60 protein-coding genes and 2 tRNA genes (2 of these 62 only partly in view) are annotated in these 53694 nt (G+C 65.4%); 29 read left to right on the top strand and 33 right to left on the bottom strand.

The window, feature by feature from the left end:
- The 3 genes from GGR17_RS08920 to GGR17_RS08910 form a co-directional block, all read right to left on the bottom strand.
- Positions 1–389 carry the 5' end (the start) of a CheR family methyltransferase gene (locus tag GGR17_RS08920; RefSeq protein ID WP_054538700.1) on the bottom strand. Its footprint begins 457 nt before the window's first position, so the window shows 389 of its 846 coding nt (coding positions 1–389); it begins with the start codon at positions 387–389; its stop codon lies beyond the left edge, outside the window.
- Positions 390–491: 102 nt separating this feature from the next.
- The gene (locus tag GGR17_RS08915) at positions 492–1214 is read right to left on the bottom strand and encodes an RlmE family RNA methyltransferase (protein ID WP_037205663.1); all 723 of its coding nucleotides are present in this window, start codon (positions 1212–1214) and stop codon (positions 492–494) included.
- Between the two features lie 96 nt (positions 1215–1310).
- The gene (locus GGR17_RS08910; RefSeq protein WP_037205661.1) at positions 1311–2423 is read right to left on the bottom strand and encodes a Ppx/GppA phosphatase family protein; all 1113 of its coding nucleotides are present in this window, start codon (positions 2421–2423) and stop codon (positions 1311–1313) included.
- A gap of 268 nt (positions 2424–2691) precedes the next feature.
- Between GGR17_RS08910 and GGR17_RS08905 the strand changes: the two genes are divergently transcribed.
- The 6 genes from GGR17_RS08905 (at position 2692) to GGR17_RS08880 (ending at position 7433) form a co-directional block, all read left to right on the top strand.
- A complete protein-coding gene (locus GGR17_RS08905) occupies positions 2692–2988 on the top strand; it encodes a virulence factor (protein WP_054538699.1) in 297 nt (98 codons plus the stop codon).
- Positions 2989–3014: 26 nt separating this feature from the next.
- Positions 3015–3932 carry a methylenetetrahydrofolate reductase gene (locus GGR17_RS08900; RefSeq protein ID WP_054538698.1) on the top strand — a complete coding sequence of 306 codons (918 nt, stop codon included), beginning with the start codon at positions 3015–3017 and terminating at the stop codon, positions 3930–3932.
- 10 nt (positions 3933–3942) lie between these two features.
- On the top strand, positions 3943–4905 hold the full coding sequence (locus GGR17_RS08895; RefSeq protein WP_037205653.1) for a methyltetrahydrofolate cobalamin methyltransferase: 963 nt from the start codon (positions 3943–3945) through the stop codon (positions 4903–4905).
- Positions 4906–4940: 35 nt separating this feature from the next.
- Positions 4941–5171 (top strand): hypothetical protein, encoded by a 231-nt coding sequence (locus GGR17_RS08890; RefSeq protein ID WP_054538697.1) that lies wholly within the window; start codon positions 4941–4943, stop codon positions 5169–5171.
- Between the two features lie 94 nt (positions 5172–5265).
- Positions 5266–7311, top strand: coding sequence for an ASKHA domain-containing protein (locus GGR17_RS08885; protein WP_173585958.1), 2046 nt, complete (start codon positions 5266–5268; stop codon positions 7309–7311).
- Positions 7312–7359: 48 nt separating this feature from the next.
- Positions 7360–7433 (top strand) — tRNA-Gly (locus GGR17_RS08880).
- 23 nt (positions 7434–7456) lie between these two features.
- Here the strand turns inward: GGR17_RS08880 and pgi are convergent.
- From pgi to GGR17_RS08860, 4 genes are all read right to left on the bottom strand, one after another.
- A complete protein-coding gene (gene pgi, locus GGR17_RS08875; RefSeq protein ID WP_054538696.1) occupies positions 7457–9061 on the bottom strand; it encodes a glucose-6-phosphate isomerase in 1605 nt (534 codons plus the stop codon).
- A complete protein-coding gene (gene pgl, locus GGR17_RS08870; RefSeq protein WP_054538695.1) occupies positions 9062–9736 on the bottom strand; it encodes a 6-phosphogluconolactonase in 675 nt (224 codons plus the stop codon).
- On the bottom strand, positions 9733–11187 hold the full coding sequence (gene zwf / locus GGR17_RS08865; RefSeq protein WP_054538694.1) for a glucose-6-phosphate dehydrogenase: 1455 nt from the start codon (positions 11185–11187) through the stop codon (positions 9733–9735). The genes pgl and zwf overlap by 4 nt, the downstream gene beginning before the upstream one ends.
- Before the next feature lie 100 nt (positions 11188–11287).
- The gene (locus GGR17_RS08860) at positions 11288–11872 is read right to left on the bottom strand and encodes an HNH endonuclease (protein ID WP_054538693.1); all 585 of its coding nucleotides are present in this window, start codon (positions 11870–11872) and stop codon (positions 11288–11290) included.
- 232 nt (positions 11873–12104) lie between these two features.
- On the opposite strand from GGR17_RS08860, the gene GGR17_RS08855 reads away from it, so the two are divergent.
- Positions 12105–12542: a VOC family protein gene (locus GGR17_RS08855; RefSeq protein ID WP_052071269.1), complete on the top strand. Its 438-nt coding sequence runs from the start codon at positions 12105–12107 to the stop codon at positions 12540–12542.
- A gap of 9 nt (positions 12543–12551) precedes the next feature.
- Here the strand turns inward: GGR17_RS08855 and GGR17_RS08850 are convergent, their stop codons facing one another.
- On the bottom strand, positions 12552–13217 hold the full coding sequence (locus GGR17_RS08850) for an alpha/beta hydrolase (RefSeq protein WP_037205637.1): 666 nt from the start codon (positions 13215–13217) through the stop codon (positions 12552–12554).
- Positions 13214–13864: a DNA-3-methyladenine glycosylase family protein gene (locus tag GGR17_RS08845; RefSeq protein ID WP_054540367.1), complete on the bottom strand. Its 651-nt coding sequence runs from the start codon at positions 13862–13864 to the stop codon at positions 13214–13216. The genes GGR17_RS08850 and GGR17_RS08845 overlap by 4 nt, the downstream gene beginning before the upstream one ends.
- A 160-nt stretch (positions 13865–14024) precedes the next feature.
- Between GGR17_RS08845 and GGR17_RS08840 the strand changes: the two genes are divergently transcribed.
- On the top strand, positions 14025–15251 hold the full coding sequence (locus tag GGR17_RS08840; protein WP_054538692.1) for an MFS transporter: 1227 nt from the start codon (positions 14025–14027) through the stop codon (positions 15249–15251).
- Positions 15244–15747, top strand: a complete 504-nt coding sequence (locus tag GGR17_RS08835; protein WP_054538691.1) for a GNAT family N-acetyltransferase — start codon at positions 15244–15246, stop codon at positions 15745–15747. Before GGR17_RS08840 ends, GGR17_RS08835 begins: the two co-directional genes overlap by 8 nt.
- A gap of 6 nt (positions 15748–15753) precedes the next feature.
- Here GGR17_RS08835 and GGR17_RS08830 read toward each other — a convergent pair whose 3' ends face one another.
- From GGR17_RS08830 to cysS, 4 genes are all read right to left on the bottom strand, one after another.
- Entirely contained in the window at positions 15754–16521 is a 768-nt protein-coding gene (locus GGR17_RS08830) for a squalene/phytoene synthase family protein (RefSeq protein ID WP_054538690.1), read from the bottom strand.
- On the bottom strand, positions 16518–17243 hold the full coding sequence (locus GGR17_RS08825) for a class I SAM-dependent methyltransferase (protein WP_054538689.1): 726 nt from the start codon (positions 17241–17243) through the stop codon (positions 16518–16520). Before GGR17_RS08825 ends, GGR17_RS08830 begins: the two co-directional genes overlap by 4 nt.
- Positions 17240–18859, bottom strand: coding sequence for a citramalate synthase (gene cimA / locus GGR17_RS08820; RefSeq protein WP_054538688.1), 1620 nt, complete (start codon positions 18857–18859; stop codon positions 17240–17242). The genes GGR17_RS08825 and cimA overlap by 4 nt, the downstream gene beginning before the upstream one ends.
- 81 nt (positions 18860–18940) lie before the next feature.
- Positions 18941–20320: a cysteine--tRNA ligase gene (cysS, locus tag GGR17_RS08815; protein WP_054538687.1), complete on the bottom strand. Its 1380-nt coding sequence runs from the start codon at positions 20318–20320 to the stop codon at positions 18941–18943.
- 210 nt (positions 20321–20530) lie between these two features.
- Here cysS and GGR17_RS08810 point away from each other — a divergent pair, with 210 nt between their 5' ends.
- A complete protein-coding gene (locus tag GGR17_RS08810; RefSeq protein WP_054538686.1) occupies positions 20531–20875 on the top strand; it encodes an MmcQ/YjbR family DNA-binding protein in 345 nt (114 codons plus the stop codon).
- 61 nt (positions 20876–20936) lie between these two features.
- Here the strand turns inward: GGR17_RS08810 and GGR17_RS08805 are convergent, their stop codons facing one another.
- Positions 20937–21524: an outer membrane protein gene (locus GGR17_RS08805; RefSeq protein ID WP_054538685.1), complete on the bottom strand. Its 588-nt coding sequence runs from the start codon at positions 21522–21524 to the stop codon at positions 20937–20939.
- Between the two features lie 311 nt (positions 21525–21835).
- Here GGR17_RS08805 and GGR17_RS08800 point away from each other — a divergent pair, with 311 nt between their 5' ends.
- Both GGR17_RS08800 and GGR17_RS08795 read left to right on the top strand, forming a co-directional pair.
- Positions 21836–22699 (top strand): TPM domain-containing protein, encoded by an 864-nt coding sequence (locus GGR17_RS08800; protein WP_054538684.1) that lies wholly within the window; start codon positions 21836–21838, stop codon positions 22697–22699.
- 3 nt (positions 22700–22702) lie between these two features.
- Positions 22703–23317 carry a hypothetical protein gene (locus GGR17_RS08795; RefSeq protein WP_037205619.1) on the top strand — a complete coding sequence of 205 codons (615 nt, stop codon included), beginning with the start codon at positions 22703–22705 and terminating at the stop codon, positions 23315–23317.
- A gap of 3 nt (positions 23318–23320) precedes the next feature.
- Here the strand turns inward: GGR17_RS08795 and GGR17_RS08790 are convergent, their stop codons facing one another.
- Together GGR17_RS08790 and GGR17_RS08785 are read right to left on the bottom strand one after the other, a co-directional pair.
- A complete protein-coding gene (locus GGR17_RS08790) occupies positions 23321–25132 on the bottom strand; it encodes an ABC-F family ATP-binding cassette domain-containing protein (protein ID WP_054538683.1) in 1812 nt (603 codons plus the stop codon).
- Positions 25133–25236: 104 nt separating this feature from the next.
- Positions 25237–25974 (bottom strand): GNAT family N-acetyltransferase, encoded by a 738-nt coding sequence (locus GGR17_RS08785; RefSeq protein ID WP_081940093.1) that lies wholly within the window; start codon positions 25972–25974, stop codon positions 25237–25239.
- A gap of 111 nt (positions 25975–26085) precedes the next feature.
- Here GGR17_RS08785 and msrB point away from each other — a divergent pair, with 111 nt between their 5' ends.
- Complete coding sequence (gene msrB / locus GGR17_RS08780) at positions 26086–26481, top strand: peptide-methionine (R)-S-oxide reductase MsrB (protein WP_054538682.1); 396 nt, start codon at positions 26086–26088, stop codon at positions 26479–26481.
- Here the strand turns inward: msrB and GGR17_RS08775 are convergent.
- A complete protein-coding gene (locus GGR17_RS08775) occupies positions 26478–26951 on the bottom strand; it encodes an outer membrane protein assembly factor BamE (RefSeq protein WP_037205609.1) in 474 nt (157 codons plus the stop codon). The two genes, msrB and GGR17_RS08775, sit on opposite strands and share 4 nt — an antisense overlap.
- A gap of 79 nt (positions 26952–27030) precedes the next feature.
- Here GGR17_RS08775 and GGR17_RS08770 point away from each other — a divergent pair, with 79 nt between their 5' ends.
- The 8 genes from GGR17_RS08770 (at position 27031) to GGR17_RS08735 (ending at position 32539) form a co-directional block, all read left to right on the top strand.
- Entirely contained in the window at positions 27031–27573 is a 543-nt protein-coding gene (locus GGR17_RS08770; protein ID WP_235974467.1) for a YceD family protein, read from the top strand.
- 154 nt (positions 27574–27727) lie between these two features.
- Positions 27728–27934 carry a 50S ribosomal protein L32 gene (gene rpmF, locus GGR17_RS08765; protein ID WP_037205608.1) on the top strand — a complete coding sequence of 69 codons (207 nt, stop codon included), beginning with the start codon at positions 27728–27730 and terminating at the stop codon, positions 27932–27934.
- Positions 27935–27964: 30 nt separating this feature from the next.
- Complete coding sequence (gene plsX / locus GGR17_RS08760; RefSeq protein ID WP_054538681.1) at positions 27965–29071, top strand: phosphate acyltransferase PlsX; 1107 nt, start codon at positions 27965–27967, stop codon at positions 29069–29071.
- Positions 29068–30039 carry a beta-ketoacyl-ACP synthase III gene (locus tag GGR17_RS08755; RefSeq protein WP_037205603.1) on the top strand — a complete coding sequence of 324 codons (972 nt, stop codon included), beginning with the start codon at positions 29068–29070 and terminating at the stop codon, positions 30037–30039. The genes plsX and GGR17_RS08755 overlap by 4 nt, the downstream gene beginning before the upstream one ends.
- A 93-nt stretch (positions 30040–30132) precedes the next feature.
- Positions 30133–30435: an integration host factor subunit alpha gene (ihfA, locus tag GGR17_RS08750; protein WP_037205600.1), complete on the top strand. Its 303-nt coding sequence runs from the start codon at positions 30133–30135 to the stop codon at positions 30433–30435.
- 10 nt (positions 30436–30445) lie between these two features.
- A complete protein-coding gene (locus tag GGR17_RS20355) occupies positions 30446–31249 on the top strand; it encodes a MerR family transcriptional regulator (protein ID WP_235974466.1) in 804 nt (267 codons plus the stop codon).
- Between the two features lie 66 nt (positions 31250–31315).
- Positions 31316–31392, top strand: a tRNA-Pro gene (locus tag GGR17_RS08740).
- Between the two features lie 61 nt (positions 31393–31453).
- Positions 31454–32539 (top strand): 2'-deoxycytidine 5'-triphosphate deaminase, encoded by a 1086-nt coding sequence (locus tag GGR17_RS08735; protein WP_054538680.1) that lies wholly within the window; start codon positions 31454–31456, stop codon positions 32537–32539.
- A gap of 43 nt (positions 32540–32582) precedes the next feature.
- Here GGR17_RS08735 and GGR17_RS20480 read toward each other — a convergent pair whose 3' ends face one another.
- The 9 genes from GGR17_RS20480 to GGR17_RS08695 form a co-directional block, all read right to left on the bottom strand.
- Positions 32583–32717: a hypothetical protein gene (locus GGR17_RS20480; protein ID WP_255353412.1), complete on the bottom strand. Its 135-nt coding sequence runs from the start codon at positions 32715–32717 to the stop codon at positions 32583–32585.
- 334 nt (positions 32718–33051) lie between these two features.
- Positions 33052–33267: a hypothetical protein gene (locus GGR17_RS08730; protein WP_054538679.1), complete on the bottom strand. Its 216-nt coding sequence runs from the start codon at positions 33265–33267 to the stop codon at positions 33052–33054.
- 12 nt (positions 33268–33279) lie between these two features.
- A complete protein-coding gene (gene scpB / locus GGR17_RS08725; RefSeq protein ID WP_054538678.1) occupies positions 33280–33927 on the bottom strand; it encodes an SMC-Scp complex subunit ScpB in 648 nt (215 codons plus the stop codon).
- Positions 33928–34707 (bottom strand): segregation and condensation protein A, encoded by a 780-nt coding sequence (locus tag GGR17_RS08720; protein ID WP_369817380.1) that lies wholly within the window; start codon positions 34705–34707, stop codon positions 33928–33930.
- Positions 34700–35716 (bottom strand): beta-N-acetylhexosaminidase, encoded by a 1017-nt coding sequence (gene nagZ / locus GGR17_RS08715; RefSeq protein ID WP_054538677.1) that lies wholly within the window; start codon positions 35714–35716, stop codon positions 34700–34702. Before nagZ ends, GGR17_RS08720 begins: the two co-directional genes overlap by 8 nt.
- Positions 35713–36657, bottom strand: coding sequence for an SPOR domain-containing protein (locus tag GGR17_RS08710; RefSeq protein WP_054538676.1), 945 nt, complete (start codon positions 36655–36657; stop codon positions 35713–35715). The genes nagZ and GGR17_RS08710 overlap by 4 nt, the downstream gene beginning before the upstream one ends.
- An 87-nt stretch (positions 36658–36744) precedes the next feature.
- Positions 36745–38490: an arginine--tRNA ligase gene (gene argS / locus GGR17_RS08705; protein ID WP_054538675.1), complete on the bottom strand. Its 1746-nt coding sequence runs from the start codon at positions 38488–38490 to the stop codon at positions 36745–36747.
- A gap of 51 nt (positions 38491–38541) precedes the next feature.
- Positions 38542–40368, bottom strand: a complete 1827-nt coding sequence (locus GGR17_RS08700; RefSeq protein ID WP_054538674.1) for a cation:proton antiporter — start codon at positions 40366–40368, stop codon at positions 38542–38544.
- A 66-nt stretch (positions 40369–40434) separates the two neighbouring features.
- A complete protein-coding gene (locus GGR17_RS08695; protein WP_054538673.1) occupies positions 40435–41574 on the bottom strand; it encodes a deoxyguanosinetriphosphate triphosphohydrolase in 1140 nt (379 codons plus the stop codon).
- 83 nt (positions 41575–41657) lie between these two features.
- Between GGR17_RS08695 and GGR17_RS08690 the strand changes: the two genes are divergently transcribed.
- Entirely contained in the window at positions 41658–41981 is a 324-nt protein-coding gene (locus GGR17_RS08690) for a HesB/IscA family protein (protein ID WP_037205731.1), read from the top strand.
- Positions 41981–43000: a glucokinase gene (locus tag GGR17_RS08685; protein WP_054538672.1), complete on the top strand. Its 1020-nt coding sequence runs from the start codon at positions 41981–41983 to the stop codon at positions 42998–43000. Before GGR17_RS08690 ends, GGR17_RS08685 begins: the two co-directional genes overlap by 1 nt.
- Positions 43001–43065: 65 nt before the next feature.
- Here the strand turns inward: GGR17_RS08685 and GGR17_RS08680 are convergent, their stop codons facing one another.
- Both GGR17_RS08680 and GGR17_RS08675 read right to left on the bottom strand, forming a co-directional pair.
- Positions 43066–43704: an acyl-homoserine-lactone synthase gene (locus GGR17_RS08680; protein WP_054538671.1), complete on the bottom strand. Its 639-nt coding sequence runs from the start codon at positions 43702–43704 to the stop codon at positions 43066–43068.
- Between the two features lie 117 nt (positions 43705–43821).
- Positions 43822–44433, bottom strand: a complete 612-nt coding sequence (locus GGR17_RS08675; protein ID WP_052071266.1) for a helix-turn-helix transcriptional regulator — start codon at positions 44431–44433, stop codon at positions 43822–43824.
- 116 nt (positions 44434–44549) lie between these two features.
- Here GGR17_RS08675 and GGR17_RS08670 point away from each other — a divergent pair, with 116 nt between their 5' ends.
- Together GGR17_RS08670 and GGR17_RS08665 are read left to right on the top strand one after the other, a co-directional pair.
- Positions 44550–45029, top strand: coding sequence for an autoinducer binding domain-containing protein (locus GGR17_RS08670; protein ID WP_052071265.1), 480 nt, complete (start codon positions 44550–44552; stop codon positions 45027–45029).
- A gap of 107 nt (positions 45030–45136) precedes the next feature.
- On the top strand, positions 45137–46108 hold the full coding sequence (locus tag GGR17_RS08665) for an MBL fold metallo-hydrolase (RefSeq protein WP_037205579.1): 972 nt from the start codon (positions 45137–45139) through the stop codon (positions 46106–46108).
- A 104-nt stretch (positions 46109–46212) separates the two neighbouring features.
- On the opposite strand, the gene arsJ is transcribed toward GGR17_RS08665, so the two are convergent.
- Genes arsJ through GGR17_RS08650 form a run of 3 tightly spaced genes read right to left on the bottom strand, consistent with a single transcriptional unit; the run spans position 46213 to position 49366 of the window.
- A complete protein-coding gene (arsJ, locus tag GGR17_RS08660) occupies positions 46213–47466 on the bottom strand; it encodes an organoarsenical effux MFS transporter ArsJ (protein ID WP_054538670.1) in 1254 nt (417 codons plus the stop codon).
- A complete protein-coding gene (locus tag GGR17_RS08655) occupies positions 47466–48476 on the bottom strand; it encodes an ArsJ-associated glyceraldehyde-3-phosphate dehydrogenase (protein WP_054538669.1) in 1011 nt (336 codons plus the stop codon). Before GGR17_RS08655 ends, arsJ begins: the two co-directional genes overlap by 1 nt.
- Positions 48477–48517: 41 nt before the next feature.
- The gene (locus GGR17_RS08650; RefSeq protein WP_054538668.1) at positions 48518–49366 is read right to left on the bottom strand and encodes an arsenate reductase/protein-tyrosine-phosphatase family protein; all 849 of its coding nucleotides are present in this window, start codon (positions 49364–49366) and stop codon (positions 48518–48520) included.
- A gap of 224 nt (positions 49367–49590) precedes the next feature.
- Here GGR17_RS08650 and GGR17_RS08645 point away from each other — a divergent pair, with 224 nt between their 5' ends.
- Entirely contained in the window at positions 49591–49728 is a 138-nt protein-coding gene (locus GGR17_RS08645; protein WP_157445546.1) for a hypothetical protein, read from the top strand.
- Positions 49729–49793: 65 nt separating this feature from the next.
- Here GGR17_RS08645 and ndk read toward each other — a convergent pair whose 3' ends face one another.
- Positions 49794–50216, bottom strand: a complete 423-nt coding sequence (ndk, locus tag GGR17_RS08640; protein WP_054538667.1) for a nucleoside-diphosphate kinase — start codon at positions 50214–50216, stop codon at positions 49794–49796.
- 120 nt (positions 50217–50336) lie between these two features.
- On the opposite strand from ndk, the gene GGR17_RS08635 reads away from it, so the two are divergent.
- The 3 genes from GGR17_RS08635 to GGR17_RS08625 are packed head-to-tail and all read left to right on the top strand — an operon-like array spanning position 50337 to position 53458.
- Complete coding sequence (locus GGR17_RS08635) at positions 50337–52193, top strand: ABC-F family ATP-binding cassette domain-containing protein (RefSeq protein WP_054540365.1); 1857 nt, start codon at positions 50337–50339, stop codon at positions 52191–52193.
- Between the two features lie 3 nt (positions 52194–52196).
- A complete protein-coding gene (locus GGR17_RS08630) occupies positions 52197–52817 on the top strand; it encodes a MarC family protein (protein WP_054538666.1) in 621 nt (206 codons plus the stop codon).
- Positions 52818–52876: 59 nt separating this feature from the next.
- Positions 52877–53458: a retropepsin-like aspartic protease family protein gene (locus tag GGR17_RS08625; protein WP_054538665.1), complete on the top strand. Its 582-nt coding sequence runs from the start codon at positions 52877–52879 to the stop codon at positions 53456–53458.
- A 51-nt stretch (positions 53459–53509) separates the two neighbouring features.
- Here GGR17_RS08625 and GGR17_RS08620 read toward each other — a convergent pair whose 3' ends face one another.
- A protein-coding gene (locus tag GGR17_RS08620) for a DNA polymerase III subunit chi (protein ID WP_054538664.1) crosses the window boundary here: on the bottom strand, positions 53510–53694 show its 3' portion. Its footprint extends 280 nt past the window's final position; 185 of the gene's 465 nt are visible here — the last part of the coding sequence; the start codon falls outside the window, past its right edge; the stop codon is at positions 53510–53512.

Here is a 53694-nt window from a genome sequence, read left to right as displayed (position 1 = left end):
GCCTCCTCCCCGGTCGCGCAGCCCGCCGACCAAAGCCGCACCCGCCCGCCGCGGCGCGCCCTGTCCGCCAGCGGCGCAAGGCACCGGCGCAGATGCTCGAACTGCTGCGGATGCCGGAAAAACCCGGTATCCCGAAGCCCCAGCACCCCCATCAGCGCAGACCGTTCCGCCTGCCCCGCGCCGCTGGCGACAAGGGCGCAATACTCCGCGAAAGTCCCAAGACCAAGCGCGGCAAGGCGCGGCTTCACCCGGGCATAGACACCCCCCTGCTTCGATCGCGGCAGGCGGATCCCGGCCCAGTCATGCAGAACGCGCGACAGAGCGTCGAATTCCGCCGTGGAAAACTCGAACGCGCGCGCCGCGCCGTCATGCGGGAATTCAATGGTCATGCGGTCTGCCCCCCGGCGAAATGGCCCGGCAGCCCCAAATGCCGCATGGCCCCCGCCACCCTTGCCGCAAAACCCTAAGATTTCGTTTCGGGCACCCCGAACTCAGTCTTCCGCGTCATCCACACGGTGATACCCGGTGGCAACCACGAATTTCTCGGAACTGTCCGACCGGCTGGCCGGCGGCTTCACATTCGCCACCTTCGCGAACCGCTGCTTCAGCAGCTTCTGCAACTCTCCCTCGGCGCCACCGGCCAGAACCTTGGCCACGAACGTGCCCCCCTCGTCCAGCACGTCGAAGGCGAAATAGGCCGCCGCCTCGCACAGCGCGATGATCCGAAGGTGATCGGTCTGTTTGTGCCCCGAAGACGAGGCCGCCATGTCCGACATCACCACATCGGCCCGACCGCCCAGCCATTGCTTCACCTTCTCGTCGGCATCGTCTTCGAGGAAATCGAGCTGATGGATCTCCGCCCCGGCGATCGGTTCCACCTCCTGCAGATCGACGCCCAGAACGGTGCCGATGGCCTTGCCCTGCTTTTCCCCCAGCGCATTGACCCGCTTCACCGCCACCTGGCACCAGCCGCCGGGCGCGCAGCCCAGATCGACCACCCGCGCGCCGGGCACCAGAAACCGGTAGCGGTCATCCAGCTCCGAGATCTTGAACGCCGCCCGCCCGCGAAACCCCTCGGCCTTCGCGCGTTTCACATAAGGATCGTTCAGCTGCCGCTCCAGCCACAGCGTCGACGAAAGCTTGCGCCCCCGCGCGCTCTTGACCTTCACCCTCAGATCACGCTGCCCGCGCCCGCTGGTCTTTTTCGTTGCCATACTCACAAACCCCGCGCAAATGCGCCCTGTCTTCATCTTTCCAAAAATATCCAGACACCGCGCATGCCGCAAACGTGCCGCCGGCACAAGTGCGCCTCAGAACGGGCCGTCTTCCAGCACGCCATCCGCGCTCATCTGGGCATAGAGCAGCCCTTCGCGCAGCCCCCGGTCGGCCACCGACAGCCGGTCGGTCGGCCAGATCCGCATCAGCGCCTGCAGGATCGCCGCCCCAGACATGATCAGCGCATGCCGGTCGCGCCCGATGCGCGGGTCGCTGCGCCGCCCCTCGGGACCCAGCAGCAGATAGTCGCGGATCACCCGGTCGATCTGGTCCGAGGTCATGCGCAGCCCGTCCACCTTGTTGCGGTCATAGCGCCGCAACCCCAGAAAAGACGCCGCCACCGTGGTGACCGTGCCCGAGGTGCCGATGATCTGAAACCCCTCGCGCGGCTGTTCCGACGCGTAGGGCGAGAAATTCGCCAGGTTTTCCTCGAAGAACCAGCTCATCAGCGCGAACCGGGCGGCATCGTCCTCCACATCCTCGAACTGGTCCTTCAGCGTGGCCACCCCCAGCGGCACCGAGATCCAGTCCACGACCTTGGCCGCGGCAAACGGGCTTTCGGCCGGGTGGAACCCCGCATGCAGCCGCATGATCGCGCGCGGGCGCTCGGCCCGCGGCACCGAACACAGGTCGATCCACACAAGCTCTGTCGAGCCGCCGCCGATATCGACCACCAAAAGCTGTTCTGTCCGGGTCGACACCAGCGGCGCGCAGGATACCACGGCCAGCCGCGCCTCTTCCTCGGGCTCGATGATCTCCAGCCCCAGACCGGTTTCGCGCCGCACCAGACGAATGAAATCGCGCGCGTTGCGGGCGCGCCGGCAGGCCTCTGTCGCGACCAGCCGCATCCGCACGACATTGTGCCGCTCCAGCTTGCCCTTGCAGATGCGCAGCGCCTGCACCGTGCGCCCGATCGAGGCACGCGACAGCCGCCCCGAGGCCTCGAGCCCGGTGCCAAGCTGAACAGCCTTGGAAAAGCTGTCGACCACGTGGAACTGATTGCCCTTCGGCTGGGCAATCAGCATCCGGCAGCTATTCGTGCCCAGATCCAGCGCGGCATAAAGCTCCGCCGGGTCTGGCGTATCAGGCGCGGGGGTTGCGACCGGTTTCGGGAACGCGCCCGCACCATCGGGACGCTTGGGCGCCATCCTGATCGCCCTCCAACTCAAGTTATGCCCAAGTTAGGGGCAGCGCGCCGGTTTCGCAAGCGTGGCATCGCGTGCGCCGGCCCCTTGCGCAGCGGCCTCATGATCTTGTTGAGGATTTTTCCAACTCCCCGATGTGGCCGTTTTCAGGCCGCTGGACTAAAGGTGATGCCGCCCGAAGTCGCTAGATGCGCGCGCCATGTCGAAAACCGGCGCCGCGCAGACCCCGGGACGGCGTAGAAGCGAAGAACGGAAAGCAGGGGAATCAGCGATGCCCGACGTCACCATCGTCTATTGGCGCGACATTCCGGCCCAGGTGATCGTCGGCAAGGGCCGGCGCGGGTCGAAACGCGTGCTGGCCGAACGGTTCGAACAGGCGATCGACCGTTGCGCGATGAAGGTGGGCGCGCGGGAGGCCGACGCCTATCTGGCCGAATGGCGCAAGGCGGCCCCCTTCACGGTCGATGGCACGCCCGAAGAGATCGCATCAGCTCAGGCCGCGCGACTCGAAGCCGAGTATGACGACGCAAGGCTGAAAGCGCTGATCGCCAATTCCGGATGGAACTGAACCCCGAGAGACTCTGGAAGGCGACAATGGCATTATTGCAGTTCAACAGCCGCGCAACCCGGCGCGCCACCGAAACAGCGCAGATCGAAGCCTTTCTGAAAGGCTTTTCCATCGAGGTGATGCCGCGCACCGCCGAAAAGATCGAGGATTTCCGTGCGTTGCTGCCCGAGCGCACACGCGTTTACATCGCGCATATCGACGGCACCCCGATCGAGGATATGGTGGCGACGGCGAAGCGTCTGGCGGGCGACGGGTTTTGCGTCATGCCGCATGTTCCGGCCCGCCTTGTCGCCGACGCGCCCATGCTCGCCGACTGGATTGCCCGCTATCAGGGCGAGGCCGGTGTCGATCAGGCGCTGCTTCTGGCGGGCGGGCTGGCCGCGCCGCGCGGCGCGTTCGAGAATTCCATGCAACTGCTGGAAACCGGGCTGTTCGACAAGGCCGGCTTCCGGCGCCTGCACGTGGCCGGCCACCCCGAAGGCAGCCGCGACATCGACCCGGACGGATCGGACCGCAACGTGATGCAGGCGCTGCGCTGGAAGCAGGCTTTTGCCGAGCGCACCGACGCGGAAATGGCGATCGCCACCCAGTTCTGTTTCGAGGCCGCACCGGTCATCGCCTGGGCCGAGCGGCTGCGCGCCGAGGGTATCCGCCTGCCGATCCACATCGGCGTGGCCGGCCCCGCCAAGCTGCAGACGCTGATCCGCTTCGCGGTGTCCTGCGGCGTCGGCCCGTCGCTGAAAGTGCTGCAAAAGCGCGCGAAAGACGTGACCCGCCTGGTCGTGCCGTTCGAGCCGACCGATTTCATCGCCGAACTGGCCGCGCAAAAGGCCAGGCATCCGGCCTTCAACATTGAGGCCGTGCATTTCTTCCCGCTGGGCGGCATAAGAGCCAGTGCAAACTGGGCCGTAGAACACGCCGCCCGCCCGGCCGATCAAACCTGAGGACCACGGAATGACCCGCACCGTCATCGAATCCAAGACCAAGACCGTCACCATCGGTTTCGACGAACCGTTCTGCGTGATCGGCGAACGCATCAACCCGACCGGACGCAAGAAACTGGCCGCCGAACTGGAAGCGGGCGATTTTTCCACCGTGGAAAAGGACGCGCTGGAACAGGTGGCCTGCGGGGCGATGGTTCTGGATGTGAACGCCGGCGTTGTCTACAACTCCAACCCCAACCCCAACGAGACCGAGCCGCCGCTGATGCGCAGCGTGATCGAGCTGGTGCAGGGGCTGGTGGATGTGCCGCTGTGCATCGACAGTTCGGTTCCCGGCGCGCTGGAGGCCGGGCTGCAGGTGGCCCAGGGTCGCCCGCTTCTGAACTCGGTCACGGGCGAGGAAGAGCGTCTGGAACTGGTGCTGCCTCTGGTCAAGAAATACAACGTGCCCGTGGTGGCGATCTCGAACGACGATACCGGCATTTCCGAAGATCCCGATGTGCGCTTCGCGGTGGCCAGGAAGATCGTCGAGCGCGCCGCCGATTTCGGCATTCCGGCGCATGACATCGTGGTCGATCCGCTGGTGATGCCGATCGGGGCGATGGCCACCGCCGGGCAGCAGGTCTTTGCCCTGGTGCGCCGCCTGCGCGAGGAACTGGGTGTGAACACCACCTGCGGTGCGTCGAACATCTCTTTCGGGCTGCCGCATCGCCACGGCATCAACGCCGCCTTCCTGCCGATGGCGATCGGCGCGGGCATGACCAGCGCCATCATGAATCCGGTCCGCCCGGTCGAGATGGAGGCGATCCGCGCCGCCAATTTCCTGATGAACCACGATGCCAACGGCTATGACTGGATCAAGTTTTCCCGCGTGCTGGATGCGGTGGCCGAGGGCACGCCGTTTCCCGATGCCTCCAAAGCGTCCGAGGCGGCGGCGGGCGGCGGGCGTGGCGGGCGGCGGCGGCGGCGTGGGTAACATGATGTTAACCATGGGCACGGCAGGATCGGCGCATGAGCTATATGCGCCCGATCCACGCCAACGACATCTGGTTGAACCAGGTATTTGCCGCGAAATCCGCGGCAAACGGCGGCGTGGTGCGGCGCAAGATCGTGGATGTGGAACGCAAGATCGGCCGGCAGCGGCTGGAGCTGGAAGTGCGCAAGCGCGGGTTTCACATGATCGAATGCGGCGCGCAATTCGTGATCATCTGCGATCCGACCGAAGTGAAACTCATCTGTTAGAAAAATTTTCACGAAAATTTTTGGACCCGAAGATTTTTCGTGAAAAATCTTCTTTGCGTTGCGGGGCCGAAATCACCCGGCTGAACAGAATATCATGACCGATCAGATGCCCCTTGTCATTTTCACCCCGTCGGGCAAGCGCGGGCGCTTCGCCCTCGGCACCCCGGTTCTGACCGCCGCGCGGCAGCTTGGCGTCGATCTTGATTCGGTCTGCGGCGGCCGGGGCATCTGCTCCAAATGTCAGGTCTCGCCCTCTTATGGCGACTTCTCCAAACACGGGGTGCGCGTCGCCGATGATGCGTTGAGCGCCGTCAACGCCGTGGAGGAACGCTATGACCGGCTGCGCGGGCTGAAACCGGGCCGCCGGCTTGGCTGTCAGGCCACCATTCAGGGCGATGTGGTGATCGACGTGCCACCCGAAAGCCAGGTGCACAAACAGGTGGTGCGCAAAGAGGCCACCGCCCGCGCCATCACCATGGATCCGGCCACCCGGCTTTGCCTTGTGCAGGTCGAAGAGCCCGACATGCACGAGCCTTCGGGCGATTTCGAGCGGCTGCAAAAGGCGCTGTCGGCGCAATGGGGCATCGACGGGCTGACCGCCCCGCTGCCGGTTCTCTCCCGCCTTCAGCCGATCCTGCGCAAGGGCAACTGGCAGGTCACGGTAGCCATCCACCATGATCACACCGGCGCCGCCCCCCGCCTGATCGACCTGTGGCCGGGGTTTCATGACGGCGCCCTTTACGGGTTGGCCATCGATCTGGGCTCCACCACCATCGCCGCGCATCTGTGCGATCTGGTCAACGGCGAGGTGCGCGCATCGGCCGGCATCATGAACCCGCAGATCCGCTTTGGCGAAGATCTGATGAGCCGGGTGTCCTATGTCATGATGAACCCCGGCGGCGACAGGGAGATGACCGCGGCGGTGCGCCAAGCGCTCAACGATCTGGCGGCCTCCCTCGCCGCGGAGGCCGGGATAGACGCGCGCACCATCGTCGAGGCCAGCTTTGTCTGCAATCCGGTGATGCACCACCTGCTGCTGGGAATCGACCCGGTGGAGCTTGGCCAGGCGCCTTTTGCGCTGGCCACCTCCTCGTCTCTCTCGCTGGATGCCGCCGAGCTTGACCTGACGGCGGTCAACCCGGCGGCGCGGGTCTATATCCTGCCCTGTATCGCGGGGCATGTGGGGGCCGATGCCGCCGCCGTGGCGCTTTCGGAAGAGCCCTATCGATCCGAGGATCTGGTGCTGATCGTCGATGTCGGCACCAATGCCGAGATCCTGCTGGGCAACAAGGAGCGCGTGCTCGCCTGTTCATCGCCCACCGGGCCGGCCTTCGAGGGCGCGCAGATCAGCTCTGGCCAGCGCGCCGCGCCCGGCGCCATCGAACGGGTGCAGATCGACCCGGAGACGAAAGAGCCGCGCTTCAGGGTGATCGGCTGCGATCTGTGGTCGGATGACAGCGGCTTTGCCGCAGCCACCGCCACGACCGGTGTCACCGGCATCTGCGGCTCGGGCATCATCGAGGCGGTAGCCGAAATGCGCATGGCCGGGCTTGTGGATGCCTCGGGCCTGATCGGCGCGGCCGGGCAAACCGGAACATCGCGGATGGAGCCCGAGGGACGCACCCAAAGCTATCTGCTTTACGATGGCAGCGCCGATGGCGGGCCGCGCATCACCGTGACACAGGGCGATATCCGGGCGATCCAGCTCGCGAAATCCGCGTTGTACGCCGGCGCGCGCCTGCTGATGGACGAGATGGGCGTGGACAAGGTGGACCGCGTGGTGCTGGCCGGCGCCTTCGGCGCGCATATCAGCCCGAAACACGCGATGGTGCTGGGCATGATCCCCGACGCGCCGCTGGACAGGGTGATGTCGGCGGGCAACGCCGCCGGAACCGGCGCGCGGATCGCGCTGTGCAACCTTGCCGCCCGCACCGAGATCGAACAGGTGGTGGGGCGCATCCACAAGGTGGAAACCGCCGTCGAGCCCCGCTTTCAGGAGCATTTCATCGCCGCCAACGCCCTGCCCCACGCCACCGATCCCTTCCCCGAACTGGCAAAGGTCGTAAGCTTGCCGAACCCGTCCTTCAACACCGGGGGCGACGGGGCCGCGGCCGGGCGGCGCAGGCGGCGGCGCGGCTGACACTTCCGCTTGACCGGCCCGTTGGCTTTGACTATCTGAAAGCTCCGGGCGGGTGTAGCTCAATGGTAGAGCAGGAGCTTCCCAAGCTTAAGACGAGGGTTCGATTCCCTTCACCCGCTCCAGCTTCCCGGCACCTTGGCGCCCCTCAACGGGCGCGCAGATAGGCCAGCAGATGGCGGGTGGAACCATCCAGCCCCTCGTCACTTTTGTCTCCGGCCAGCACAGGCTCCAGCGATTTCGCCAGTTCCTTGCCCAGCTCCACCCCCCATTGATCGAAACTGTTGATCCCCAGGATCACCCCTTCGACAAACACACGGTGCTCGTACAGCGCCACGATGCGGCCCAGCATCTCGGGCGTGAGCTTGGGATACACAAGCGTGGTCGAGGGCCGGTTGCCGGGAAAGACACGGTGGCGCGCCTGCCGCTCCAGCTCTTCACCGCTTAGCCCGGCGCGCGTCATCATCTCGCGCGCGACCGTCAGGCTGCGCCCCTGCATCAACGCCTTTGACTGGGCCAGACAATTCGCGACCAGCAGCAGATGGTGCCGCGACCGGCCAAGCTCGTTGCCCTCGGCAGCCACGAGGAATTCGCAAGGCACCACCGATGGCCCCTGATGGATCAGCTGATAGAACGCATGCTGGCCATTGGTGCCCGGCTCGCCCCAGACCACAGGCCCGGAGGGCACCGTCAGGTCTGACCCGTCCATCGCCACACGCTTGCCGTTGCTCTCCATCTCGAGCTGCTGCAGATAGGCCGGAAGCCGGGCAAGCTGTTGGTCATAGGGCAGCACCGCGCGGGTGGGATAGCCGCAGAACTGGTTGTGCCACAGCCCCACCAGCGCCAGCAGAACCGGCAGGTTCTCCGCGAAGGGGGCGCTGCAGAAATGTCTGTCCATCGCTTCGGCCCCGCGCAGGACGGCGCGAAAGTTTTCCGGCCCCACGGCGATCATGATCGACAGCCCGATCGGCCCCCACATCGAATAGCGCCCGCCGACCCAATCCTCGAACCCGAAGACGCGCTCGGCCGGGATGCCGAAGGCCCCCGTCTTTTCCACGGCAGAAGACAGCGCGACGAACTGCGCCACGGGATCGTCCACCGCTTCGGCCATCATGGCGCGGGCGGTTTCGGCATTGGTCATGGTTTCGATCGTGGTGAAGGTCTTGGAGGCAACGATAACCAGCGTGGTGCTCAGATCCAGCCCCCTCATCGCCTGCATGATATGGGCGCCATCGACATTCGACACGAAATGGCAGCGCGGCCCGTCGGCGTAAGAGGCCAGCGCCTGCACCGCCATCGCCGGGCCGAGATCCGACCCGCCGATACCGATGTTGACCACATCGGTGATCCGCCCACCCTGCCCGGTGAAGGCGCCGGACCGCACCGCATCAGCAAACGCCTCCATCCGTTCCAGCGTGCGGTGCACGCCCGGCATCACGTCGACGCCATCGACCATCACCACGCCTTCGCGGCGGCGCAGGGCGGTGTGCAGCACGGCGCGGCCTTCGGTTTCGTTGATCTTCTCGCCCGCGAACATCGCATCGCGCCGGGCGGCCACGCCGCTTTCGCGCGCCAGCGAAAGCAGCAGGGAAAGGGTTTCGTCATCAATATTCGTTTTGGAAAAATCCAACATCATCTCGTCAAGGCTGGCGGAGAACCCCGCCGGCCTGTTGTCCTTTTCGAACAATTCCGCGATCCGTCGCTGTTTCACGGCCTCGGCCTTTTCACCGAGGGTCTTCCAAATTTCCATCATCTATTCAGCCCAATGAACGGTTGCATATTTAAGGATCGTGGCGACCGGCGCTTTCAGCGGGTCGTTCAGTTTCTCTGCCTGGTTAACAGCGGCCCGCTTTTCGGCGCCGGTGATCACCAGATGAACATGCAGCGCCCCGCGCAGCACCGGCGCGGTCAGCGTGACCCGCGGCTCTGGCGCGCCGGGCGCGCGCATCGCCATCAGCGCCGGCGCGCTGTCAGACAGGGCCTCCGGCAGCCGGTCGGCCCCGGGAAACAGAGAGGCCGTGTGCATATCCGCGCCCATGCCCAGCACCAGCACAGAGATCGGCAAAGCCGCCTCGACCCCTTCGGCAAGCTCTGCCAGCCTGTCCTCGGGGGCGGGCGCATCCGCATAAAGCGGCACCAGCGTCGCCGCGGCGGCCTTGTCCACCAGCAGCCGTTCGCGCAGCAGGCGCGTGTTCGACCGGGCAGAGCTTTCGGGCACCCAGCGTTCATCGGTCAGCATGACGCGCACCCGCTGCCACTCCAGATCGACGGCGCACAGCGTGTCGAATACCGGGCCGGGCGTCGTGCCGCCGGGCACCGCCAGCGTTGCGTGATCGGCCACACGCAAGGCCGCGGCCAGCTCGCTGGCGATGCGATCGGCCAGCGCCATCATCATCAGATCCCGGTCCGGGTATTCGACCAGCTTCACGCCTTGACCTCCCGCCAGCGGCGCCCGTCCTTGTGCATCAGCATCAGCGCATCCTCGGGGCCCGAACTGCCGGCCTCATAGAGGCGCGGCCGGTCGCCCCGCTCTTCCCAATCGGCGATGATCGGATCGGTCCAGGCCCAGGCCGCCTCGACCTCGTCACCACGCATGAACAGGGTCTGGTTGCCGCGGATCACATCCATGATCAGCCGTTCATAGGCATCCGGAATATCCTCGGCCTCGGGCCCCAGCGCCTCCTTGAACGACATGTCCAGCGGCACCTCGACCAGGCGCATCCCGCCCGGCCCCGGTTCCTTGATCGTCACGCGCAGGTTGATGCCCTCGTTCGGCTGCAGCCGGATGACCAGCACGTTGGCCTTCTGCCGCTCCTGCACGCCGAAGATCGAATGCGGCGGGTCCTTGAACACGATGGCGATCTCCGACGTGCGCGCCCGCATCCGCTTGCCGGTGCGCAGGTAGAACGGCGTCCCCTTCCACCGCCAGTTGGAGATATGCACCTTCAGCGCGATAAAGCTCTCGGTCAGGCTGTCGGGATTTTCGACATCCTCCAGATAGCCCGGCCCGCCACTGTCGCCGCCATACTGGCCGCGCACGATGTCGCCGGGCGCCACCGGATCCAGCGCGCGGATCACCTTCAGCTTTTCGTCGCGCACCGCATCGGATTCGAACGCATAGGGCGGCTCCATCGCGATCAGGCACAAAAGCTGCATCATATGGTTCTGCACCATGTCGCGCATCGCGCCCGAGCGGTCATAATAGTCGCCGCGCCCGCCAACCCCCACGGTTTCAGCCACGGTGATCTGGATGTGATCGACATTGCGCGCATTCCACAGCGGCTCGAACAGCATGTTGCCGAAACGGACGGCCATCAGGTTCTGTACCGTTTCCTTGCCCAGATAATGATCGATCCGGTAGATCTGATGCTCATCGAAATGCTGCGCCAGCGTGGCGTTCAGCGCGCGCGCGCTCTGCAGATCATGGCCAAAGGGCTTTTCCACCACGATACGGCTTTCGGCATCGGCGATCCCGTGCCGGTGCAGCCGTTCGGCCAGATCCCCGAACAGGCCCGGCCCGACCGAGAAGTAAAACGCCTGCACCACGCCGTTGCGCATCATGCCGCACAGCGCATCCCAGCCATCGTCGCCCCGCGCATCGAGCGTCAGATAGCGCACACGCTCCAGAAATGCGTCCACCGTTGCCGGCTCCTGCTTTTCGGGGGCCACGAACTCGCCAATCGCCGCCCGGATCATCGCGCGATATTCGGCATCGTCATGCGCGGCACGGGCCGCGCCGATGATGCGCGCCTCGGGCGGCATCTGCCCGGCCCAGAACCGCCGATAGAGCGCCGGCAATATCTTGCGCCGGGCCAGATCGCCGGTGCCGCCGAAAATGATCAGGTCGAAAGGGTCAACCGGTATGACACGTGAAACCATTTCGTCCCCACAGCATTACAGGTGTCGCAAACACGGCCACTGCAACCACGCTGCTCGGGCAAGCTTAGCACCTTGGCGGCAAGCCGCGAAAGGCCCCGCGTCACGCTTCCAGTTCGGCATCCCAATACAGGAAATCGAGCCAGCTTTCATGCAGGTAGTTCGGCGGAAACTTCCGCCCCATGTTGCGCAGCTCTTCGGCGGCGGGCTGGCGCGGCGGTTTGCGCAGCGACATGCCCACCTGGCGCAGGCTTTTCGAGCCCTTCTTGAGGTTGCAGCGCGAACAGGCGGCAACGACGTTTTCCCAGCTCGTCACCCCGCCGCGCGCCCGCGGCACCACATGATCGAAGGTCAGATCGCCCCGCGCCCCGCAATACTGGCAGGAAAATTCATCCCTCAAAAACAAATTAAAGCGCGTGAAGGCCACGCGCTTTTGAGGTTTGACATAATCTTTCAGAACAACAACCGACGGGATCCTGATCTCGGTTGTCGGACTTCGCACGAACTGGTCGTATTCGGCAACGATATCGACCCGGTCCAGAAACGCCGCCTTCACCGCCTCCTGCCATGGCCAGAGCGACAGCGGGTAATAGGAAAGCGGCCGGTAATCCGCGTTCAGCACCAGCGCCGGATAATGCTTGAGAGAACTGGGCTCCCTCACGAAACTTGTCCTGAAATCTCCGTCCATAGTAGCGACTCCGCCTTCACCCCGACTGCCCGATTCTGGCCCAGAGGCAGGACGACCCCGCCCCAGCATGTGGATAACTATATATGGCGCAACACGCCTGACAAGCCCCGCTAGATGCAGTGTTTGTCGCGGTCAGGGGTAAAACGAATCCGTGACAGGGATGTGACGGTTATCCACAGGGCCGCAGGCAGGCGTGCATGACAACGCACCAAAGACAAGCTAGTGTTGCGCCATGACCCGGCCAGAGCAAAAATCCCCCCCGCCCGCCGACATCCTCGAAGCCGCGCTCTATGCTGGCGATCTGGATGCGGCCGAAGGCTTCTACGGCGCGCTCCTGGGGCTGGAAAAACTGGTCCGCGCCGGGAACCGCCATGTCTTCTACCGCGTCGGCGGCACGATCCTGCTGATCTTCAACCCCGCCGAAACCGTGAAACCGCCCTCCCGCGCCGGCCTGCCGGTGCCACCGCACGGGGCGCGGGGGCCGGGCCATGTCTGTTTCGCGGCCACAGCGGATGAAATAACGGCCTGGCGCAGCCGGCTGATCGCCGCCGGCCACCCGATAGAGGCCGATTTCACCTGGCCCAACGGCGCCCGCTCGCTCTATCTGCGCGATCCCGCGGGCAATTCCGTGGAATTCGCGGAACCCAAACTCTGGTTCGGCGAGGGCTGACCCCCCGGCTCAGTCCAGGCCCAGCCGGTCGCGCATGAAGGCGAGCGCCACCGAAAGCCCGTCCGGCGCGATGCCGTGGGCGGTGCCCTGCATGATATGGGCGAACACCTCGAACCCGGCCTGGCTCAGCGCATCGCCGGCCTCGGGCAGCGATTGCACCGGCACCACGTCATCCTGATCACCGTGCAGCAACAGAACCGGCGGCCGGCTCACCACCTCATCGGCCAGCGCCTCGGGGTCCAGCAACCGGCCGGAAAAGCCGACAACCCCGGCCACCGCCTCGGCGCGGCGCGGCGCCACGTGCAGGCTCATCATCGTGCCTTGCGAAAAACCCAGCAGAATCATCCGGTCCGCGCTCAGCCCCTCGTCGGCCAGCACCGCATCCAGAAAGGCGTTCAGATCATCCACCGCCCGCATCATTCCGGCGTGGCGCTCCTCCTCCGACGACCCGTCGATGAAGGGAATCGGAAACCACTGAAACCCGAACGGCGCTCCGGCGCAGCGCTCGGGCGCATCGGGCGCCACAAAGGCCGTGCCCGGCATATGCGCCGCCAGCGGGTCGGCCAGCCCCAGCAGATCGGCCCCATTGGCGCCATATCCGTGCAGAAACACCACAAGCGAGCTTGCCTTGCCCCTGGCCGGGCCGCGCCGGTCACTGTCCAGAACTCTGGTCATCGGATCCCTTCCCTGTCTTTCGCCACCCGGTAGTAGGCCCAAAGCGCCCGCGCCGCAACGCCCCGCCATGGCGCCCAGGCCTCGGCCATCACGCGCAACTCCCGCTCACGCGGCCGCGCCTCCAGATCGAACAACAGCTTCGCCGCCTCCTGCAACGCCAGATCCCCCGGCGCAAAGACATCCGCGCGCCCCAGCGAAAACATCGCGTAGATCTCCGCCGTCCACCGGCCGATGCCCGGCACCTCGACAAGCGTGGCAATCACCTCCGGCGTCGGCACGTCGCGCAACGCGCGAAAATCGATCCGCGCCGCCGCCAGCGCCCTGGCATAGCGGATCTTCTGCCGCGACAAACCGCAGGCCCGCAACTCTTCGTCGCTGGCCCGGATCACCTTGCGCGGCCCGGTCAGCTTCGCCGCCTTCATCCGGCCCCAGATCGCAGCGGCCGCGGCCACCGAAACCTGCTGGCTCACGATCGCGTCCAGCAGCGCCTCGAACCCGTCACGCCGCCGCCGCAGCGGCAATGGCCCGGTCTGCGCCAGCGCATCGGCAAAACGCGGCTCGATTCGCGCCAGATAGGCGGCGCCTTCGGCCACGCAATCAGGGGTTTGGATGATCCGTCCCACCAATGGCGCATCCTTTCGCTTCATCTTTCCCGAAATATCCCCGCCGGAGGCAAGAAAGTCACGCACCGACAGCCACGCGCGCCGCATTTCCTATTGCACACACCCGATACGACATTCCACTTTTCGCATCTGCGCAAGCTTATCCGGCTTTCCAAGGCCACGCCGCAGCGCTACTTCCTCTGGCATGACGGAAATCACCTCGCCCCCCGCCCTGTCCGACGACCGCACCCGGCGCAATGTCTTCGTGCTCGTGCTCGCGCAGGCTTTCCTCGGCGCGCAGATGCCGATGATCTTCACCATCGGCGGGCTGGCCGGGCAATCTCTGGCCGCCAACGCCTGTTTCGCCACGCTTCCGATCTCGATGATCGTGCTGGGCTCGATGCTCAGCGCCACGCCGCTGTCGGCGATCATGCAGCGTTTTGGGCGGCGCGCGGGCTTCTTCATCGGCGCGGCCGGCGGGGCCAGCGGGGCGGCGATCGGGGCCTACGGGCTGATGCAGGCCTCTTTTCCGCTGTTCCTGCTCGGCTCTTTCCTCACCGGCATCTACATGTCCGCGCAGGGCTTTTACCGCTTCGCCGCGGCCGATACGGCTTCCGATGATTTCCGTCCCAAGGCGATTTCCTATGTCATGGCCGGCGGCCTCGCCTCGGCCATCATCGGCCCGCAACTGGTCAAGGTGACCGCCCAGTCGATGGTGGTGCCCTTCATGGGCACCTATCTGGCGGTGATCGGCATCAACCTGCTGGGCGCGCTGCTGTTTTTCTTCATCGACATCCCCAGGCCCCCCGTCCCGGCCCATGACGCGCCCCGCGGCCGCTCGCGGGCAGAGCTTTTGCGCACCCCGCGCGTCGCCGTCGCCATCATCTGCGCGCTGGTTTCCTACGCGCTGATGAATCTGGTGATGACCTCGACGCCGCTGGCGGTGGTCGGCTGCGGGTTCGAGACTTCGGACGCCGCCAATGTGGTCACGGCCCATGTGCTGGCCATGTTCGTACCCTCCTTCTTCACCGGTCACCTGATCGCGCGCTACGGCGTGGAAAAAATCGTGGCGCTGGGGCTGGTCATTCTGGCCGGCGCGGGCGGCGTCGCCCTGATGGGCGTGGATCTGGAGCATTTCTTCGTCGCGCTGATCCTTCTGGGCGTGGGCTGGAACTTCGGCTTCATCGGCGCCACCTCGATGCTGGCCGGGGCCCATGCGCCCGAAGAGCGCGGCCGCGTGCAGGGCATGAACGACCTGATCGTGTTCGGCGGCGTGACCTTCGCCTCGCTGGCGTCTGGCGGGCTGATGAACTGTTCGGGCGGGTCGGTGCAGCAGGGCTGGACGGCGGTGAATATCGCCATGGTGCCGTTCCTGGCCCTCGCGGGCGGCGCGCTGATCTGGCTGACCATGCGCCCCAAAGAAGATGCCTGAGGGCGCGGCAAGTCCCCTGATCCGCGCTGCCACCACGGCCGACGCCGATCCGATCTGGACGATGCTGAAACCCGTTTTCCGCGACGGAACAACCTATGCGCTGCCCCGCGACATCCCGCGCGCGGCGGCCTTGGAATACTGGCTCGGCAACGGCCACCGGGTGTTTCTGGCCGAACAAGACGACCAGCCGCTGGGCAGCTATTACCTGTGCGCCAACCAGCGGGGCGGCGGCGCGCATGTGTGCAACTGCGGCTTCGTCACCGCAGGCCACGCCTCGGGCAAGGGCGTTGCGCGGGCCATGCTGGGCCACGCGCTCGAAACCGCGCGCGCGGCCGGGTTCCGCGCCATGCAATTCAATTTCGTGATTGCCACCAATACCCGCGCGATCGCGCTGTGGCAGGCGAACGGGTTCGCAGAGGTCGGCCGCCTGCCCGGCGCGTTCCTGCACCCCGATCGGGGTTATGTCGATGCGCTGGTGATGTACCGGGCGCTGTGATCCGCGCTACCAGCGCCCGCTGAGGCTGGACCGGAGCAACCCGGCGCGCCGGGCGAATTCCGAACCGCCAAGCCGCCCTTCGGCCACCGCCGCCGGTTCCGCCCGGGCCAGTTTCAGAACCGGTTCCGCCCGCCAGCCGGCCAAAAGCGCTGCCCGCGCCGCCTTTGGCACATCGCGCCGGGAGGCGCGGGATTTCTTCAGCCTCCTCAGTGCGCTATCAGCCAAAGCCGCAACAGAGTCCGGCCTGCCGTCGACCAGCGGAAAACGCCCGCGCGCCTCCAGTTCGGGGATCGCGATCAGCCAGTTGGCCACCCCTGCGGCATAGGCGAAATCGCGCACGGCCGCCTCGCCCGTGGCCGCCCCCAGCGCGCGGGCGGCAGTCCACATCAGGTGGCCCGCCGTGGCGTCGATATACTCGTCGAAATGCGCCGCGTCCTCAAAGGCATCGCGGTACACGTCCCAGCGCCGGGCCTGCACCAGCCGGTCCAGCCGCGCGGCATCCGGCGGCGTCAGCACCGCCGACAGCGGCGTCACCACCTCGTGCCGCCGCACCGTGCCGCCCTGCCCGATCTCCTCCAGCGCATCGCGCCACCATTGCAGGCGCATCTCGGCGATCATCGGCTCGGAGGCCACCCATGGCGCGCGCGCAACCTCCAGGTTGAAGGCATAAAGCGGAAACAGCTTTTCCCGCGCCGCGGCGGGCGCGGCCATCGCCGACAGAAACCTGTCCGGGTCACCCCGGCGCACCAGTTCGGCGCAGGCCTGAACGCTCATGCCGGGCGCGCCAGAACCAGCAGATAGCCGGTCTCGGCCCGAACCCGCCGCCAGGCCGCAGCCTCCGCCGCACTCTCATCGAGCGCCCTGGTCAGCTCTGCATCCGCCCCGGCGCGCAGCGCCTCGATCCGCGCTTCCATCGGGCCGTAATATCTCTCCCACGCCGCATCCGACACGCGGCGAGTGCCGAGCACCTCATAGCCCGCGCGCCCGATCTGCGCCCGCAGCTCCGCCTGCGTCGGCGTCGCATAGCCATCCCAGAAGGCACGCGCATCATCCGACGGGGTCTCGGTGAGAAAGACAGGCTCCGAAAAGGCCACCACCCCGCCCGGCTTCAGCGCCTTGCGGAACGTCGCCAACCCGTTTTCCACCCCCAGGAAATAGAGCGCCCCCGCGCACCAGATCAGATCGAACGGCGCCTCGGGCTGCGCCGCCAGCGCCGCCATGTCACCTGGCCGTGCTGTCACCCTCGGCTCTTCGGCGAAGCGTGCCGATGCCGCCTGCGCGAAAGGCGCATGGGCGTCCATCGCCAGCACCCGCCCCCGGGGCACATGCGCCAGAAGTGCTTCAATGTCGCCCCCCGGGCCGCAGCCGGCATCACAGATCGCGGCGTCGGGCGGCAGGTCGGCCAGACACAGCGCCCAATCCACATCGGCCGGCTCTCCCGGGCCTTCTCGGGGCAGATCCTTGTGAACCTCGAAGAACGCCTCCATTCCGGTCATGCCGTCGCCCCGTCGCGGATCAGTTTCCAGTTGATCGCATCGAGCAGCGCCTCGAAACTGGCATCGACAATGTTGGGCGACACCCCGACGGTGGACCAGCGATGGCCCTCGCTGTCTTCGCTGTCGATGATCACGCGGGTCACGGCCTCGGTGCCGCCCTGGGTGATGCGCACCTTGAAATCGACCAGCCGGATATCGTCGATGTGTTTCTGATAGGGGCCCAGATCCTTGGCCAGCGCCTTGGACAGGGCATTGACCGGGCCCTGATCATTGCCCGCCTCGTCGTGGCTTTCGGAAACCGACAGCATCTTTTGGTCGCCGATCTTCACCACCACGACCGCCTCGGACAGGCTGACCATCCGGTCACGCCGGTTCTTGCGCCGCTCCACCGTGACCTTGTAGCGCTTGACCTCGAAGAAATGCGGCAGCTGGCCCAGCACCTTGCGCGCCACAAGCTCAAAACTGGCCTGCGCCGTGTCATAGGAATAGCCCTGCGCCTCGCGCGCCTTGATCTCGTCGAGGATCCGGGCCAGCGCGGAATCGCCCTTTTCCACCTCGAGCCCCGCTTCGGCCAGACGGCGGCGCAGGTTCGATTGCCCGGCCTGATTCGACATCGGGATGATGCGCGTATTGCCGACCAGAGCCGGGTCGATATGCTCATAGGTCGCAGGGTCTTTCAGGATCGCGCTGGCATGCAGCCCCGCCTTGTGCGCAAAGGCCGAGGCGCCGACATAGGGCGCGCTTTTCACCGGAACGCGGTTCAGAATGTCATCGAGCAGGCGCGAGGCACGCGTCAGATCGGCCAGCGCCTCCATGCTGATGCCGGTTTCATAGGCCCCGGCATAAGGCTCCTTCAACAGCAGCGTCGGGATCAGGGTGCACAGGTTGGCGTTGCCGCAGCGCTCTCCCAGCCCGTTCAGGGTGCCCTGCACCTGCCGCGCGCCCGCGTCAATCGCGGCCAGCGAGCTGGCCACGGCGTTGCCGGTGTCGTTATGGGTGTGGATGCCCAGATGATCGCCGGGGATGCCCGCGTCGATCACCGCCGCCGTGATCCGCCCGACCTCTTCGGGCAGGGTGCCGCCGTTGGTGTCGCACAGCACGATCCACCGCGCCCCGGCATCATGCGCGGCCTTCAGGCACTCCAGCGCATAGCCGGGATTGGCCTTGTAGCCATCGAAGAAATGCTCGGCGTCGAACAACGCCTCGCGCCCTTGCGCCACCAGATGCTCGACCGAACGCGCGATGTTTTCGAGGTTTTCCTCCAGCGTGATGTTCAGCGCGGTGGTGACGTGGAAATCATGGGTCTTGCCCACGAGGCAGACGGCGGGCGTGCCCGCGTTCATCACCGCCGCCAGCACATCGTCGTTTTCGGCGCTACGCCCGGCGCGCTTGGTCATTCCGAAGGCGGTCATCGTGGCGCGCGTGTCGGGGGCCGCGTCGAAAAACGCGCTGTCGGTGGGGTTCGCGCCGGGCCAGCCGCCTTCGATATAGTCGAGGCCGAGCCTGTCGAGCGTCTGCGCGATCTGCTGCTTTTCAGCGGTCGAGAACTGCACGCCCTGGGTCTGCTGCCCGTCGCGCAGGGTGGTGTCATAAAGGTAAAGGCGTTCTTTAGACATCGGTTGCCTCCTGAGAAAAATCTTCACGAAGATTTTTCGGGCCCGAAGAATTTTCGTGAAAATTCTTCTGCTTGCGAACGGTCATTGGATGGCCTCCAGCTTGGCGGGGTCGAAATACTCGGTGAGCCCCCAGTTTTCCCCGTTTGTTGAGTAGTCGACCGAAATTCCAGCCGCGCCTAGCCCATCTCTGATTTTATCTGCTCGTTGATAGTTTTTCTCGGAGCGGGCTTGTCGCCATTCCTCGATCAAACCACGCACCTGATCGCCCACCTCACGCGGGACACGCTGGGAGGTAAGCGCCCAACGGCCTTCTGAACGGGTCGGCAACCCCAGGAATTCCAGAGAATTCTTCAAGCCGGCGCAATCCTGCTCCGATGCCAGCTTGTGCAGGACGGCGATCGCTCCGGCAGTGTTCAGATCATTGGAGAGTTCCTCGACAAGGCGAGGGTCCGGCGGCCCGCTCGTTTCTTTCAGATGAACGATACCGACCCACTTTCTCAGGTTTCTCTCGGCATCCTTCGCCTTCTCCGCCGTCCAGTCCATTGGCTTGCGATAATGCGTGCTCAGCATCACGAACCGGATCACCTCGCCCGGAACGCCCTGATCCAGCAGATCGCGCACGGTAAAGAAATTGCCCAGACTCTTGGACATCTTCTTGCCCTCCACCTGCAGCATCTCGTTATGCAGCCAGACCCGCGCGAAGTCGCCCTCGGGGTGGGCGCAGCAGCTTTGCGCGATCTCGTTCTCGTGATGCGGGAACATCAGGTCATTGCCACCGCCATGAATGTCGAAGCTTTCGCCCAACAGCTCATAGCTCATGGCCGAGCATTCGATATGCCAGCCCGGCCGCCCCCGGCCCCAGGGGCTGTCCCAGCCCGGCTGGTCCGGCGATGAGGGTTTCCACAGAACGAAATCCATCGGGTTGCGCTTGTAGGGCGCGACCTCGACCCGGGCGCCGGCGATCATGTCATCCACCGTGCGGCCCGACAGCGCGCCGTAACCGGCGTAGCTTTCCACCGCGAACAGCACATGGCCCTCGGCCACATAGGCATGGCCCTTCGAGATCAGATCGCCGATCATCGCCACCATCTGCGGGATATACTCCGTCGCGCGCGGCTCATGGTCGGGGCGCAGCGTGCCGAGCGCCTCCATGTCTTCGTGGTACCAGCGGATCGTCTCTTCGGTGATCGCGCCGATCTCGCGGCCGGTTTCCTCGGCGCGCCTTATGATCTTGTCATCCACATCGGTGAAGTTGCGCACATAGGTCACGTGCTCGGGTCCGTAGGCATGGCGCAGCAGGCGGTAGAGCACGTCGAACACCAGCACCGGGCGCGCGTTGCCCAGATGCGCCCGGTCATAGACGGTGGGGCCGCAGACATACATCCGCACATCGCGCGGGTCGATGGGCGTGAAAACCTCCTTGCGGCGGGTCTTGGTGTTGTGCAGCCTGATTTCGGTCATGCGTAAATCCTTCGCGCGCGGTCCCGCGGCGGGCTTTAGCAACTTCAGTTAGTATTGGAAACTGGAAGACCGGCCCGCCTGACGATGTCAGCAGGTAATAATGCAGCAGATGATGATGGTCGTGCCGTTGGTCATGAAGTTTCTGTAACAGCCGCCATTGCGCATGCCAAGCCTCTTGTTTCGACTCGGCGCTTTGGGCAGCGTTCGGCCATGGAAAATGCCAGCATAAAGAACTTCTGCGAATCCCTCCCCGGTGCCTGTTATGAACAGCCCTTCGGGCCGGGAACCGATGTCTGGAAGGTGGGCGGCAAGATTTTCGCCATGAGCGCCCAGGGCAGCGGCCGGGTCTCGCTCAAATGCGCCGACGATCAGGTGGCGGAGATGCTGATCTCCGTCGGCCGGGCCGGCACCGCGCCCTACCTGCCCCGTGGCGGCTGGATCGCGCTCGCCGTGGAAGGCACCGACGAGGCCGAGATGAAAGAGCGGCTGATGGAAAGCTATCAGACCGTCCGCGACAGCCTGCCCCAAAAGGTGCAGGCCGCGCTGAACAACTAGCCTTCCGGCCCTGGCGCAGGAAACGCCGGGCCGGGGCATCGGCCCCGGCCCGGCGTGTGCGTCAGAACTTGAACGACAGGCGTGCCGCCACGGTCGTGGCTTCAAGATCCACATCGGTATCGTCGAAATCGTCGAAATCGTGGTACAGAACCTCACCACCCAGCGACACGTTCTCGCGGATCATCCGTTCGGCGCCGATACCGACGAAATAGCCGGTATCCTCATTGCCGATCGCATCGGCATAGGCCGCGCCGCCGGTGCCGTAGACCAGCGTCTGGCCCAGATCGATACCGCCACGCAGTTTCAGCCGCGCCAGACTGTCCATATCCCCGGCGCCACCGCCGAGCGAGATGTCGGTCGCCTCATAGTCAACCCCGACACCCAGAACATATCTGCCGAAGTCATAGTCATACCCGGCATGGACACCGCCGATCGCGCCGTCGCCATCCTCGCCCAGGGCGCCGCCGGCATCGAGATTGCCATAGCCAAGCTGCAGACCGGCATAGCCTCCGGTCCAGTCACGGCCCACGGCCACGACCGGAACCGGCGTCGCCACGACCGGCTCGACCGGCGTCGGCTCAAGGTTGCCCGCCAGCGCGGGGCCCGCAGCCACGAGGGCCAGTGCTGCAAGGGAAGTTGCGGTTTTCATGTTCGTCTCCTTCTTCGGCATGATGCCGTTATTGCTCGATACATCCGGGCGGTTCGCCCGGTGCTGGTGCAGAGATTGGCGCGCCGACGCTCCGCGACAAGGGCCTCACGACCAGTTGACGCGGAGGTGCGCAAATAGCTGCCTAAAAAGGAAAAATTCCCACCTCGTCATCGGCGGGAGTTTGCCGGACCGACCTCCGATCACGGCAAGTTGACGGAACCCGGCGCCAGAACGCCACGGAAATTTGACCGCGCCCGCCATGCCCGCCATTATCGGCGGCGACCAGAGGCGCGAACGAACAGGACACCCCCATGCTGCGGCTGATTCTCGCGCTCTGTGCGCTTTTCCTGCTGGCCGTCGCACCGCCAGCCGCCGCCGAACCCTATCCCGCCCCTGCCTCGCTCTACGTCAATGACCATGCCGATCTGCTTGGCCCCGAGGCCGAAGACCGGGTGCAGGACGCGCTGCGGCGCCTCAGGGGCGAAACCGGGATCGAGGCCACCCTGCTCACCCTCGCCACCCGCAGCGACTATGACTATTCCGCCACGCTCGAACGTTTCGCCACCGGCCTCTTCAACACCTGGGGCATCGGTGATGCCACGCGGCATGACGGCATATTGATCCTCGTGCTCCGCGAGGACCGCGAAATGCGGATCGAGCTTGGTTCCGGCTATGGGCGCGATTTCGACTGGATCGCACAACAGATCATCGACACCGAATTCCTGCCCGCCTTCCGTGAGGGGCGCCATGAACAGGGGATCGAGGCCGGAACCGCCGCCACGCTGGCCCGCATCGCCTATCCGCATGCGCAAGCGCTGCCGCCCGAGGCGCCCGGCCTGTCGGAACGGCCGGGCGAGCTGAAACCGGTTCTGGTGCCCCTGGTCATCATCGGGGCCATGCTCCTGCTGGTGTTTCGCCGCCGGCTTGGCGACCTGTCGCAGGGGCTGCGCCGTTGCCCGAACTGCGGCCGCTTCGGCCTGCGCCGGCACAGCGAGACCGAGCGCGACGCGGCACTTTCGGCCTCCGGCCTGGGCCACCGCATCACCGAGTGCCGCTATTGCGACTATCGCGACAGCGAGAACTTCACCATCGCCCCCCGCCGGCGGAACACCGGCTCCGGCGGCAACTTCGGCGGCGGCGGCTCTTCGGGTGGCGGTGCCAGCGGCCGGTGGTAGGCGATGCCGCTGCAAAATCGCGTTCAGCCGACGGGGCAGATCATCGCGACCCCGGCGCGCGGCCTGTTCATGGGCAACCGCGGCATCCTGCATGACGAGCAACAGCGCCTTGGCGCGGCGCGCTGGCGGCACAAGGCATGGATCACCTGCGCGCTGGCGTTCAAGGGCCGCAGGCGCGGGCTGATGACGCCGCATAGCTACACAGAGCTGTTCTTTCTGGACGAGGCCGTGGCGCTGGCCGCCGGGCATCGCCCCTGTGCCGAATGCCGGCGGGCCGATTTCAACCGGTTCGGGGCCGCATGGGCGCTTGCGCAGGGCCGCGCGGCGCGCGCGCCCGCGATGGATGCCGCGCTGCACCGGGCCCGCGTGACCCGCGACCGGCGCCAGATCACCCATATGGCCGATATCGCCGCCCTGCCCGATGGCGCCTTCGTGGCACTGCCCGGCGGGAAGATCTGCCTGGTTCTGGGCGCATTCCTGTGGCCCTACCGGCCCGAGGGCTATGCATCCCCCCTGCCGCGCCCGGCCGGGGGCAATGTCACCGTCCTGACGCCGCGCCCCGCCGTGGCCGTGCTGGCGGCCGGCTATCGCCCCGCCCTGCACCCTTCGGCCGCATAGCGCTCACCCCGCGGCCCGTTCCTCGAGCGACAGCCATTCCTCTTCCGCGGCGGCAAGGACGGCCTGACGTTCGACCAGCGCCTCCGTCGCCTTGCGGAACTTCACCGGCTCGGCGGTGAAGAGATCGGGTGCCGAAAGAAACACCTCGAGCTTGGCGATCTCGGCCTCCAGCCGCGCGATCACGTCGGGCAACTGCTCAAGCCGGTGTTTTTCCGTGAAAGACAGCCCCTCTGCCCCCGGTTTCACGCCCGGCTGGGCCTTCGGCGTGGCGCCGTCCTTTTTCGCGGCAGGCTCCGGTGCCGCGCGATCCTGGCGCTGCGCGCGATAGTCGCTCCAGCCGCCGGCATAGACGGTGGCATAGCCGTCACCCTCCATGGCGATGGTGGTGCCGGCCACACGGTCGAGGAAATCCCGGTCGTGGCTGACCAGAAGCACGGTGCCGTCGTAATCGTCCAGAAGCTCCTGCAACAGATCGAGCGTTTCCACATCCAGATCGTTGGTCGGTTCGTCGAGCACCAGAAGGTTGCTTTCCTGTGCCATGATCTTGGCCAGCAACAGCCGCGCCTTTTCGCCCCCCGACAGGCTGGACACGGGCGCCCGCGCCTGACGTTCGTCAAACAGGAAATCCTTCAGATAGCCGACCACATGGCGCGGCTGCCCGCGCACCAGCACCTGATCGGCCTTGCCCGAAACGCGCATCCCCGGGTCGCCGGTCAGGCTTTCCCAAAGGCTGAGCTTGGGGTCAAGCCGGGCCCGGTTCTGATCGAACACCGCCATCTGCAGATTGGTGCCCAGCACCACCTCGCCGGTGTCCGGCGCGATCTCGCCCGTCAGCATTTTCAGCAGCGTGGTCTTGCCCGCGCCATTGGGGCCGACGAAGGCCACCCTGTCGCCGCGCAGCACCCGAAGCGAGAAATCACGCAGGATCACCCTGTCGCCGAACGCCTTGGAAATGCCCCGCGCCTCGATCACCCGCTTGCCCGATTTCTGGCCCGCCTCCAGCGCCATGTCGGCGGTGCCCTGACGGCGGATCATCGACGCGCGCTCGGCGCGCAGATCCCCCAGCGCCCGCACCCGGCCCTGGTTGCGCTTGCGCCGCGCGCTGATGCCTTCGACCGCCCAGCGGGCCTCGGCCTTGATCTTGCGGTCGAGCTTGTGGCGCGCCTCGTCCTCTTCTTCCCAGATCTTGTCGCGCCAGGCCTCGAACGCGTCAAAGCCCTTTTCCTGCCGCCGTACCGCGCCCCGGTCGATCCACAGGGTCGCGCGGGTCAGCGCGCGCAGGAAGGCGCGGTCGTGGCTGATCAGAACGAAGGCCGTGCGCGTCTCCGACAGCTCGCGCTCCAGCCAGGCGATGGCCTCGATATCCAGGTGGTTGGTGGGCTCGTCCAACAGCATCAGTTCCGGCGCCTCGGCCAGAAGCTTGGCCAGCGCCGCCCGGCGCCGCTCTCCGCCCGAGGCGGTTTCGACCGGGCGCTCGGGATCGAATTTCAGCCCGTCTGCCACCATCGCCACCCGGTATTCCTCGCCCACATCAAGCGCGGAGGCGGCGAAATCGCCCAGCGTGGCAAAGCCCGAAAGATCGGGCTCCTGCTCCATATAGCCCACCGACACGCCCGGAGAAACGACGCGCATGCCGCTGTCGGGCTCGACAAGGCCGGCCATCACCTTCATCAGGGTGGACTTGCCCGAGCCGTTGCGCCCGACCAGCGCCACACGGTCGCCGGGCTGCACCACAAGGTCGAGCCCGGAAAACACCGGGTCGCCGCCGAAGGTCAGCGAAATATTCGAAAGCTGAAGAAGAGGAGCACGTGCCATAGGGGCGAGCTATATCCCGCGGGTGCCGCCGTCAACGGGGTGCGCGAAGGGCGGAAAATTATTGCGAAGGTTTTTCGGGCCGCAAGGTTTCGATGTACCCCCGCCTACCCCGCCACGCCGCGCAACAGGCGCTTGCGGGCGGGCGGGATCGCCTTGATCTCCAGCCCGGTGAACACATGCAGCGTGTTCAGATCCCGGTCGACCACGGCGTGATCCGACACCCAGCCACCCATCAGCAGATAGGTCCGCAGCAATGGCGGCATCCCCAGCTGCGCGCGTTTGGCATCCGGCTTCTTGCGCCGCAGCTTCTGGGCGAAGCGGAAGACGTTCGGCGCCTTGATCCGCGGCAAAAACCGCTTGGGCGCCAGATGCCGATCCTTCAGCAGGGCGAAAGCATCCATGTAATCCTCGGCCTCGGTGCCCCGGAAAGACGAACAGCCGAACAGAAGTTCCACATTCTCGTCATCCACGAATCGGGTCATCGCGCCCCAGGCGACGCGCAGGATGTCGGCGTCTTTCCAATCGGGGTGGATGCAGAACCGGCCCATTTCCACCATCGGGCCCGTGAAGTCCTCCAGGCCGGAAAGCTCGTAATACTGCGCCGAATAGCTTTGCCCGATCTCGGCGCCGCCGCGCAGCGGCAGCAGGCGGAAACAGCACACCAGCGTGCCGCTTTTGGCCTCTTCCACGAGCACGTGCTGGCACAGATCGTCGAAAGCATCGACATCCGGCACCCCGCCCGCGCCGCGAAAGGTCAGCGTTCGCAACGCCTGCGCGGCGTGGATATCGGCCGGTCCGCTGGCAAGCCGGGCAACATAACGTCCCTTGCGAAGTGACAACATCGCGCTTGAGCTCCTCAATCCACTGGCAAGCATGTGCCGGCAAGCCTAGATATGGTTTGCAGCGCTGTATCACACAAGATGTGACACTTGCTTGACAAAGGAGACCTCCGGATGAGTGACAAGATCGAAAAACCCGACGATGAGTGGCGCGCGCAACTGTCACCGCTGGCCTATAAGGTCACGCGCAAACACGGCACCGAACGCGCCTTTACCCATGACGATTTCCCCAAGGCCCCTGGCCTGTACCGCTGTGTGTGCTGCGGCGCGCCGCTGTTCGATCAGGCGACGAAATTCGACAGCGGCACCGGCTGGCCCAGCTTCTATGCCCCGGCCGAGGGGGCGCCGGTCGGCGAAAAGCAGGATAACAGCTGGTTCATGCGCCGGATCGAGGTGCATTGCGCGCGCTGCGATGCGCATCTGGGCCACGTGTTTCCCGACGGTCCCGCGCCCACCGGCCTGCGCTATTGCATCAACGGTGTGGCGCTGGAGTTTCAGCCGCAGGATTAGTTGCCGTTGGGGCCCTGGCCGAGCAACTGATCCGCCGTGACGTTACCGATGTTGCCCAGAAGCTGCCCGATGAACGAGACACCCTTGATGTTGTCATCGGTCACGCGGCGGTTCAGGGCAACCACGCGGCCATGCTCCAGGCCGTAGCGCTCGATGTTGCGCACGGTTCCCGCGTCATCGAACGAGATCGCCACAAGCTCTCGGTTCAGAACCTCGGGCGCGTACATGCCCCGCGTCTGCCACCGGCTTGCGACGTAATACCACGCGTCTTCGCGGATCACGCCCGAGGCCGAGGGCGGCCCGATCACATCCTGCACGGTATCGCGCGTGTCGATTCCCACGACGACCTCGCCCAGTTCCGTCTCGGACGGCGCATAGCCATGGTTGCGGTAGATCGGCGTACAGGCGGAAAGGCCCAGTGCCAGCCCTGCAACGATCGCAAGTTTCATGATCCCCCCGGTCTTTCGCATGCCTACCTCTTGCCACGCCGCGTTGCGCTTCGTATCCGCTTACAGAAGGATTGGCATCTGTTCAAGAATGGAGCGTGCAATGGACGACCGCTCGCAAACCCTCATCAGGCTCGCGGCCCTGGCTGCCGGAAAGCCCCACACCTTCGCGCTGCGCCCCGGGGCCGACGCGCTGACCGAGATCGCGGCCCGGCAGGACCTGCTCGCGCTGCGAAAGCTCAGCTTCACCGGCACGCTCGTGCCCCAGGGCCGCTCGGACTGGCGGCTGGAGGCGCGGCTGGGCGCCACCGTGGTGCAGCCCTGCGTCGTGACCCTGGCACCCGTGACAACCCGCATCGACGAGCCGGTCCACCGCACCTATCTGGCGCGGATGCCCGAGTTGCCTGCCGCCGACGAGGCCGAGATGCCCGAGGATGACAGCATCGAGAAACTGCCCGAAACGCTGGATCTGGCCCAGGTGATGGAAGAGGCGCTGGCACTGGCGCTGCCGCTGTTTCCGCGCGCCGCGGATGCCGAACTCGGCGAGGCCGTTTTCACCGAACCCGGCAAGGCGCCGTTGCGCGATGAGGCGCTGAAACCTTTTTCCGGATTGGCGGACTTGAAAAAACGTCTGGAAGAAGAGTAAGAAAGCCACAGAAAAGGCTTGCGCCGGGATCGAATCCGAGTATGTTCCCGGCCTCGTTTACAGGTTGGGTAGGACGGCGCGCCAGGCTGGTGCAAAGGTCGCTCATTCCCTTGAAATTCATGGGCGCATGCCCCGCAAACACCGAGGTTGAGACATGGCTGTCCCTCAGAATAAGATCACGCGGTCGCGCCGTGGCAACCGTCGCTCGCACGATGCGCTGGTTCCCGGCAACCCCGCCGAATGCTCCAACTGCGGCGAGCTGAAGCGCCCGCATCACGTCTGCGTCGCCTGCGGCCACTATGCCGACCGTGAGGTCGTCGCCCAGGCGGATACCATCGATCTGGACGAAGACGCGGCGTAATCGGTCCCGGAAGGGGCTGCGCGCCTTATCATGGCTTCAAAAACAGACCTGGCAATACCGACCCCCCCACGCACCGTGATATCGGTGGACGCGATGGGGGGTGACCGGGGGCCGGCGGCGGTTGTCGCCGGCATAGCCCGTTCGGCCGCCAAGAACCCTGATATCCGCTTCATCCTGCACGGGCCGCAAGACGTGCTGGAACGGCTCGTGGCCAAGCGCAAGATCCTGACCGACAGGTGCGAGCTGCGCCATGCCGAAGGCGTGGTGACGATGGACGCAAAGCCTTCGCATGTCATGCGGCACGGCAAGGGCACCTCCATGTGGTCGGCCATCGAAAGCGTACGCAACGGCGAGGCCACCGTCTGTGTCTCCTGCGGAAATACCGGTGCGCTGATGGCGCTGTCGATGGTGCGCCTGCGCAAGCTGCCGGGCATCAACCGGCCGGCCATCGCCTGCCTCTGGCCGTCGCGCAACCCCGGCGGGTTCAACGTGATGCTGGACGTCGGCGCCGACATCCGCGCCGATGAGCATGACCTGCTGCAATTCGCCCTGATGGGCGCCTCCTACGCCCGCAACGGGCTGGACCTGCCCCGCCCGCGCATCGGCCTGCTGAATGTCGGCACCGAAGAGCACAAGGGCCGGGCCGAACTGAAAGCCGCGCATGATCTGATCGCGGTTGCCGCCCCTGCCAATGATTTCGAGTTCGTGGGCTTCGTCGAAGGCGGTGACATACCGTCCGACAAGGTGGATGTCATCGTGAGCGATGGCTTTACCGGCAACGTCGCCCTGAAAACGGCCGAGGGCATCGCCAAGCTGATCAGCGAGCTGCTGAAGGAAGCCTTCAAATTCTCGCCGCTGTCGCGCGTCGCGGCGATGCTGGCCTATACCTCGATGCGCCGCCTGTCCAAGCGGATCGACCCGCGCCAGGTCAATGGCGGGGTGTTTCTGGGGCTGAACGGAACCGTGGTCAAATCCCACGGATCGGCCGATGCGACAGGCATTTCCGCAGCCGTGAAACTGGCCTTCCAACTGTCTCAGTCAGGTTTTTCCGAAAGGCTGGCGGCACGGGTTGCATCGGCGACCTCCCCCCTTCAAGATGGCCGGAAGATCGAGGCCAAGAGCGGTAATATAAAATGACAATTCGGGCCGTGGTTGCGGGCGTCGGGCACTATCTTCCGGAACGGATCGTGCCGAACAGCGCGTTTGAAGACACTCTGGACACGTCCGATGAATGGATCCGCAGCCGCTCGGGGATCGAACGGCGCCATTTCGCGGCCGAGGGTGAAACCACCTCTCAGCTTGCGGCCAAGGCTGCTCAGGCCGCGCTGAAAGACGCCGGGCTGGCGCCGGATGACGTGGACGCGATCATCGTTGCCACCTCGACCGCCGATCTGACCTTTCCCTCCGCCGCCACCATGGTGCAGGACCAGATCGGAATGACGCGCGGCTTCGCCTTCGACGTTCAGGCGGTTTGCGCGGGCTTCATCTTCGCGCTCAGCAATGCCAATGCGATGATCATCTCTGGCCAGGCCCGCCGGGTGATGGTGATCGGCGCCGAGACCTTCAGCCGCATCATGGACTGGACCGATCGCGGCACCTGCGTACTGTTCGGCGACGGCGCCGGCGCGCTGATCCTCGAGGCTGCCGAAGGCGCCGGCACCTCCGATGACCGGGGCATTCTGGCCACCGACCTGAATTCCGACGGGCGTTTTCGTGATCTTCTCTATGTCGATGGCGGCGTCTCGACCCAGACCACCGGCCACCTGCGGATGCAGGGCAAGGAAGTGTTCCGCCACGCGGTGGAGAAACTCGCCGACACCGCGCACAAGGCGCTGGACAAGGCCGGGCTTTCGGGCGCCGATGTGGACTGGATCGTGCCGCATCAGGCCAACCTGCGCATCATCAAGGCCACCGCGCAGCGCATGCAGGTGCCGATGGAGCGCGTCATCGTTACCGTGCAGGACCATGGCAACACCTCTGCCGCCTCGATTCCCCTGGCGCTTTCGGTCGGAAAGGCCGAAGGCCGGATCAAACCGGGCGATCTTGTGGTGACAGAGGCGATCGGCGGCGGCCTGGCCTGGGGGGCGGTCGTTATCCGTTGGTAAAGACCCGCGCAAACTCTGCGTGGCAAGCCATTGATATTGACTCGGAAAATTTTTTCTCCCTATCCTTTGTACGGGACAGAAAAGGGGCACATAATGACCGGCAAGACATTGACGCGGATGGATTTGAGCGAAGCCGTATTTCGCGAGGTCGGATTGTCGCGCAACGAATCGGCGAATCTTGTGGAAAGCGTGCTTCAGCACATGTCGGACGCGCTGGTTGCCGGTGAGTCGGTCAAGATCTCGTCTTTCGGCACGTTCAGCGTACGCGAAAAGGCCGCCCGCGTCGGCCGCAACCCCAAGACGGGCGAAGAGGTTCCGATTCACCCCCGCCGGGTTCTGACCTTCCGCCCCTCGCATCTGATGAAAGATCGCGTTGCCGCCGGAAACCGGGGCTAGGAGCCCGGTGATGGAAAAGTCTCGCGACGCCTTCCGCACGATAAGCGAGGTGTCGCTCTGGCTCGATACGCCTGCCCATGTCCTGCGCTTCTGGGAAAGCCGGTTCACTCAGGTGAAGCCCGTCAAGCGGGCGGGCGGGCGGCGGTATTACCGGCCCTCCGACATGCTGCTTCTGGGGGGCATCAAGAAGCTGCTGCACGAAGATGGGCTGACGATCCGGGGCGTTCAGAAAATACTGCGCGAACAGGGCGTTAAACATGTCGCCGCATTATCGCAGGCGCTGGATGATGACGTGATAGAGGCCAGCGCCGCCGTGCCCGAAGCGCCGATGATCGACGTTACCGAACCGGAACGGACCAACGCCATGATCATCCCGCTGTCCCGGCAAGAAACGCCCCGCGAGCCGCTGGCAGAGGACGCCACGCCCGACGCCGCCGAAACGCCCGGGGTCAACCCCGGCCGCGCCGCCCGCAAAGCGCGCCGCGCCAAAGAGGCCGAAACCTCTGACAACGCGCCCGAGCTTCCCTTCCCCGTGAACGATGAGCCGGCCCCAGCGCCCGACGCGCCGGCCGAGACCGACGACAAGACACCGGCCGCGGCGGAAGACGAGACTCCGCCCGCGCCGCTTGGCACGGATCTGCCGCAGGGTGACCCCGCCGACGAGGCCATCACCCCCTCGGCCACCCTGCCCCTCACATCCGTGCTGCGAGACGCCGCCGCCCTGCGCCGGCTGAGGTCGGATCACGGCGCTGCGGTCAAGGCTGCGGTGGCCCGGCTCGGCGCCCTCAGCACGCGTATGGCGGACGGTGAGTAAAGCCATCGGAATTCGCCGTTTTGCGTCTTGCCCCCACGCGCAGACATGCTATGAAACGCGTCACGTCGGGCTATGGCGCAGCCTGGTAGCGCGTCCGTCTGGGGGACGGAAGGTCGCAGGTTCGAGTCCTGCTAGCCCGACCAACATCACAACCGCCCGCGCCGGAACCGGTGCCGGGCGGTTTGATTTGTCAGGGGAACGCGCATGAGCGGCACCGGGGTTCTTCCCGCGCAATCCATCACTGAAATGATCGCCTCGGGCGCGCTTTCGGCCGATCCCGCGATCCTGCCCGAACAGGTGCAGCCCGCATCACTCGACCTGCGGCTGGGCCGCGTGGCCTACCGCGTGCGCGCCTCTTTCCTGGCCGGCGCCGGTCGCAGCGTCGCCGAGCGGCTGGCCGAGTTCGAGATGCACCGGATCGATCTGAGCAATGGGGCGGTTCTGGAAAAAGGCTGCGTCTATGTCGTGCCGCTGATGGAACGGCTGGATCTGTCCGACGATATTCAGGCGGTCGCCAATGCCAAAAGCTCGACCGGCCGGCTGGATCTGCTGACCCGTGCGATCACCGATGGCGGCGAAGAATTCGACCGTATCCCGCAGGGCTACCACGGCCCGCTCTATGCCGAGATCTGCCCCCGCTCCTTCTCGGTTCTGGTGCGGCCGGGCATGCGGCTGAACCAGATCAGGTTCCGCCGTGGGCAGGCGGTGCTGAGCGACGCAGAGCTGCAGGCGCTGCATGCCCAAACCGGGCTTGTCTCCGGCGGGCCGGCGGTGATTTCCGAAGGGTTGGGGTTTTCGGTCGACCTGGAACCGGCCGAGGGTGATCTGGTCGGCTATCGCGCCAAGCCGCATACCGGGGTGATCGACCTCGACCTGATCGGACATTACGATCCCGCCGAATTCTGGGAGCCGATCCGCACCACCGAAGGCCGCATCATCCTGGACCCGGGCGCGTTCTATATTCTGGTCAGCCGCGAGGCGGTGCATATCCCGCCCGACTATGCCGCCGAAATGGCCCCCTATCTGGCGATGGTGGGTGAATTCCGGGTGCATTACGCGGGGTTTTTCGATCCCGGCTTCGGCCATGCCGAAGCGGGCGGCGCGGGCGCGCGCGGAGTGCTGGAGGTGCGCTGCCACGAAGCGCCCTTCGTGCTGGAGCACGGGCAGATCGTGGGGCGGCTCGTGTACGAACGGATGGCCGAGCGGCCGGTGCAGCTTTATGGCGCCGGGATCGCGTCGAATTATCAGGGCCAGGGGCTGAAACTGTCGAAACACTTCAGGGCCGCCTGAAACGGCCCGGTGGGGCACAAAGCCGGACCACCGGACCACGGGGTCATTTGATCTTTTTGCCCCCGACGGTGATAGGCGTGGCGCCCGTTTTCGAATCGGCAATCGCGGAAACCTTCGGCTTCTCCTGCTTGGGTTTCTTGTGCTCTTTGTTGCCGCGCTGATGGTTACCTTTTGACATTGGCTTTCCTTTCGAAAGTGCAGCCGTCATGGCGTGATGGTTGAATCGTACCGCCGGCATCCTGGAAACATGTATTTTTCCGGCAGGCCCCCCGACGGCCAGATGCCAACCGGAACGTTGCTCAGGAAAATCAGGGTTGCCTGACGAACCCGTCAGGGCGATAATTTTTTCTGGACAAGAGAACGATGCGCGCCGAACCGGCTTTGACGCGGCCGCGCATCGGCCTCGGTATCAAATTAATCCCGGCGCGGGCTGCTTTCAAGAATGATTCAAATGCCGCTTCGACAATTTCGGCGAATGGCCCGAAGCCGCGAAGGCACGGGCGCAAAAATGCTCAGAACCGCCCGATCTTGCGCGTGATCTTTGCCGCCTGCCGGGCGCGTTTCGCCGTCTGCCTGGCCTGGCGCGCGCGCTGGCGGTCTTGCGGGCTCAGCTCTGCCGCCGGTTTGCCCCGGCGCGCGGCCAGATCAATACCGGCATTCACACCCTTGTTCATGAATTTCCGCAAGAACAGGCGCATCACCATGTTCATCATCTGATTGGCATTCATCGGATCGTCTCCTCAGGATTCGTCCTCAAACATATCGCTTTGCCCCGCGTCCGCATCTTCGCCCTCTTCCCCCGGCTCTGGCAAGGCCCCCGGTGGCGGGCGGTTTTCCAGCAGGCCGGCGGCGCGCAGCTCTTTCAGGCCCGGCAGGTCGCGCGCGCTTTCCAGCCCGAAATGGTCAAGAAAGCTCTGGGTGACGACATAAGTCACCGGCCGGCCCGGTGTCATCCGGCGGCGGCCAAAGCGGATCCATTCCAGCTCCAGCAATTGATCCACCGTGCCGCGCGACACTGAAACGCCCCGGATTTCCTCGATCTCGGCGCGGGTGACGGGCTGGTGATAGGCGATGATCGCCAGCGTTTCGATCGCCGCGCGCGAGAGCTTGCGCGTCTCGACCGTTTCCTTCTGCATCAGAAAGCCGAGATCGGGTGCGGTGCGGATGGCCCACGCATCGCCCACCTTCACCACGCGCACGCCGCGCCCCTCATAGCGTTTGCGCAGCAGCGCCAGCGCCGCCGCCGCATCGCAGCCATGCGGCATCCGGGCGTTCAGATCGGCCACGCTGATCGGTTCGGCAGACGCGAAAAGAATGGCCTCGACCATCCGCTCCTGCTCGCCCTCGGGCGGCGCTTCGAAAAGGCTTTGTTCCTTTTTATCAGCCATCTACACTGCCTTCTTACGGATCTGGATCGGCGTGAAAACCGCGTCTTGCCGTATCTCGATCGCGCCGCGCTTGGCCAGCTCCAGCGACGCCGCGAAGGTGGCGGCCGTGGCCGAGCGGCGCTTGACCGGATCGTGTTCCCAACCCTCGGGAAGATAGCTGATCAGCATGGTCCAGTCACCCGCATAGCCGATCAGCCCGCGCATCCGCTCCAGCGCCTCTTCCATGGTGAAGACCGAGTCGCGGTCGAGCACGAAGGGGCGAAACTCGTCACGGGTGCGGATGCGGGCATAGGCCTGCATCAGGTCCAGCAATGTCGCGGTGTAGGTCACGTGCCGAATACGCGAGATGTCTTCGGGAATACCACGCACGAAGAAATCGCGCCCTTTCTGATCGCGCGCCATCAGCCGGGCGGCGGCATCGCGCATCCCCTGAAGCCGTTCAAGCTGAAACGCCAGATGGGCGGCCAGCTCTTCGCCCGAGGGGCCTTCATCGGCCGGATCCGGCGGCAGCAGCAGCCGCGATTTCAGAAAGGCCAGCCACGCCGCCATCACCAGATAATCCGCCGCCAGTTCCAGCCGCAGCGCCTTGGCCTGTTCGACGAAATGCAGATATTGCCGCGCCAGCTGCAGAACGGAGATCTTGCGCAGATCGACCTTCTGGGTGCGCGACAGGGTCAGCAACAGGTCGAGCGGGCCCTCGAACCCGTCCACATCGACGATCAGCGCCTCGGCGGCCAGACGGTCGGCCACATCCATGGCTTCGAACGCATCCTCAGCCACGCGCGCCCTCCGCCATCAGCGCATCCCATTGCGCGCTCAGTGCCGCGGGGTCGCAGGGCGCCGCCTGCCGCAGCGCAAGCGCCGCATCGGCGCGCGCGGCGGCGGCGGCGGTGAGCGTTCCGCAAGAGGCCGCGACGCGCTGCATCTCGGTCATATCGCCGTTGCAATGCAGGATCGCATCGCAGCCGGCGGCGAGCGCGGCCTTACAACGGGCATCCATGGCGCCGGACAGGGCGTGCATCGAGATATCGTCGGACATCAGGAAGCCGGAAAACCCGATCCGGTCCCGGATCAGGCCGATCATCCCCGGCGAGGTGGTGGCCGGCGCGCTGGCATCTATCGCCTCGTAGACCACATGCGCCGTCATCGCGAAGGGCAGATCGGAAAGCGCATGGAAAGGTTCGAAATCAATGGCTTGCAGCGTGTCTTGCGGCAGGTCAACATGCGGAAGCTCAAGGTGGCTGTCGGCGGTGGCGGCGCCATGGCCGGGGATGTGCTTGAGCACCGGCAACACGCCACCCGCCAACAGCCCGTCCGACACCGCACGCGCGATCACGGCGACGGTTTCGGGGTCGGTGCCATAGCAGCGGTTGTGCAGCACGGGATGGGTCTGCGGGCGTGCCACATCGGCGGTGGGGGCGCAGTTCACGTCGATCCCCAGATCACGCAGCTCTGCCGCGATGATCCGGTAGCGCAGGCGCATCACCTCGGCGGCGCGGTCGGGCCCGGCGGCGCGCACCTGATCCAGCGGCGGCTGCCATTGGCGCCAGAACGGCGGGCCAAGACGCTGGACCCGCCCCCCTTCCTGGTCGATCAGGATCGGCGCATCGCGCCCCACGGCGGCGCGCAGATCGGCGGTCAGGCGGCGGATCTGGTCGGGGGTTTCGACATTGCGCGCGAACAGGATAAAGCCGAACGGGTTGGCATCGGCAAAGAACGCGGCCTCGCCCCGGCCGAGCACCGGGCCCGCGCAGCCGAAGAAGAACGCCCCTGCCCCGGCCGCGCTCACCGCGCCACCACGGGGATGCAATCGGCCTTTTCGGCGGTCAGCGCCGCGCAAAAGCGCCGCGCGTCTGAAATATCGGTAAAGCCCACCGCCCGCAGCCGGTAGAAGGTGCGCCCGCCACTGACGGCGGATTGAACAAGGCGCTGCTTGCCCTCCATGAAGCTGGCGAAACGCGACGACAGGCGTTGCCATTCGGCGCGCGCCACCTCGGGGCTGTCATAGGCGCCGAGCTGAACCAGATGCGCGCCCGGCGGAACGGCGCTGGCGGCGATCTCCTCGGGCTCGTCTGATGTGAAGGCCGAAGCCGCGGCGGCCACAGCGGCACGCGCGGCAAGATCGATCCGGGGGCGCATGGCCGGGCGCGGCGAACGGGCGGCGCTGGCGGAAACAGGCTCTGACGGATCTTCATCACCCTCGGCATCGCCGGGCGCGATTATCTCGGCCAGATCGGCGCCGGGCTCGGGCACGGCGGGGGCGTTCGCTTCGGCAAGCAGTTCGGCGATGGCCCGCGCAGAGGCAACCGGATCAGGCGCGGCGACGGTGCCTGAGGGGGGGGCGGGCGCTGCCACGGTCGGTTCGGGGCGGGCCAGTTCGGCCCGGGGTGCATCTTCGTCGGTCAGATCAACCGGGCGCGGCGCCAGCACAAGCCGGTCGGCGGGCGGCGTGGCGCCGCCTTCGGCCGCCACATCGTTTACCGCCAGCCCCTGATGCCGGGCCTGACGCCCGCCGGGATCTTCGGGCGCCACGCGCAACGGCCCTTCCAGCGCGCGCACGACCGGCACGCCCGACACATCGCGCACCGTCAACCGATAGCCCCAGATCGCCAGCCCGACCACCAGTACAACCGATGTCAGCGCGCCGGCCCAGTTGATGACGGCCTGAACCGCCCGCCTGGGTTCGGGCGGAGCCTGTTCATCTAGATCATCATACTCGAAATCTGCCATTGCCGCCTCACTGCCCTCAGGCGGCCTGGATGCCCAGCCGCCCGGATCGTCTTGCCTGCCAGCGTTCCGGTGGGTTGCGCCTGTTGCTCAGCGCATTTCCTCCACCGGGGTCACGCCGAGAATACCAAGACCGGCGGAAATAACAACGGCGACGGCCTGCGCCAGCGCGATTTTCGCCTGGCTGGTCGCCACGTCGCCCTCTTGCAGAAAGCGCAGTTCCGGCAGCTCGTTGCCACGGTTCCACAACCCGTGGAACTCCGACGCCAGTTCATAGAGGTAAAACGCCACCCGGTGCGGCTCATGGGTACGCGCCGCGATCTCGACAAGGCGCGGCCATTCGGCCAGCTTGCGGGCCACGTCCAGCTCTGCGGGGTGATCCAGCTTCGACAGGTCGGCACCGGCCAGCGCGGCCTCGCCGGTGTCGATCCCGGCCTCGGCGGCCTTGCGCAGCACCGAGCGCACACGCGCATGGGCATATTGCACATAGAACACCGGATTGTCCTTGGACTGTTCCAGCACCCTGGCGAAATCGAAATCCAGCGGCGCGTCGTTCTTGCGCGTCAGCATGACAAAGCGGGTGACATCGCTGCCCACCTGATCGACCACATCGCGCAGGGTCACGAAATTGCCGGCGCGTTTGGACATCTTGAACGGCTCGCCGTTGCGGAACAGGCGCACAAGCTGGGTCAGCTTGATGTCGAGCGGCACCTTGCCGTTCGACAGCGCCGAAACCGCCGCCTTCATCCGCTTGACATAGCCGCCGTGGTCGGCGCCGAACACGTCGATCAGCGCGTCGAAACCACGGGTGATCTTGTCATAGTGATAGGCGATATCAGGGGCGAAATAGGTCCAGGCGCCATCGGATTTCTTGACCGGGCGGTCCACGTCATCGCCATGCATCGTCGAACGGAACAGGGTCTGTTCGCGCGGCTCCCAATCTTCGGGCATCTTGCCCTTGGGCGGTTCAAGCACACCCTCGTAAATCAGCCCCTTGGATTGCAGATCTTGCAGCGCGGCCTCGATCTGGCCGGTACCGTAGAGCGATTTTTCCGAAAAGAACACATCCATCTCGATGCCGAGCGCCTTCAGATCGTCGCGGATCAGATCCATCATCGCGTCGGTGGCGACATTGCGGAACTCGTCCAGCCAGGCATCCTCGCTCTGGCCGACATAGCGGTCGCCATAGGTGCGGGCCAGCGCCTCGCCCACCTCGATCAGATAATCGCCGGGATATGTGCCGTCGGGAAATTCCACCGCCTCGCCATGCGCCTCGAGATAACGCAGATAGACCGAGCGGGCGAGCACATCGACCTGCGCACCGCCGTCGTTGATGTAATATTCACGCGTCACGTCATAGCCGGCATAGGCCAGCAGGCTCGACAGCGCATCGCCGAACACCGCCCCGCGGGTGTGGCCAACATGCAGCGGCCCCGTCGGGTTGGCCGACACGAACTCTACATTGACCTTCTGCCCCTGCCCCATGACCGACCGGCCAAAGGCCACGCCTTCGGCCAGGGCCGCGCCGACGACGCCCTGCCAGACCGGCGCCGCCAGCCGCAGGTTCAAGAAGCCCGGCCCGGCCACCTCGGCGGTGGTGATGCGCGCATCCGCGGCCAGCCGGGCGGCCAGCGCCTCGGCGATGTCGCGCGGCTTCATCTTCGCCGGCTTCGCCAGCACCATCGCGGCATTGGTCGCCATGTCGCCATGGGCGGCATCGCGGGGCGGTTCGACCGCCACATTGGCAAAGTCGAGGCCACCGGGCAGCGCGCCCTCGGCGACCATTGCATTCAGGCTGTCGATCACCAGCGCGCGGAGTTCAGTGAAAAGGTTCATCTTTGGGCCATCCTGTCGTTGCCCGGCGGTTTACCACGGGGGCGGCGGGCGTCAATGGTCGGGCGTGGCCGCCTCGTCGCGTGCGGGCGGCACCATGGCGATGAGCTTGGTTTCGGGCGGCGCCCGAAACTCGGCCCCTTCGGCCAGCAGCCTGAGGTCGCGCGCCGGGGTCAGCCGCGCCAGAAGCACCGCCTCGGGGTTCTTTTCGCGCCAATGCTCCAGGGTGAATTCCTCGGTCAGGCGGGTCACCCGAAACTCCCACCCCTGCGCCATCAGGCTGTTCACCTCTAGATAGCTGTGCCCGCCGCCGATCGGCTGCCCGCCCAGCGTGGCGGGCAGCGCATGGCGCGTGCTCTCCTGCTTGGCGGATTTGAGCTGATGCACGTGTTCCCGCCCGAATTCCGGCGCGAGATCGGTGGCGACCAGCGTGTTATAGGCATCGTTGTCGGTGGCGGCGACGATCTTGCCGAAACTCATGATCTCCAGCCCGCGCTCGGCGGCCTCCGACAGGATGTCGCCGAAAAACGTGGGCAGGCCGGCATCACGCGCGCTGCGCAGGCGCGCGCGGTTGGCATCGACGATCAACACCGGCACCTCGGCCTTTTTCAGCGCCCCGGCAAATCCGGTGGCCCAGCTCGACCCGCCCACCAGCAGCACGCCCGGCACCTCGCCCCCCGCCAGGCCCAGCGCCCGCGCGATCGGGGTCAGGGTGAACCCGTGCAGCACCACCGTGGCCACCACCAGCGCGAAGGCCAGCGGGCCGATCCGCGCGCCATCCTCCAGCCCCAGCGCGGCCAGCCGTTCGCCGAACAGCCCCGCCACCGCCACCAGCACCACACCGCGCGGCCCGGTGAAAGCGACCAGCAGACGCTCGCGCCAGGGCACCTTGGTGGCGGCCAGCGACACCAGCACCGTGGCCGGCCGCACCGCGAGGATCACCGCCACCACGAACACGCCCGCGCGCCAGTCGAGCGTCGAGAGGGTTTCGAAATTCATCGACGCGGCCAGCAGGATGAATACGCCCGATACCAGCAGAACGGTGGCATGTTCCTTGAACCGGCGCAGCTCGGTATAGCTGGGCAGATCGGCGTTGGCGATGTACAGCCCCATGATGGTCACCGCCAGCAGCCCGCTTTCATGCAGCACCGTGTCGGACAGGGCAAAGACGCAGAGCAGCAGCGCGAACAGCACCGGCACCTTCATGTATTCCGGCACCCAGGCCCGGCGAAAGGCCGATGACAGGCCCCAGCCGCCAAGCGCCCCGAGCACCAGGGCGACGGCGATGCCGACCACAAGCTCCAGCACCGCATGGCCGGCCGTGGTGGCGGTCTGCAGCACCAGCACCACCTCATAGGCCAGCACCGCGGCCAGCGCGCCGACCGGATCGTTGACGATCGCCTCCCACTGCAGCAGTTGCGCGGGGCGGCGTTTCAGCCGGGCCTGCCGCAGCAGGGGCGCGATCACCGTGGGCCCGGTGACGATCATGATGCCGCCGAACACCGCCGCCGCCGCCCAGCCCAACCCGGCCACGTAATGCAGCGCCAGCGCCGACAGAAGCCAGCCCAGCGGCGCGCCGATGACAACCAGCCGCCGCACCCCTTCGGCCGCGTCGCGCAGCGAATGCAGGTTCAGCGTCAGCCCGCCCTCGAACAGGATGATCGCCACCGCGATGGAGATCATGGGCCCCATCAGCGGCCCGATATCGCGCGCCGGGTCGAACAGGCCCAGAACCGGCCCGACGATCAGCCCCGCCGCCAGCATCAGCACGATCGCCGGCATCCGCAGCCGCCACGCCAGCCATTGCGACCCGACCCCGAGCGCGCCCACAAGCGCGAATGCCATAACCGGCGCCATGGCACCCTCTGCGGCCACTGACATGACGTTCTCTCCTTACATTGCCCTGACAGCTTGGGTCAGGCACGCAGCGGGGGCAAGCCCCGCCACCTAATCGCCCAGCAGCCGGGCATGTTCCTGCATCGCGAACCGGTCTGTCATCCCGGCGATGTAATCGGCCACGATCCGGGCCAGTTCCGTCTCGTTCCGCACCGCCTCCACATCCTTGCGCCACTGTTTGGGCAGCAGCTCGGGGTTGGTCAGAAACAGCGGGAACAGATCATTGACCATCGCCGTCACCTTCGCGCGCATCTTCAACACCGACGGCGCGCGGTACATGCGGTGAAACAGGAATTCGCGGATCACCTTGAGCTGTTCCCAGATATCGGGCGAAAACTGCACCACCGAATGCCCGGCGAGGCGGATGTCCTGCGCGGTCGCCGGATCCAGCGCCGCGATCCGCGCCCGCGCCACGTCGATCACATCGGCGACCAGAATCCCGAAGAACCGGCGCAGCGCCTCATGCCGGCGGCGATAGTAGTTCAGGCCGGGATAGGTCCGGTCCACCTCGGCGAAACAGCCATCCAGCAACGGCAGTTCGGCCAGCTCGTCGGTCGAAAACAGCTCGGCCCGCAGCCCGTCATGCAGATCGTGGTTGTTATAGGCCACATCATCGGCCAGCGCGGCGACCTGCGCCTCGGCGCTGGCATGGGTGTGCAGCTCCAGATCGTGGCGGGCGTTGTATTCGGCCAGCGCATAGGGCACTTCGCCGGTGACGGGGCCGTTGTGCTTGGCGATGCCTTCCAGCGTTTCCCAGGTCAGGTTCAGCCCGTCGAAATCGGCATAGTGCCGCTCCAGCCGCGTGACGATGCGGATCGCCTGCGCGTTGTGATCGAACCCGCCATAAGGCGCCATCATCTCCGACAGCGCATCCTCGCCGGTATGCCCGAACGGGGTGTGGCCCAGATCATGCGCCAGCGCCACCGCCTCTGTCAGCTCCAGGTTCAGCCCCAGCACCCCCGCGATCGTGCGCGCCACCTGCCCCACCTCGATCGAATGGGTCAGGCGCGTGCGGAAGTAATCGCCCTCATGCTCGATGAACACCTGCGTCTTGTGCTTGAGCCGCCGAAAGGCCGACGAATGAATGATCCTGTCGCGGTCCCGTTGAAAACAGGACCGGAACGTGCTTTCCTCTTCACGGAAAAGCCGCCCGCGCGTCTCTTCCGGTCTGCAGGCATATCGTGCCAGCATTTTTCAGCCTTTGCTTGTCGCGTCTCTTCCGCGTTCATATATTGCACATGTCACGGTTTTGATACGGGATATTCACGATGGAACTGACCCTCCCCCCAAAGGTGACCGAGCGCGCCTTCGCCCGGCTGGCCGAGATCGGCGCGGGCGATCAGGGCAAGGCCCTGCGCGTGGCCGTCGAAGGCGGCGGCTGCTCGGGGTTTCAGTATGAGATAAAGCTGGACGACGTCGCGGCCGACGATCTGGTGCTGGAAGGCGCCGGGCAGAAGGTGGTGGTGGATACGGTCTCGTTGCCGTTCCTGACCAACGCGACCATCGACTTTTCCGAAGAGCTGATCGGCGCGCGTTTCGTGATCGAAAACCCCAACGCCACCAGCGCCTGCGGCTGCGGAACGAGCTTTTCGATCTGATGCCGCGGCCGGGGCCGGCCGGGCGCGTATCCGGCGCCCCGGCGCTGGTCGCCGATATCGGCGGCACCAACACCCGCATCGCGCTGGCCCGGGGCGGCACTGTTCTGGCCGACAGCCTGCGCCGGTTCCGCAACGATGACTTCCCCGATCCGCAGGCCGTGCTTCACGCTTATCTGAGTGCCGCCGGCCATCCGCCGCTGTCAGGGGCCTGCGCCGCGGTGGCGGGCCCGGTGCGCAACGGCGCGGCGCGGCTGACCAACCGGGACTGGGCGCTTGACCTTGCCGCGCTGCGCGCCGTCGCCGGGCCGGCGGGCCCCGTTGCCCTGCTCAATGACCTGCAGGCGCAGGGGCATGCGCTGGATCACTTGGCCGAACCCGCCCTGACCGGCATCTCCGAAGCCCGGGCCGAGCCCGGCGGCCCCCGGCTCGTCATCGGTATCGGCACCGGGTTCAACATCGCCACCGTTCATGGCCACGGGCCCGGTTGCCGGGTCACGGCGGCCGAGGCGGGCCACGCGGCCCTGCCCCTCGCAACCCAAGAAGACCTGGCGCTGGCCCGGTTCGTGACCGGCGGCACCCGGCTGGCCGAGGTCGAGGATGTGCTGTCCGGCCGTGGCCTTGCGCGCCTTTACGGCTGGGTCAGCCGGCACGCAGGCCCGCCGCAACAGGCCGCGCCCGAGGCGATCACCGCGCTGCTGGCACGGGGCGAAAACCCGGCCGCCCGCGCCACCGGCGAGATCTTCGCCCGGCTGCTTGGCGTTGCCGCACGCAATCTCGCCGTCACCCTGCTGCCCACCGGCGGCATTTTTCTGTGCGGCAGCGTGGCACGGGCCATGGCGCCGCATCTGAACGATCTGGGCTTTGCCGAGACCTTCCGCGCCAGAGGCCGGATCCCCGGCGAGATCGGCGATTTCGCGGTCTCGCTGATCAACGATGACACTGCCGCGCTGACCGGCTGCGCCGCCGCGCTGACGGGAGACGCCGCATGGCGGCGGCCCGCAACTTCTGTGAATGATTGAAGTGGGAGCCGGCCCCCCAAAGGTACAGTGCGCATCGGCCGGCCCCCTCTGCTTGGTGTCCGCGATCAGGCGCTGAGCTGGAACGGAACAGCCTGCTGCATCGCGTGCAGGTGGTGATAGGAATGGGTGGCCGGCATGCCGAGCACCGCATAGGTGCGCCCGTCATCAGCATTGCGATAGGTCTTGCCAAGCCGGGTCACATCATAGCCGATCTGGCGCAACGCCCGCATCAGGGCCAGCGACGACAGGCAAATCAGCCGCGAGGCACCATTCTCCACCGCCAGATCCACCAACCCGTCAACGATCAGCGACAGGCATTCCGAACGCTCCTTTTGGGTGGTCAGATCGTTCGAAATCACCAGCCTGGTACATTCCCACACCGCCGGGCTGGCGATATCCTCGGTCATGAGTTCGGCCGGGATCTTCGGCAGCTTGCCGGACTGCGCATCGCGCAGCATATAGGTATGATCCCCCCAGGTTGACGAGGTTGCCATCGCCCGCGCCCCGCCGACGACCTTGCCCTGATACATGACAAGCGAATACTGCGCGATCGGCGTGTCATACTGATCCATCTCGACCGAGTCGTTATGGGGAATGTCCCATTTCAACTCGTCGACAAAGACCTTTTTGCGAAGCGCGAGATAGTCGTAAAACGCGGCCCCGTGGCTGTGGAGGTTCGAAAAATCAAAAGTGATATTGTGCATGGTGAGTCTCCTTTCTGCGGGAGTAATTTGCTTCACCACGTCGTGATTATCTAATCTTAAAGTTGTAGAAACCGGTTTTGAAATACCCCTAAAGGCTTCATTTTCCTCAAAGAGCCGCTAAAGCAGGCCACGTGTCTGCGCAATCGACGCCGCCTGTGACGGGGTGCGCGCACCCAGCTTGCGTTTGGCATTGGCCAGACGCGCCTTCACCGCGCTCATCGAGATGTTCAGTTCGGCCGCGATCTGCTTGAGCCGCAGCCCCTGCGCCTGAAAGCGCAGCGCCTCGATCTCGGCCGCGGTCAGGGCCAGTTTCTGGTCGCCGTCCTGATGCAGCTCGACGACGATATCCGCCAGTTGGGCCAGCTCGTCATCGGTGAATTCACGGTCGGCGCGCAGGAAATTGCCGTAGCTCCGCTTGCCATGCCCCTCCGGCGATACCGCACTTGCCACGGCCCCGAAATGCAGCCCCAGGCCGGCCGCGCTTTCCAGCACGCCCATCGGATCATCCTCGCCGATATCGCTCCAGCGCGCGACGCCCTGATTCATGTAGACCCATTTCATCACCGGATCATGCACCACCAGACCGTTCGCCGTATAGTAATCCACCCAGGCGGAGGGAAGGCGGTTAAGCTCTTCGGCCGGAAAGGAAAACCCCACCCGCAGGCCGATATAGAACCCCGCAGGCGCAAGTGCGGAGATCCGGGCCGCTGTATCCGTCAATAAACTCATGGACTCGATAATATGGCTGTGTTCATTCTAATATTCAAACGGCCGGGAACACTGTGATCGCAAGACGCGTGACAGCGCTTGCCCAAGCCATTGCGGGAAGGAAGGTAAGACCAAGGATGGAACGGATCGACGAAATGGCCGGGCTTCTGAAGAAGCTGGCAGAATTCTGCGACACTGGCTTCGCACTCGCAATCCATATTCGTTACACAAGACCATCGCTCTTCTTTCAGACCTATGCACAAGAGTGGATCGATTACTACAGCGAAAATGGGCTCATGCTCTACGACCCTGTCGTGAAATGGGGCCTTCTCAATACCGGAATGGTTGCGTGGTCCGAGCTTGAGGGGGACGACCCGAGAGATGTGCTGGGGGAATCCGCCAAGCATGGCCTGCACAACGGCATCGCGCTTGGGATCGGCCCAGCGACGTCGCGCACGATCGCGGGGCTTACCCGTTCCGGGCCGGCCTTCTCTCAGGAAGAAATAGCACAAATGGTGGCGCTCGTAACGAAGATTCACACGTTGACCGAAAGCCTCGTCGGGACCGAAACGCCCGAGATGGATGAGATGCGCAAGCTTCAGCTTTCCGAATACTGAAACTTCGAGACAGGCGTGGAGCGGGACCCGGGCACGTCACCTGCGCCGAGGCGATTGAAGTTTGCCCCGGTTCAGATACAATTCATTGAATATCTCGGGAGGATGACATGACACGCCTGACCACCACCCGCCGCGGGTTGCTGAAAGCCGCCGCGGCCGCCCCCGCCCTTGCCCTGCCCGCGCCGCTGATGGCGCAGATCTCCGGCCCGGCCGGGCGCGGAAATCCGGCGCATTTCCGGTTCGATCTGGGCGCGGCCCGGATCACGGTCGTGTCCGACGGCCATCTGGGCCTGACGATCGACGGGCTGGGCGTGAACGCCGACCCCGCCGAGGTGCTGGCCTTTCTCGAGGCGCACAGGCTTTCGACCACCGGGCACTATTCGCACACCAACCACGTGGTGATCGAAACCGGCGATGCCACCGTTCTTGTCGATGTCGGTTCGGGTGACCGGTTTCTGCCCACCGCCGGGCGTCTTCTGGACAATCTGACCGAAGCCGGGATCGATCATGGCGCGATCACCCATGTGGTCATCACCCACGCCCATCCCGATCACATATGGGGCATCCGCGACGATTTCGACGAGCCGATCTTGCCGGACGCCGAATATGTCATCGGCGCGGGGGAGTATGACTGGTGGATGCAGGATGGGCTGGCCGGCAGCGTGCCGGCGGAAATGCAGCAGTTCGTGGTCGGTGCGGTGAATTCGCTGACCGCCGACGGGCTCGACTGGACCATGGCGCAGGACGGGCACGAAGTGGTGCCGGGCGTGCGGCTGATCTCTACCCCCGGTCATACGCTCAATCACATGAGCGTCATGGTCGAAAGCGACGGCAAGCAGTTGCTGGCGCTGGGGGATGCGATGACCCATGCCTATATCAGCATGGAGCGTCCCGACTGGTTCGCCGGGTTCGATCAGGACGGGCCGATGGCCTCGGCCACGCGACTGCGGCTGCTGGACATGGCCGCGACCGACGGGATCGCGGTACTGGGCTATCACTTCCCCTTCCCCGGCGTGGGTCACGTGATGCGGATGGGCGATGCCTATCGCTTCGTGCCCGCGCTCTGGACCTGGGGCTGAACCGGGCGGAAGAACATTCCCGAATTTTCTTCGGGTGAAAAATCTTCGGGAAGATTTTTCCGTGCCTCCGGCGGGAGTATTTGCGCCGAGAAGAAAGGGGCAGGCTATGGTCTGAGCCGCCGGATGATCAGAAAGCTGAACCCTGCCATCACCCCGGCAGTGGCCAGGCACAGCGGCAACCCGCCCATCTGGTAGCTGAGCCCTGACAGCAGCGTGCCCAGAAGCCGCCCGGCGGCGTTGGACATGTAGTAGAATCCCACGTCCATCGTCACCCGCTCTGCCTGCGTGAAAGCCAGGATCAGATAGGAATGGACCGAGGAATTGACCGCGAAGACGAAGCCGAAGAGCAACAGCCCCGCCACCAGTGTCGCCGTCAGCCAGCCCTGCGGCCCGCCGGCAAGCAGCGCCGCCCCGGCCAGCGCGAAGGGGATCAGCGTCAGCGCGCTGACCCACAGCGTTGCCAGCCGCGTGATCGCCCCCAGCGGTTTGTCCCTGGCGCCCAGCAGCTTCGGCGCCCAGGCCTGCACCGCGCCATAGCCGATGATCCACAGCGCCATGAACGTGCCGATCTGAAAGAAGGCCGCGCGGTTGCCGGCCTCGGAGCCGTCCGACAGCACCGAATAGAAATAGATCGGGATACCGACCACGAACCACACGTCACGCGCGCCGAACAGGAACATGCGCGCCGCCGACAGCCGGTTGATGTTGGGATCTTTCGAGAATACCTCGCGGAATTTCGCGCCTTTCTTGCCGCGCGGCAGGCCCGACGGCATGAACAGCGCCACCGCCAGCAGGATCACCGCCAGCACGCCCGCCATCGCGTAGACCGATGCAGTGAAGCCCAGCAGCCCCAGCAGTGCCGCGCCCAGCAGAAAGCCCAGCCCCTTGACGGCGTTCTTCGATCCGGTCAGCACCGCCACCCAGCGGAACAGCGCCCCGTCGCCTTCGGGCGCCAGGACCTTTACCGCCGATTTGGAGCTCATCTTGGCCAGATCCTTGGCCACACCGGACAGCCCCTGCACCGCCATCACGAAGATCACCGATGTGGCCACCGCCCAGCCCGGATCGAGCTGCGCCAGCGCCACCAGCGCCACGATCTGCAGCGCCAGCCCGGCATAGAGCGTCGAGGTCAGGCCGAAGCGGGCTGCGATCCATCCCGCCGACAGGTTGGTGACCATGCCCATGAATTCATACAGCAGGAACAGGTAGGCAAGCTGGATCGGCGAGAACCCCAGCGTATGGAAATGCAGCAGCACCAGCATCCGCAGCGCGCCGTCGGACAGCATGAAGGCCCAGTAGGCCGCCGTGACGGCCATATAGGCGGCCATCCCGTCGGGTTTCTTCGCCGCCAGCTGCATCACATCCGCTCCGCGATCATGCGGGTCACGTCGGCCAGACGGCAGCAATAGCCCCATTCATTGTCGTACCAGGCGTATATCTTCACCTGGGTGCCGTTGATCACCATGGTCGACATCGCATCGACGATCGACGAGCGCGGATCGTTCAGATAGTCGCAGGATACAAGCGGCCGTTCCTCATAACCCAGAATCCCCTTCAGCGGCCCCTCGGCATAGCGTTTGAACAGCGCGTTGACCTCTTCGGCGCTGGTCGCGCGCTTTACCTCGAACACGCAATCGGTGAGCGAGGCGTTCAGCAAAGGTACGCGCACGGCGTGGCCGTTCAGCCGCCCGGCCAGTTCGGGATAGATCAGCGTGATCGCGGTGGCCGAACCGGTGCTGGTGGGGATCAGCGAATTCAGTGCCGAACGGGCGCGGCGCATGTCCTTTGCCGGGCGGTCGACGATGGTCTGGGTATTGGTCACGTCGTGGATCGTGGTGATCGACCCGTGTTCGATCCCCAGTTCCTCGTGGATCACCTTCACCACCGGGGCCAGGCAGTTGGTGGTGCAGGAGGCCGCGGTGACAAGATCATGTTTGTCAGGATCATAGAGATCACTGTTCACGCCGTAGACGAGGTTCAGCGCGCCACCGTCCTTGACCGGGGCCGACACGATGACCTTCTTCACCCCCGCCGCGTAATAGGGCGCGACCTTTTCGGCGGTCTTGAACACGCCGGTGCAATCGACCACGATATCGACGCCCAGTTCCGCCAGCGGCAGATCCTCGATCCGTTTTTCGCGGGTCATCCGCATGCGGGTACCGTTGATCGTCAGGCTGTCGTCGTCATGGGAAATATCGGCGGGCCAGCGGCCATGGACGGTATCGAACTCCATCAGCAGCGCGTGCTGCTCGGGCGCGCCCGCCAGATCGTTCAGCAGCACGATGTTGCCCGGCAGCCCCTGATCGAAAAAGGCGCGCAGCACCAGTTTGCCCATACGCCCCATGCCGTTGATCGCCACATTTACCATCTCGGTCCTCTTTCTTGTTTTTGATGTTCTTCCGCGCCTGTTTACGCGTGTTCTGCGTCATCCATGCGACCGATATCATCCAGACGCGCCTGCAGCGACAGACGGTCAAGCTGGGCGAAGGACAGCGCGACAAAGGCCTGTATCCGGTGCAGCATCTGCGCATAAGTCGTTGCGAAGGCCAGCGATTTCTCGGCCTCCGTTCCCTCGACCTTCACCGGGTCGGGCAGGCCCCAATGGGCGGTGATCGGCTGGCCCGGCCAGGGCGGGCATTCCTCGTTCGCGGCGGAATCGCAGACGGTGAAGACGAAATCCATCACCGGCGCGCCGTCGCGCTGAAACTCGTCGACATTCTTGGCCCGCAGGCCCGTCACGTCATGGCCATTGCGCCGCAGCAGTTCCACCGCAAAGGGGTTCAGCGCGGAATAGGGTTTGGTTCCGGCGGAGTAGGCATTGAACTTGCCCCCGCCCTCGCTTGTCAGCAGCGCTTCGGCAAAGATCGAACGGGCGGAATTTCCGGTGCAGATGAACAGAACGTTGTAAGTCTTGTCTTCCATAAAAGACTCTCCGTGCAATGTTGCCGCCGTTCTTGGCGCGCAAAGGTCGGGGCGGCCGCGACAGCAATCCGCCACCAGGAAATCCACCAGCCCGCCCATGCGAGACAGGTGAACGTTGTAGTAAACCGATTTGCCCCGCCGCTGAGACGTCACCAGCCCCGCCCGCTCCAGCGTGCCGAGATAAACCGACAGCGTGTTGGGCTTGAGCCCCAGCGCCCCGGCCATCTCCGACGGGCGCACACCTTCGGGCGCCCGGCGCGCCAGCAGGCGAAACACCGACAGCCGCCCGGGATGGCCGAGCGTGGTGAGAATCAGAGAGGCGTCATTCAATTCCATAATTCGTGAATAATGGAATCGTGTAACAGTTCAACAACAATATGCGACGAATACGTGACATTACCTGCCAGACCGTGTGCGCGCCCCATCTGTGATAGGGAAATGCCACGTTTTCGCCATATTTGCGTGGCGCGATCGTGGATACGGCACCCGACGAACGAGGTGCCGACCCCAATTAGAGGCAATCAGGCAGCTGTAAAGTTGCTAGTAAAAGGATCCGTCCGATGACGTCCTACGTGTTTTCGAAGCCCAAGGAAGAGACGCCCAAGAAAGACAAGGGCGATGCCAAGACCGAGGCTCCGGCCTCGAAGCAGAAGCCAAACGACAAGCGCTACAAGATCACCGACTGGGCCAGTATCTGACGCCATGAAAAAGGCCGCCCCGATACGGGACGGCCAAATCAGGCGGGCGTGAACGGGCCCGGCGTTCAGCCGACCAGTTCGAGGCCCGAGAAGAAATACGCGATCTCGACCGCGGCCGTGTCTTCGCCGTCAGAGCCGTGAACCGAGTTCTCGCCGATCGACAGGGCGAATTCCTTGCGGATCGTGCCGTCGGCGGCATCGGCGGGGTTGGTCGCGCCCATCACTTCGCGGTTCTTGGCGATGGCGTCTTCGCCTTCCAGCACCTGAACGACGATCGGCTCGGACGCCATGAACTCGCACAGCTCGCCATAGAACGGGCGCTCCTTGTGCACCTCATAGAAGACACCGGCCTGGGCTTCGGTCAGGTGGATCCGCTTTTGCGCGATGATGCGCAGGCCGGCGGCCTCCAGCTTGGCGTTGATCGCGCCGGTCAGGTTGCGGCGGGTCGCGTCGGGCTTGATGATGCTGAAGGTGCGTTGAATGGCCATGTCGCTCTCTCTTTGTCTGCTGCCCGCGGGGGCGTCGAATTTCGCCGCCCTGCTAGCATGGGCGTGGCCAGTTGAAAAGCGGCGATTGACGGGCTGCGCGCCATGCGGCACACCGCGCCCATGCTGCGTATCAATGACATCTCATATTCCGTCGAAGGCCGCCCCTTGTTCGAGGGCGCCTCTGCCGTCATCCCCGATGGCCACAAGGTCGGCCTGATCGGCCGCAACGGGGCGGGCAAGACCACGCTGTTTCGCCTGATCAAGGGCGAGCTCGCGCTGGAAGGCGGCGACATCTCGCTGCCCAGCCGCGCCCGCATCGGCGGCGTCGCGCAGGAGGTGCCCTCCTCGGACGTGTCGCTGATCGACACCGTGCTGGCCGCCGATACCGAACGCGCCGCGCTGCTGGCCGAGGCGGAAACCGCGACCGACCCGTCCCGCATCGCCGAGGTGCAGACCCGGCTGGCCGATATCGACGCATGGTCGGCCGAAGGGCGCGCGGCCTCTATCCTGCGTGGTCTGGGGTTCGACTCCGAAAAGCAGAAGATGCCCTGCTCGGCCTTCTCGGGCGGCTGGCGGATGCGCGTGGCGCTGGCGGCGGTGCTGTTCGCCGCGCCCGATCTGCTGTTGCTGGACGAGCCGACCAACTATCTGGATCTCGAAGGCGCGCTGTGGCTGGAAAACTACCTGTCGCGCTATCCGCATACGGTGCTGATCATCAGCCACGACCGGGGGCTGCTGAACCGCGCCGTCGGGGCCATCCTGCATCTCGAGAACAGGAAACTGACCTTCTATCAGGGCCCCTATGATCAGTTCGCCCGGCAACGGGCCGAACAGCGCGCCGTGCAGGCCGCGCAGGCAAAGAAGCAGGATCTGCGCCGCGCCCATCTGCAAAGCTTCGTGGACCGGTTCAAGGCCAAGGCCTCGAAGGCCAAGCAGGCGCAAAGCCGGGTGAAGATGCTGGAAAAGATGCAGCCGATCACCGCCCCCGAGGATGCGGCGCGCACCGTTTTCAGCTTTCCCGATCCCGAAGAGCTTTCGCCGCCGATCATCGCCACCGAAAACGTGTCGGTCGGCTATGGTGACACCGTGGTGCTGCGCAACCTGAACCTGCGGATCGATCAGGATGACCGGATCGCGCTGCTGGGGCAGAACGGCCAGGGCAAATCCACCCTGTCCAAGATGCTTTCGGGCCGGCTGGCGCCGATGGCGGGGCAGATGGCGACGTCGAACAAGCTGCGCATCGGCTATTTCGCGCAGCATCAGGTGGACGAGCTGCATATCGACGAAACCCCGCTGCAGCATCTTCAGCGCGAACGCCCGGGCGAGATGCAGTCGAAGCTTCGCGCGCGGCTGGCCGGGTTCGGGCTGGGCCCCGATCAGGCGGAAACCGCCGTCGGCCGGCTTTCGGGCGGGCAGAAGGCGCGGCTGTCGCTGCTGCTGGCCACGCTGGACGCACCGCATCTGCTGATCCTCGACGAACCCACCAACCACCTCGACATCGAAAGCCGCGAGGCGCTGGTCGAGGCGCTGACCGCCTATACCGGCGCGGTGATCCTGGTGTCGCATGACATGCATTTGCTGAGCATGGTGGCCGACCGGCTGTGGCTGGTGAAGGACGGTCAGGTCACCGCCTATGCCGAAGATCTGGAGGCCTATCGCAAGCTCTTGCTGACCTCGGACAAGCCGGACAAACCCGCCAAACCGGCCGCGGCGGCCGAAAAGCCCAGGCGCCCCTCGCGCGAGGCGCTGCAGGCCCTGCGCGGCGAGGTCCGCAAATGCGAGGCGCGGGTGGAGAAGCTGAACCAGATGCGCGACAAGCTGGCCAAGAAGCTGGCCGACCCCTCCATGTATGAGCCCGAGAGGGTTGATGAGGCGCAGGTCTGGCAAAAGAAATACGCCGAGGTGATGGACGGGCTGGACCGGGCCGAGAGCCTGTGGCTCTCTGCCATCGAAAAGCTTGAAAAATCAGAGAGCTGAGGCATGGACCTCACGTTTTACATCAGCGCCTTTGTCACCCTGTTCGTGATCATCGATCCGATCGGGCTGGCGCCGCTGTTCGTCGCGATCACCCAAGGCATGACCCCCCCTGAACGCCGCGCCATCGGACTGCGCGCCGCGGCGGTCGCCATGGGTCTGCTGACCCTGTTCGGCCTGCTGGGCGAAGCGGTGCTGGGGTTCGTCGGCATATCGATGCCCGCCTTCCGCATCGCCGGCGGTATCCTGCTGTTTCTGACCGCACTCGACATGCTGTTCGAACGCCGCACCAGGCGGCGAGAGGATCAGGCCGACGATCACCGCCCCGACCCATCGGTGTTTCCGCTTGCCACACCACTGATCGCGGGGCCCGGCGCGATGGCCACCATGATCCTGCTGGCCGGTCAGGTGCGCGGAGACCCGGCCGCGCTGGTTCTGATCCATCTGGTGATGGCGGTCGTGATGGGGTTGGTGCTGGTCATGTTCCTGTCCGCCGGCCTTCTGGAACGCGCCCTGGGCAAGACCGGCACGAATGTCATCACCCGCCTGCTGGGCATGCTTCTGGCCGCGCTTTCGGTGCAATTCGTGATCGACGGGCTGACAAATCTGCCGCTTGCGCCGCTTTGACCCCTCCCAATTCCGACGCGGATCCCTAGATTCAGCCAGACAGCCACAGGGGGTGACACATGGCCGGCGCAGAGTTCGGACGACTTGCATATCTGCTGCTTCTGACCGCGGCCGTGGGCGGGTTCTTCGTGATACAGAACCGTCGGCGCCTGGGCGCGATGGCGCAACAGGCCGCCGTCTGGGGGCTGATCTTTGTCGGCGTGATCGCGGCGGTCGGCCTGTGGTCGGACATCCGCACGACGGTCATGCCGCGCCAGTCGGTCTTTTCCGAACAGGGCAGGATCGAGGTGCCGCGCGCGCCCGACGGGCATTTCTACCTGACCGTTACTGTCAACGGCACGCCGTTGCAATTCGTGGTGGATACCGGCGCCAGCCAGGTGGTACTGACCCCCGAAGACGCGCGCCGCGTGGGCATCGACCCGACCGGGCTGGCCTTCAGCAGCGAGGCACGTACCGCCAACGGCGTGGTGCAGACCGCGCCGGTGCGGCTGAACGAGGTTCAGCTCGGACCGCTGGAAGACAGGAATGTTCGCGCCTGGGTGAACAGCGGCGAGATGGACATGTCGCTTCTGGGGATGAGCTATCTTCAGCGCTTCGAAAAGATGGAGATCACGCGCGACCTGCTGGTGCTGACGCGATAGGAAAATTTTTCACGAAAAATTTTTGACCCCAAAAATCTTCGTGAAGATTTTTCAGTCGCCTGTTTCGGCCTTCTTCTGCCAGCGCCCGCTTTCCTCCGACCAGTACTGCGCCGCGACCCCTGCCCCGGTCAGAGCCTTCCACTGGCCCCGCGCCCGGTTGAGCGCGGCCTCGTCATTGCCATCGAACAGGATACAGACCCGCGCCATCCGGCCGGCCTCTTCCGCGTCCACCTCGG

It is taken from the genome of Actibacterium naphthalenivorans, from assembly GCF_014196965.1.
GTDB lineage: Bacteria > Pseudomonadota > Alphaproteobacteria > Rhodobacterales > Rhodobacteraceae > Actibacterium_A > Actibacterium_A naphthalenivorans.
The sequence above is the reverse complement of the archived record's forward strand: the minus strand, read 5'-3'. Positions and strand labels throughout refer to the sequence as shown.

What these genes read in the sequence shown, in the direction of transcription:
- GGR17_RS08915 (WP_037205663.1), bottom strand. Translation starts at nt 1,214, where the DNA reads ATGGCAACGAAAAAGACCAGCGGGCGCGGGCAGCGTGATCTGAGGGTG.
- GGR17_RS08910 (WP_037205661.1), bottom strand. Translation starts at nt 2,423, where the DNA reads ATGGCGCCCAAGCGTCCCGATGGTGCGGGCGCGTTCCCGAAACCGGTC.
- GGR17_RS08905 (WP_054538699.1), top strand. Translation starts at nt 2,692, where the DNA reads ATGCCCGACGTCACCATCGTCTATTGGCGCGACATTCCGGCCCAGGTG.
- GGR17_RS08900 (WP_054538698.1), top strand. Translation starts at nt 3,015, where the DNA reads ATGGCATTATTGCAGTTCAACAGCCGCGCAACCCGGCGCGCCACCGAA.
- GGR17_RS08895 (WP_037205653.1), top strand. Translation starts at nt 3,943, where the DNA reads ATGACCCGCACCGTCATCGAATCCAAGACCAAGACCGTCACCATCGGT.
- GGR17_RS08890 (WP_054538697.1), top strand. Translation starts at nt 4,941, where the DNA reads ATGAGCTATATGCGCCCGATCCACGCCAACGACATCTGGTTGAACCAG.
- GGR17_RS08885 (WP_173585958.1), top strand. Translation starts at nt 5,266, where the DNA reads ATGACCGATCAGATGCCCCTTGTCATTTTCACCCCGTCGGGCAAGCGC.
- pgi (WP_054538696.1), bottom strand. Translation starts at nt 9,061, where the DNA reads ATGATGGAAATTTGGAAGACCCTCGGTGAAAAGGCCGAGGCCGTGAAA.
- zwf (WP_054538694.1), bottom strand. Translation starts at nt 11,187, where the DNA reads ATGGTTTCACGTGTCATACCGGTTGACCCTTTCGACCTGATCATTTTC.
- GGR17_RS08860 (WP_054538693.1), bottom strand. Translation starts at nt 11,872, where the DNA reads ATGGACGGAGATTTCAGGACAAGTTTCGTGAGGGAGCCCAGTTCTCTC.
- GGR17_RS08855 (WP_052071269.1), top strand. Translation starts at nt 12,105, where the DNA reads ATGACCCGGCCAGAGCAAAAATCCCCCCCGCCCGCCGACATCCTCGAA.
- GGR17_RS08850 (WP_037205637.1), bottom strand. Translation starts at nt 13,217, where the DNA reads ATGACCAGAGTTCTGGACAGTGACCGGCGCGGCCCGGCCAGGGGCAAG.
- GGR17_RS08845 (WP_054540367.1), bottom strand. Translation starts at nt 13,864, where the DNA reads ATGAAGCGAAAGGATGCGCCATTGGTGGGACGGATCATCCAAACCCCT.
- GGR17_RS08840 (WP_054538692.1), top strand. Translation starts at nt 14,025, where the DNA reads ATGACGGAAATCACCTCGCCCCCCGCCCTGTCCGACGACCGCACCCGG.
- GGR17_RS08835 (WP_054538691.1), top strand. Translation starts at nt 15,244, where the DNA reads ATGCCTGAGGGCGCGGCAAGTCCCCTGATCCGCGCTGCCACCACGGCC.
- GGR17_RS08830 (WP_054538690.1), bottom strand. Translation starts at nt 16,521, where the DNA reads ATGAGCGTTCAGGCCTGCGCCGAACTGGTGCGCCGGGGTGACCCGGAC.
- GGR17_RS08825 (WP_054538689.1), bottom strand. Translation starts at nt 17,243, where the DNA reads ATGACCGGAATGGAGGCGTTCTTCGAGGTTCACAAGGATCTGCCCCGA.
- cimA (WP_054538688.1), bottom strand. Translation starts at nt 18,859, where the DNA reads ATGTCTAAAGAACGCCTTTACCTTTATGACACCACCCTGCGCGACGGG.
- cysS (WP_054538687.1), bottom strand. Translation starts at nt 20,320, where the DNA reads ATGACCGAAATCAGGCTGCACAACACCAAGACCCGCCGCAAGGAGGTT.
- GGR17_RS08810 (WP_054538686.1), top strand. Translation starts at nt 20,531, where the DNA reads ATGGAAAATGCCAGCATAAAGAACTTCTGCGAATCCCTCCCCGGTGCC.
- GGR17_RS08805 (WP_054538685.1), bottom strand. Translation starts at nt 21,524, where the DNA reads ATGAAAACCGCAACTTCCCTTGCAGCACTGGCCCTCGTGGCTGCGGGC.
- GGR17_RS08800 (WP_054538684.1), top strand. Translation starts at nt 21,836, where the DNA reads ATGCTGCGGCTGATTCTCGCGCTCTGTGCGCTTTTCCTGCTGGCCGTC.
- GGR17_RS08795 (WP_037205619.1), top strand. Translation starts at nt 22,703, where the DNA reads ATGCCGCTGCAAAATCGCGTTCAGCCGACGGGGCAGATCATCGCGACC.
- GGR17_RS08790 (WP_054538683.1), bottom strand. Translation starts at nt 25,132, where the DNA reads ATGGCACGTGCTCCTCTTCTTCAGCTTTCGAATATTTCGCTGACCTTC.
- GGR17_RS08785 (WP_081940093.1), bottom strand. Translation starts at nt 25,974, where the DNA reads ATGTTGTCACTTCGCAAGGGACGTTATGTTGCCCGGCTTGCCAGCGGA.
- msrB (WP_054538682.1), top strand. Translation starts at nt 26,086, where the DNA reads ATGAGTGACAAGATCGAAAAACCCGACGATGAGTGGCGCGCGCAACTG.
- GGR17_RS08775 (WP_037205609.1), bottom strand. Translation starts at nt 26,951, where the DNA reads ATGCGAAAGACCGGGGGGATCATGAAACTTGCGATCGTTGCAGGGCTG.
- GGR17_RS08770 (WP_235974467.1), top strand. Translation starts at nt 27,031, where the DNA reads ATGGACGACCGCTCGCAAACCCTCATCAGGCTCGCGGCCCTGGCTGCC.
- rpmF (WP_037205608.1), top strand. Translation starts at nt 27,728, where the DNA reads ATGGCTGTCCCTCAGAATAAGATCACGCGGTCGCGCCGTGGCAACCGT.
- plsX (WP_054538681.1), top strand. Translation starts at nt 27,965, where the DNA reads ATGGCTTCAAAAACAGACCTGGCAATACCGACCCCCCCACGCACCGTG.
- GGR17_RS08755 (WP_037205603.1), top strand. Translation starts at nt 29,068, where the DNA reads ATGACAATTCGGGCCGTGGTTGCGGGCGTCGGGCACTATCTTCCGGAA.
- ihfA (WP_037205600.1), top strand. Translation starts at nt 30,133, where the DNA reads ATGACCGGCAAGACATTGACGCGGATGGATTTGAGCGAAGCCGTATTT.
- GGR17_RS20355 (WP_235974466.1), top strand. Translation starts at nt 30,446, where the DNA reads ATGGAAAAGTCTCGCGACGCCTTCCGCACGATAAGCGAGGTGTCGCTC.
- GGR17_RS08735 (WP_054538680.1), top strand. Translation starts at nt 31,454, where the DNA reads ATGAGCGGCACCGGGGTTCTTCCCGCGCAATCCATCACTGAAATGATC.
- GGR17_RS20480 (WP_255353412.1), bottom strand. Translation starts at nt 32,717, where the DNA reads ATGTCAAAAGGTAACCATCAGCGCGGCAACAAAGAGCACAAGAAACCC.
- GGR17_RS08730 (WP_054538679.1), bottom strand. Translation starts at nt 33,267, where the DNA reads ATGAATGCCAATCAGATGATGAACATGGTGATGCGCCTGTTCTTGCGG.
- scpB (WP_054538678.1), bottom strand. Translation starts at nt 33,927, where the DNA reads ATGGCTGATAAAAAGGAACAAAGCCTTTTCGAAGCGCCGCCCGAGGGC.
- GGR17_RS08710 (WP_054538676.1), bottom strand. Translation starts at nt 36,657, where the DNA reads ATGGCAGATTTCGAGTATGATGATCTAGATGAACAGGCTCCGCCCGAA.
- argS (WP_054538675.1), bottom strand. Translation starts at nt 38,490, where the DNA reads ATGAACCTTTTCACTGAACTCCGCGCGCTGGTGATCGACAGCCTGAAT.
- GGR17_RS08700 (WP_054538674.1), bottom strand. Translation starts at nt 40,368, where the DNA reads ATGTCAGTGGCCGCAGAGGGTGCCATGGCGCCGGTTATGGCATTCGCG.
- GGR17_RS08695 (WP_054538673.1), bottom strand. Translation starts at nt 41,574, where the DNA reads ATGCTGGCACGATATGCCTGCAGACCGGAAGAGACGCGCGGGCGGCTT.
- GGR17_RS08685 (WP_054538672.1), top strand. Translation starts at nt 41,981, where the DNA reads ATGCCGCGGCCGGGGCCGGCCGGGCGCGTATCCGGCGCCCCGGCGCTG.
- GGR17_RS08680 (WP_054538671.1), bottom strand. Translation starts at nt 43,704, where the DNA reads ATGCACAATATCACTTTTGATTTTTCGAACCTCCACAGCCACGGGGCC.
- GGR17_RS08675 (WP_052071266.1), bottom strand. Translation starts at nt 44,433, where the DNA reads ATGAGTTTATTGACGGATACAGCGGCCCGGATCTCCGCACTTGCGCCT.
- GGR17_RS08670 (WP_052071265.1), top strand. Translation starts at nt 44,550, where the DNA reads ATGGAACGGATCGACGAAATGGCCGGGCTTCTGAAGAAGCTGGCAGAA.
- GGR17_RS08665 (WP_037205579.1), top strand. Translation starts at nt 45,137, where the DNA reads ATGACACGCCTGACCACCACCCGCCGCGGGTTGCTGAAAGCCGCCGCG.
- arsJ (WP_054538670.1), bottom strand. Translation starts at nt 47,466, where the DNA reads ATGCAGCTGGCGGCGAAGAAACCCGACGGGATGGCCGCCTATATGGCC.
- GGR17_RS08655 (WP_054538669.1), bottom strand. Translation starts at nt 48,476, where the DNA reads ATGGTAAATGTGGCGATCAACGGCATGGGGCGTATGGGCAAACTGGTG.
- GGR17_RS08650 (WP_054538668.1), bottom strand. Translation starts at nt 49,366, where the DNA reads ATGGAATTGAATGACGCCTCTCTGATTCTCACCACGCTCGGCCATCCC.
- GGR17_RS08645 (WP_157445546.1), top strand. Translation starts at nt 49,591, where the DNA reads ATGACGTCCTACGTGTTTTCGAAGCCCAAGGAAGAGACGCCCAAGAAA.
- ndk (WP_054538667.1), bottom strand. Translation starts at nt 50,216, where the DNA reads ATGGCCATTCAACGCACCTTCAGCATCATCAAGCCCGACGCGACCCGC.
- GGR17_RS08635 (WP_054540365.1), top strand. Translation starts at nt 50,337, where the DNA reads ATGCTGCGTATCAATGACATCTCATATTCCGTCGAAGGCCGCCCCTTG.
- GGR17_RS08630 (WP_054538666.1), top strand. Translation starts at nt 52,197, where the DNA reads ATGGACCTCACGTTTTACATCAGCGCCTTTGTCACCCTGTTCGTGATC.
- GGR17_RS08625 (WP_054538665.1), top strand. Translation starts at nt 52,877, where the DNA reads ATGGCCGGCGCAGAGTTCGGACGACTTGCATATCTGCTGCTTCTGACC.